The following is a 57,671-nucleotide window of genomic DNA, read 5'->3' as shown; positions in this document are numbered from 1 at the left end:
AAAATTTGATTGACTTTAGGTTTTAAGGAAGATACCATGGTAAAAATTTTTACAAATGTATTTGAATTGAAGGTTTTGTTCGATAAGAACAGTTAAAATTATAGCAACTTATAACCTAAATTTTAGTTAATGAAATACCGCAAAGAATTGAGAAAGATATTATTTATTGTAATTTTACACTGGTGAAAAGGATTTTTCAAAACATATTTTCCGTTTTTCTTGCTCTTTTGGTGCTACTGTCCACGGTTTCTTGGACAATAGATAAGCATTTTTGTATGGGCAGGGTTATGGATATCTCATTTTTTGTCCATGCAGATGATTGTGGTATGGAACAAGCCATGGCTGCTACGGGTGATGATACTATGGATAATGGTTGTTGTGATGACGAATCTTTTACGCTGTCGGGCCAAGACAACTTAAAACTTTCTTGGGACGATTTAGAAATAGTAAGTCAGGTTTTCTTGGCAACTTTTGTAACGTCATATTTTGACCTTTTTGTTCCTGTTGAGAAGCTTCCTATCCCACATGAAAAATATCCACCTCCCAATTTGGTCAAGGATATCCATATTCTCGACCAAGTCTTTTTAATTTGATTTTATTGAACTTTTTATTGTAGTCCTTATGGACCAAATGACACCATTATTCGGTGTCAAGTATAAACGTTCAATACAAACAAATGAAATATATTTTAATACTTTTTTTATCGCTTCCCATATCGATTATTGCACAAGATGGCATTAAGGGTATGGTTATGGAAGCAAATGCTGAAAACAAGCACATTGGACTCGCTGGAGCCAATGTATACTGGTTAAATTCCCAGATTGGAACAATGACCAAAGATGATGGTACGTTCAGCATTCCCTATTCTAAAGAATACAATAAACTGATTATTAGTTTTGTTGGATTCCAAACTGATACTTTAACGATAGAAAAGCCAAGGATGGTACATCATTGGTTACAGCCTTCCAACCAATTGGACGAGGTCGTTGTGCAACAGGAAAGAGATGCTATTCAAAAAACCTATTTTTCTGCTCAAAATGTGGTTACCGTTAATAGTGCTGAACTGCTTAAAGCAGCTTGTTGCAATCTATCAGAAAGTTTTGAGACGAATCCTGCCATCGATGTCAATTTTAATGATGCCCTAACAGGAACAAAACAAATTCAAATGCTCGGCTTAACAAGCCCTTATTTGTTGATTACACAAGAGAACATTCCTATGGTCAGGGGTGCTTCGCAAGCGTACGGGCTTACCTTTACTCCTGGTACGTGGGTGGAGAGCATTCAGATTACCAAAGGTGCCGGTAGTGTTGTCAATGGCTATGAAAGTATATCGGGTCAAATAAATACGGAACTGCAAAAACCTTTAATGGACACCCCTATTTTTGTAAACGGATATGCGAACTTAAACGGACGGTTGGAACTGAATACCCACATCAATAGAAAACTATCCGATAAATGGAGCACTGGATTTTATATTCACGGAAATCGGCGAGATGTGGAGGTCGATAATAATGATGATGGTTTTCTGGACGCACCTCTAGCCAATCAAATTAATATTGCAAACCGTTGGCAATATCAAAATCCGGAAAAAGGATGGGTCAGCTTTTTTAATGTCAGATTTCTGAACGATGAAAAACAGGTAGGACAGACAGATTTTAATCCTGATATGGATAAGTTCACGACCAATACTTGGGGCAGTAAAATTGATACCAGAAGATTTGACAGTTCGCTTAAACTGGGTTATGTTTTTCCTGAATCGCCCTATCAAAGTTTTGGGTTTCAAGTTGCCTACAGTAAACATAAACAAGATTCTTTTTATGGTTTTAATGTATACGACATAGACCATGAAAGTGTGTATTCCAATTTTTTGTTCAATTCCATTATCGGAAACACCAAGAACAAATTTAAGACAGGGTTGACCTTGGCCTATGATGGATATGATGAATTGGTCAATAACCAAAATTTTGGAAGGGTGGATCAATCTTTGGGTGCTTTTTTTGAATACAGTTACACGAATCTTGAAAAACTGAGTTTAACGGCAGGCTTACGTGTAGATACCCATAATCGTTTAGGTACATTTATAACTCCCAGATTGCATGTTCGTTACACGCCATGGGAAAAAGGAAGTTTAAGAGGGTCCTTTGGAGTGGGCAGAAGGGCCGCTAATATTTTTGCCGAAAACCAAAAACTGTTTGCTTCTTCCAGAGCAATTCGATTGGTGCAGAACGATGGAAATATTTATGGCTTCGATGCTGAAAAAGCATTTAATTACGGTGTTAGTTTTCTGCAAGGTTTTTCATTGTTCAATAGGCCCGGAAATGTTACGGTAGATTATTATCGAACTGATTTTGAGAATCAAGTGGTCGTCGATTGGGAAAATCCAAGAGAAGTAGTATTTTCAAACTTGGAGGGAAAGAGTTTTGCCAATAGTCTTCAGTTTGAGATAAATCATGAAGTACTGCCGAATGTGGAATTAAGGGCTGCGTATAAATATTATGATGTAAAAACAGACTTTCAAACAGGGCTCTTGCAAAAACCTTTACAGGCGCGTAATCGATATTTTGCCAATATTGGATATAATACCAATGAAAAAGAGAATGGGTCTCAGTGGCGTTTTGATTACACGTTACATGCCTTGGGCCAACAACGGTTGCCGGACACCTCTTCAAATCCGGAAGAATTTCGGTTGGGAGAGTTTTCGGACGCCTATAGCTTGATGAACGCACAAATAACCAAGGTCTTTTCAAAGAAATTTGAAATATACCTAGGGGGTGAAAATTTGACTAATTTTAGACAGAACAATCCTGTTTTGGGCGCTGAAGATCCTTTTGGTGCAAATTTTGATACTACAATCGTATTTGCTCCTATTTTAGGAAGAATGGTCTATGCAGGTTTTAGATTTAAATCATAATTAAAAAGTTACAAAATGAAAAATATAGTATTTGCTGTAGTTTGTCTTTTTGGAGTTGTAACAAGCAATGCCCAGGACAAAAACAAAAAAATGACCTTTGAGGTCGATGGTAAATGTGATATGTGCAAAATGCGGATTGAAAAAGCGGCTCTAAATGTCGATGGCGTAAAATATGCGGTTTGGGACATTCCAACGCACCAACTTTCATTGATTGTCGATGAACACAAAACCAATGCCATGGAGATTAAGACTGCTTTAGTAGGAGTGGGTCATGACACCAAGGAGCTTAAGGCGTCCCAAGAAGCTTACGATAACGTTCACCCTTGCTGTAAGTATAGGGACGATAATACGGACGATAGCGAAAAACACTAAATGGAACGGACGTATTCGGTAACGGGAATGACCTGCCAAGGTTGTGTGGCTACGGTCTCTAAAAAACTCTCTGCTGTTGAAGGAGTGGAAAAGGTAGAAGTAAGTTTGGAAGAATCCCGAGCAAGCATTATTTCAAAAAAAAGTCTTCAGATAGCTATGCTGCAAGATGTTCTGGGAAGTAAGTATGGTATTTCTGAAGTATCTGAACCCGTACCAGAAATAACGATTCAGGAATCACAATCCAAATGGGTGCAATTGCAGCCGTTGTTCTTGATTTTTGCATATCTCTTTACAGCATCCTTCTTATTGAATTATAAAAGCTGGGATTTAGCTGAAGCCATGCTTGATTTTATGGGGCTTTTTTATATTGTTTTCAGTTTTTTCAAGCTTTTGGATTTAAAAGGTTTTCCGGAAAGTTTTAGAATGTACGACCCTTTGGCAAAGGTCGTTCCAGTGTATGGATGGATTTATCCATTTTTGGAACTTGGGCTGGGATTGCTTTTTCTTATGCGATATCAGGTGTCTTTTGCCTTGATTGTGACAATACTGATTTTAGGAATTACCACTATTGGTGTTACTAAAACTTTGTTGGACAAAAAAAACATTAGGTGTGCATGTTTGGGTACAGCCCTAAAGCTCCCAATGACCGAAGCCACTTTTATTGAGAACGCAATAATGCTAGTTATGGCATTATGGATGTTGGTAAATATATTTTACTAGTTTTAGGTCATTTGCTGTACCTGTCTGCAGAAAAGGCACGTTTGGCCTGATTATAGAATTAAAAAGCCGTTCCAACTAGTTGGAACGGCTTTTTAAATAATTGTTTTTTAGTGCTACGGACTACATCATCCCTGGCATTCCGCCACCGCCGCCCATTGGAGGCATGGCAGGGGAATCTTCCTTAATATCGGTCAATGAACATTCCGTAGTTAATATCATACCTGCTACAGAAGCGGCATTTTCCAAAGCCACACGTGTTACTTTGGTAGGATCAATGATTCCTGCCTTCATCATCTCAACATACTTATCAGATTTCGCATCAAATCCGAAATCACCTTTACCGTCCATAACTTTGGCCACTACGACCGAACCTTCACCACCTGCGTTTTCAACAATAGTGCGCAATGGGGATTCGATAGCACGAGCGACAATTTGAAGACCGGTTTCTTCATCTGGGTTAAGTGCGTCAATTTTAGAAAGGACTGATTTAGCTCTTACCAAAGCTACACCACCACCTGCAACAATACCTTCCTCAACCGCAGCTCGGGTTGCATGTAGAGCATCATCAACACGATCTTTCTTTTCTTTCATTTCTACCTCAGATGCAGCACCTACATAAAGCACTGCGACACCACCAGCAAGTTTTGCCAAACGCTCTTGCAGCTTTTCTTTGTCATAGTCAGAAGTGGTTGTTTCAATCTGAGCCTTTATCTGATTAACACGAGTCTTGATATCTTTTGCAACACCACCACCATTTACGATTGTAGTATTGTCCTTGTCAATGGTAACTCTCTCCGTAGTACCCAACATGTCAATGGTTGCAGTCTCCAAAGAGAATCCTCTTTCTTCTGAGATTACGGTACCTTTGGTAAGAATGGCTATGTCTTCCAACATTGCTTTTCTGCGATCACCAAAACCAGGAGCTTTTACCGCTGCGATTTTTAAGGAACCTCTCAATTTATTCACTACCAAAGTTGCCAATGCTTCACCATCAACATCTTCTGCAATAATCAAAAGAGGTTTCCCAGACTGTGCTACGGGCTCCAATACTGGAAGCAAATCCTTCATGGAAGAGATTTTCTTATCAAAAAGAAGAATATAAGGATTCTCCAGATCAGCAACCATTTTTTCGGAATCAGTTACAAAATAGGGAGAAAGATATCCTCTGTCAAATTGCATACCTTCAACAACATCAACGTAAGTATCTGTTCCTTTTGCTTCCTCAACGGTAATGACACCTTCTTTTCCAACTTTATCAAAAGCTTGCGCTATCAAATCCCCGATGGTTTCATCATTGTTGGCGGAGATTGCAGCTACCTGCTTTATTTTTTCTGAGGAATCCCCAACTTTCTTTGACTGCTTTGCAAGATTCTCAACGATAGCTTCGACGGCCTTGTCAATACCTCTTTTTAAATCCATTGGATTTGCACCGGCTGCTACGTTTTTAAGACCTTCCTTTACAATGGCTTGTGCGAGAACTGTGGCCGTAGTTGTGCCATCACCAGCCAGGTCATTTGTTTTGGAAGCTACTTCTTTCACCATTTGGGCACCCATGTTTTCAAGTGCGTTCTCCAACTCTATTTCTTTAGCAACTGTAACACCATCTTTGGTGACTTGTGGTGCACCAAATGATTTGCTGATAATAACATTCCTGCCCTTGGGTCCCAAGGTGACTTTTACTGCGTTGGCCAAGGCATCAACACCTTTTTTTAAGCCATCGCGCGCATCTATATCAAATTGAATATCTTTTGCCATAATTATGTTTTTTGTTATTCCCGCGGGGGCGGGAATCTATTTTAGTTGATTTTAAATTAAACAATTGCTAAAATGTCACTTTCGCGCATTATTAAGTAATCTGATCCATCCAACTTTAATTCTGTGCCGGCGTACTTGCCATAAAGAACCGTGTCTCCAACTTTAACAGTTATCGCCTCATCCTTTGTGCCTGGACCAACGGCAACTACTTTTCCTTTTTGGGGTTTTTCTTTTGCAGTATCTGGGATTATGATTCCAGAAGCTGTTTTTGTTTCAGCTTCAACGGGTTCTATGAGAACTCTATCCGCTAATGGTTTGATATTGACTTTAGCCATATTATTAATTTTTAGGTTTTATTTTTAGAAATTCTGAAAACATTGGGCAGAAATTATGCCATTACAGGAAAACTGACATTATTAGAAAACAAAAATGCCAGCTTGTCATTTAAGCTGGCATTTACATTTTATTTTTTCATCAAAACTAATTGATGGTGTCCGCCGGGTTACTATTGTCAGCCGCAGGAACCTGCTCTGGAATTTCTTCGGGAACCGTTTCTGGCACTGTGGTCTCAACATCATCCCCTTGCAATAATTTGGAATCTGCTTGACTATAGTTCCCTTTTAGGGAAACATTGGAAAGTAGAATCAAAACAATCAAAAGCGATGCTAGCGTCCACGTGCTTTTATCTAAAAAATCACCTGTTTTTTTTACGCCGCCCACTACTTGGTTTCCACCTCCACCAAAAGATGACGATAATCCACCTCCTTTAGGATTTTGTACCATTATGACCAAAACCAATAAAAGGCAAACTATAATAATCAGTATTAAAAAAATTGCAAACGTACTCATTGTTTCTTCTTATTCGTTTTCTTTCTGCAGCTTCTTCACCGCCCGAATTTGATCTGCAAAGAAACCATTTTTTTCTGGATATTTCAAACTCAATATTTTAAAGGCCTGAATGGCTTTTTTATATTTTTTTTGCTCCAAATATACTTTAGCCAAAGTCTCGGTCATCAACTCATTTGTATTGAATTTTGTGGATTCCTTTATATTCACTTTGGCTTTTAAATCTTGATTGGGAATGATTTTCGGTTTATTCTCAATGAACTTGTCCAACAAGTCAAATTTTCTCTTTTTTTTGGATTCTTCAAATTTAGTGGAATCAATTTCATTGGTTTGGTTATTTGATGCCAATTGAAGCCATTCTGTAAAGGAGTGTTTTTCTTTTTTGGTGAATGGAATGGGCTTGCCGAGTTCCAAATTCGTCTCAATGCTATTTTCCGTTTTTACGGAAAGTTCATTCTCTTTTTTTTCTACGTCCTCTTCCTGTATTTTTGATTTAAAAAGTGCTGGGTTCAATATTTGCTCGGCATCTTGAATATTTCTTGGTAATGCATCTTCATCGGTTTCTCCCAGAATCATTTCCATACTGGGATTGGGGGCTATTTCTTCGGAAACTGCATTCTTATCTTCCAGTTTTGTCGTTCTTCCAATTATGGTATCGGCGATATTGTTCTGAACAAATTCTTTAGAGGTAATAAAATCGAACAGGACATCCCTATCGGCCGTATGGGCTGCGGTGACCTTTAATGCATCATTATATTTATAACTGTCAAGATTCTTGAGCCCTTTTAAATGCAATGCCCTCGCTGTCTGAAAGTAGGGGTACTCAGCAATGATATCCTCCAAAGAACGTGTTTGTTTTGGGGATAGGATAGTGTTGGAGTTTTGAATAATATTTATAAAATCGGATACATTCATATTATCTACCAATTTCCAAGAGAAGCGTTGAAAATATCTTGCGTAATACGTTCAAATAACTCTTCGTGCGCCTGTGCCTGTACAGAAGCCAAAGTGGATGTTGCATCAAAATCAAAAAAGAAGGAGAAGCGGCGTTCAAAATCCGCTTCTTCTTTTGTTTTATTGAAAAACCTTACATTGACACTCATGGTAAGCCGGTTTTGTGATGTTAATTGATCTGCCGTCGCAGTCATCGGCGTAACCCTGTATTCTACTATTTCTCCTTCGTACAATAAGTCTCCATTGCTACCAGTAAGCGCAAGACTGGTCAGATTAGTGATCAATTCCTGTAAAGCATTGGTAAAATCCCTGTCCAGTCCAGGCTCTATTACGGAGTTTGGACTTTGATCGGCATAGTTTTGAAAAAAGTTGACCTGAAAGCTTTCGGCAGTACCGATATCAGCTCCTGAAAAATTATAGGCACCACAACTTAACAGGCTCAACATTAATCCAAAAAACCAGAATTTACAATTATATTTCATATGTGATTTTTCCAAATGATATAAAGGTAGAAAACTTAAAGATCGTATTGTTTTATTTTTCTGTATAAGGTCCGTTCCGAAATGCCCAGCTCGGTAGCTGCAGCTTTCCGCTTTCCACGATTTCGATCTAAAGATTTTTTTATTAGTTCAATTTCTTTCTCTTGTAATGAAAGTGTTTCCTCTTCTTCAATCTCTTCGGCAAAATGATAACGGTCCTCTTGCTGTTGTGCAACGGTCCCGTTCGTTTCTAAAACGGGTTCAGGTAATCGTAGCACTTCTGCTACGCTGTCTTCTTTTTGGTCGGTACCGTCTTCTTCGTGTTTCCCGTAAATTTTGCGTATCAAGGTTTCATTTTCTTCCTGTACCTTTTCTGAATCGTTGTTCTTTAAAAGCTCCAAAGTAAGCTTTTTGAGATCGTTGAGGTCTCCTTTCATATCGAACAAGACCTTGTAAAGAATTTCCCTTTCATTACTAAAGTCGCTTTCTTTTTTGTTTTGGCCCACTACCGCGGGAAGATTGCTGCTATTCGAATTGGGTAGATAACTATTCAATGTAGCTGCCGAAATATTTCTTTCCTTTTCCAAGACTGAAACCTGCTCTGCAATATTTCTCAATTGTCTTATGTTGCCGGGCCATCTATATTTTATGAGTAGTTGGACCGCTTGTTCTTCCAGCCTGATTGTTGGCATTTTGTATTTTCGACCAAAATCCGAAGCAAACTTTCTGAACAATAAATGAATATCTTCCTGTCGGTCACGCAATGGCGGAATTGCAATTTCCACAGTGCTCAATCTATAATAGAGATCTTCCCTAAATTTTTCTTTTTCAATCGCCTCGAACATATTGATATTGGTTGCGGCAACAATCCTGACATCTGTTTTCTGTACTTGAGAGGAGCCTACTTTTAAAAATTCCCCGTTTTCCAAAACTCTCAACAACCGGACTTGGGTGGTCAATGGCAATTCTCCAACTTCATCTAAAAATATAGTCCCCCCATCTGCTACTTCAAAGTATCCGTTGCGGGTTTGCGTTGCTCCTGTAAAAGCTCCTTTTTCATGACCAAAAAGTTCACTGTCTATAGTTCCCTCAGGGATGGCTCCACAATTGACGGCGATATATTTTGCATGCTTACGATGCGATAACGAGTGGATTATCTTTGGTATGGCTTCTTTGCCCACACCACTCTCGCCAGTTACCAAAACAGAAATATCGGTAGGGGCAACTTGTACAGCCTTTTCCAAGGCTCTGTTCAGTTTGGTATCGTTGCCTATTAGTTCAAAACGCTGTTTTATGGATTGAACGTTTTCCATACATTAATTATTTTTTGAATGTTCAATGGCTTCTCCTATGAGTGTGGCGGAGGTGCATTCATTGATTTTTACGTTTACAAACTCTCCCACTTTATAGTTTTTCTTTGGAAAGACCACTACGGTATTTTGGGAATTTCTGCCTTTCCAATGTGTATCGGATTTTTTTGAAGGGCCCTCTATCAAAACTTCTTCTATCTTACCAAGATGTTGTTGGGTCCTATAAAGGGAATGTCTCTGCTGAAAATCTATAATTTCGCTTAAACGTCTCTTTTTGATTTTTTCAGGGACGTCATCATACAATTTGCGAGCTGCCATAGTTCCAGGTCTTTCTGAATATGCGAACATAAATCCAAAATCATACTTTACATATTCCATTAAGCTCAAAGTATCTTGGTGATCTTCTTCGGTCTCGGTAGGAAAGCCTGTAATCATATCTTGGCTTATGGCACAATCCGGTATAATTTTTCGAATATTATCTATCAGCTCAAAATACTCTTCTCGCGAATGAAGTCTGTTCATCGCTTTCAAAATACGATTGCTCCCACTTTGGACGGGCAAATGGATATAGTTACAGATGTTTTCATGTGCGGCCATGGCCTCTATAACATCTAAAGTCATGTCCTGTGGATTGGATGTGGAAAAACGAATACGCATTTTTGGCTGTGCTCTGGCAACAAGTTCCAACAATTTGGCAAAATTGACAGAAGTGGCCTTCTGCATATCTGAAGCCTTTTCAAAGTCTTTCTTCAATCCGCCACCGTACCATAGATAACTGTCCACATTTTGGCCCAAAAGTGTGATTTCCTTAAAACCTTTGTCCCATAGATCGTTAACCTCTTCAAGAATAGATTGGGGATTACGGCTGCGTTCCCTTCCGCGTGTAAATGGTACTACACAAAAGGTGCACATATTATCGCAACCTCGGGTTATGGATACAAAAGCGCTTACGCCATTGGAGTTCAATCGAACAGGAGCTACATCGCCATACGTCTCATCTTTGGATAAAATCACATTTACCGCATTTCTGCCCTCATCAATTTCTTTTATAAGGTTGGGCAGATCTTTATATGCGTCAGGTCCAACAACCATATCCACTATCTTCTCCTCTTCCAGAAATTTGTTTTTAAGGCGCTCCGCCATACAACCGAGTACTCCAACCTTCATTCCTGGGTTTGTCTTTTTGACGGCATTAAATTTCTCCAAACGCTTACGAACGGTTAATTCAGCCTTTTCCCTAATGGAACAAGTATTAACCAGTACCAGATCAGCTTCTTCAAGATTTTTGGTGGTATTAAAACCCTCCTTTGCCAAAATAGAGGCTACGATCTCACTATCGGAAAAATTCATTTGGCAACCATAACTCTCAATGTAAAGTTTTCTATTATTACTGTCATTACTTTCAAGGGTCAAAGTATTTCCTTGTTGATTTTCATCTATAACCTTCTCCATGTTTTCGTTGGATGTCATTTCATTATAATGGGATGCAAAGATAATGTATATTCTAAATAAGTGACAATTTGGCAGTTAAATTTAAATATTTACTAATACTTATATTTGTTAAAACCAACCAAAATGAAAAAACTGATCCAAAGATTCCTTGGCAGGAAGGACTCGCTTTTGCCGCAAGCAACATCTGTAAACAATATTTTGCCGAAACAAGTAATGCAGAAAATATATTCTGAGAAGGAATGGGGTGGGAAAAAGTATGATTTTTATTCAGGTTTTGGATCGCACTCCAAAAAAGTGGTCAAACCTTATGTGCGGGGCGTAAAAAAGTTTTTGAATTCGAATGGAAGCAAACTAACGGTTTGCGATTTGGGCTGCGGAGATTTTAATGTTGGACATCAACTTATCGACTGTGCTGAAAAGTATCTCGCGTTTGACGTTGTTGAGGAGTTAATAGAAAGAAACAAGCGAAAGTTTAAGAACAAAAAATTGATTTTTGGTTGTATCGATATTGTTGAAGACGAGCTGCCAAAGGCAGATTGCGTTTTGATAAGACAGGTTTTACAGCATATGTCCAACGACAATATTAAAAAGGTAGTGCCAAAACTCAATGCGTTCAAATATGCCATTATAACAGAACATTTACCTAAAAAGGAGTTCGTTTCCAATCTGGACAAGGTCACGGGGGCAAGCATTAGACTTTCACGCAATAGTGGTGTAGTACTACATGAAGCCCCTTTTATGCTTGAATCAAAAAATAGACAAGAGATGTTGCGTATTAAGTACAACAAAGGTGTCATTGTCACGACACTTTATCAATTTTAACATATTTTCTTTCCACTGACCCCGCAACTTTGTTTAAGTTTTTTAATCTATATAATATCGATTTACTAAAAAACCTAAACAAAAATGAAAAAGAAAATATTGGTGTTATTCGGTATTGTTGCGCTGGTCTTTGTGTCCTGTGATGATAAAGACGATGATTATGCGGACTATTTGGTTGCACGACCTTTAATCATGAGCAGGGCAGAGTTTGCTACGAGCTTGTCTATAGAAGTTCCCCGTCCCATTGATGAATCGGGAAAAGTTTATACATATAAGAATTACATTTTTATAAACGACAAATATCAAGGAGTTCATGTAATAGATAACAGCAATCCTGAACAACCTCGAAAAATTTCATTCATCAATATCCCCGGTAATGTTGACATTTCTGTAAAGGACGATTTTTTGTTTGCAGATAGCTTGATGGATTTGGTGGTGTTGGATATATCTGACATTAATACTATAAAACCTGTCGACCGACTGGAAAATGTCCTTGGCAACAATGTTTTTTTTCCTCTTGGAGTTGATATTTATGAGCATGAAGATTACGATTATGAAACGGAAATTGTAATCGGATGGCAAACAACGACCGAGCGTAGATTGATTGAAGAGGTCGAACAGCAAATAGGCGATGTTCTTTTCAATGATATGGCCTTAGCAGAATCCACAAATGGGGGAAATACAGGTCAAGGAGGTTCATTGGCACGTTTTAAAATTGTCGATGAATATTTATATGCTGTTGACAGGAACAACATCAATATATTCAATATATCCGATTTGGAAAATCCGCAAGATCTGGAAGATGTTTTTGCAGGATTCGATATTGAAACAATTTTCAATAGGGGCGACCATTTATTTTTAGGTAGCATGCAGGGCATGTATATTTACGATATTTCCGCACCCGAAACACCGACATTTGTATCTGAATTTCAACATGGTACAGCTTGTGATCCTGTTGTAGTGGATGGTAATTATGCATACGTGACGCTACGCGGGGGAAATGGTTGTGGTGCTTTGGAAAGTGGATTGTTCATTGTTGATATTTCCAATATTGAGAATCCAGAGTTGACTATTGAATACCCAATGGACGAACCATATGGATTGGGTATTAAAGATGAAAAGTTATTTATTTGCGACGGTAGTGCGGGTCTTAAGGTTTACGACAAAACGGACGTGAACAATTTAAAAAGTCTAAACCATTTTAAAGATATAGTTACGTTTGATGTAATTCCTTTGGAAAGCCATTTGATCATGGTCGGGGATGATGTTTTATATCAATACGAATATTTGGACAACAACATTAAATTGATTAGCCAAATCGGTCTCAATTAAAAAAAGGGGTGTCTAAAAAGGTATATTTTAAATAAACTGTCAATTCGAGCGGAGTCAAGATGTATTTAAAAACAAGATGTCAAAGTTCTCGACTCTGCTCGAATTGACAGTGGAACGGCCTATTTGTAAAGCCTCTTCGTATTACCGCACATTAGACGGTTTAAAAACGTTACCCTGTAGAAATCATCTTAATTTTATTTTCGGATACCTTGTTATTGATTTTAGGGATATATTCCTCCAATAGACTGTTTAGTGCACTTAATTCTGTATTCAGCTCTTTGGTTATTTCATCAAAAAATTCTAAGGATTGGTCCGTTGGCGGATAATCCCCCCGTTGGGAATCAGCCAATAGAAAAGCGAGTCTATTGTTAATGCGGATGCCATAATTTAAAGGATCTTGCCTGCTCTGATTTTTGGTCATATGGATGTTGTTTTCCAACACATCCAATTTGGTTTGAAATTCTTGGACAAGATTTTGAATTTTTTCGTTCTCTTTGGTTTTTCCTTTTAGATAGTCCAAATCTTTTTCAACAGACCTAATAGCTGAAATTGCAGAATTAGCTTTACTTACTTGATCGCGGACCTTTATTAAAAAATCGAACTGTTTTTGGTAATCTTCATTGGTATTGGTCAATCTAGGGTCTTTGACAATTGAGAAAGTTTGTTCAATGGATTCTCCATTATAGGTCATTCTTACTTTGTAATCTCCTGGTACGGCTTTGGGCCCAACATTGGGAGATGAGTAAAAAACCATACCTTCAAAACTTTTAAAGCCTGGGTAACGCATATTCCAAACCAACCGATTTCCTCCAGAAGCAACTTCAATGGGCTTTGTGGCTGAAGGGTTCAATTTGTCTTCCTTCGCTGTATTGGAAAATTTCTGGATGGAGGTTCCATCAGATTCCAAAATTTCAATATGGACAGAATCTTCTTCTTTTAAGTTTTCAATATAAAAATTGATGATGGCTCCATCTGGATGATTTTCACCGACCAATTTCATATTCGGCTTTGACCATCCGCCAGACTGGTGCATTCTATAGGCTTTATCTGGCTTAAAGAGAAAGAATGTATTGTCGGCCATTTCATTTGAAAGCTGGTGCAGGGGAGTGAGGTCATCGATCATCCAAAAACTACGCCCATGGGTCGCGGCAATCAAGTCATTATCTCGTACATGTAAATCTCGGATGGCCGTGATAGGGAGATTCAATTGAAAAGGTGACCAACTTATCCCTTCATTAAAAGAAATATACATGCCCCATTCAGTGCCCGCATAAAGCAATCCTTCCCTCACCTTATCAGAACGTATGGCTCTAGTATAATGATTGTTCTTTATGCCGTTTGTTATAATCTTCCAAGTTTTACCATAATCATTTGTTTTATACAGATAGGGTGTATAGTCCCCAAATTTGTATGAAGTCGCTGCTATATAAGCTGTTCCTTTTTTAAATGGACTTGGATCAATGCAGTTGATCATGTTCAATTTTGGACTTATGCTTGAAGGGGGCGTGACATTCTCCCAAGTTTTTCCATTGTCCTGGGTAACATGAATTAACCCGTCATCACTGCCAACCCAAATTACTCCCTTCTCTAAAGGAGATTCATTAATGGCAAATAGGTTTGAATAAAATTCTGCCCCGGTATTGTCTTGAGTAATGGGGCCGCCAGAAGATTTTATGGTTTCTGGAATACCTCGGGTAAGGTCTGGAGAAATTGTCTTCCAGGTTTGCCCTTCATTGGTGGTAACATGTAAATAGTTGGAACCGGCATAGAGTTTCTGCGGGTCATGTATACTGAATTTCACGGGAAAATTCCAGTTAAAACGATATTTCATAACCTCCGCCCCTGAACCTGCAGGATTATCTGGCCAGATATTTACCGATCTTGTTTGGTCCACAGAATGATCTTTACGCATCATATATCCTTTGTAAGTGCCCCCGTAAACGATGTCATTGTTATTTGGGTCTGGTGCAAGATGCGCACTCTCACCGCCAGAGGTTGGCTCCCAATGGGATTCATCAATCGATGCCCCTGAGGTTCGGTGATAAATGCGGACTGTACTATTATCCTGTTGAGCACCATAAATACGGTAAGGAAAAGTATTATCAGTAGTCACTCTATAAAATTGAGCAGTGGGCTGGTTGTAATACGTGGACCAATTTTCACCGCCATCATTTGAGACTTGGGCTCCTCCATCATCGGCAATTACCATTCTTTGATTGTTATTGGGGTCGATCCATAAATCATGGTGGTCGCCGTGAGGAGCATTTTTTAAAGTAAAGGTCTTACCTCCATCAGTAGATACACCATAACTGACGTTCATTACAAAAAGTTTGTCAACATTTTGTGTATCGGCGTAAATGCGGGTGTAGTACCAAGCTCTTTGCCGTAGCGCCCTGTTCTCATTTATCTTTTTCCATGTTTTCCCCGCATCATCAGATCTAAAAAGCCCACCATTTTCTGCTTCTATCAATGCCCAGACCCTATTGGAGTCCACTGGTGAAACTGTTATGCCAACTATGCCCCAAGGCCCATCCGGTAATCCATCATACTTTGAAATATCCGTCCATGAATCTCCGCCATCAGTACTTTTGTACATTTTGCTATCTGGCCCACCGCTATCCATTCGGTAGCCGTTTCGTTTCATTTGCCAAGTAGCTGCATACATGATTCGTGGATTGTTTGGATCTAAAATCAAGTCGCCTGCTCCAGCTTTGTCACTCTCATATAAAATTTTCTCCCAAGTTTCACCACCATCTTTTGAGCGATAGACGCCACGTGTTTCGTTTGGTATCCATAGATTTCCTATGGCAGCTACGTAAACCAAATCTGGATTTGTTGGATGAATCCTGATTCGCGAAATATGTTCAGACCCCTTGAGTCCAATGAATTCCCATGTCTCACCAGCATCCATACTTTTCCAGAGACCATTCCCCGAAGAAACATTGCCCCGTAGTGTCTGCTCTCCTTCTCCTACGTAAATAACATTGGGGTCAGATTCAGAAACCGCAATAGCCCCAATGGACCCACCAAAATAACCATCGGAAATACAGGCCCAACTACTACCGGCGTCGGTGGTTTTCCAAACTCCGCCGCCCGCAGTGCCCATATAGTATAGGTTTGGATTGTCATTGACCCCACTTACCGTTCCTGCCCTTCCTCCTCTAAAGGGACCAACAAGGCGCCATTGCATACCGCTGTACAATTTTTCAGAAAAATCCTCTGATGTTTCTTTTTTATTAACCTTGCGCTGAGCATTGATTTCTACGGTACTGAAAACAGTAAAAAAGGCGATGAGTAAAAGCGTAGTTTTTGTCATGGTTTTAAGTTGAAGTAGTCTTTAAAAATAATCATAATATGTTTTTGACAACATTTTGTAATTGGTTTTTATTGAACAATAGTCCATGCTTTCCAAGTTTATTTTATGGTAACAGTTGTTCTGCTAAATATAAGGTGTAGCATCAAATCGAAAAATTGGTATACTTTTGTCACTTCAAAATCCATTGCATGCCAAAGAATTTAGTTATTGTTGAGTCCCCAGCAAAAGCAAAGACCATAGAACGTTTTTTAGGAAAAGATTACCAAGTTGAATCAAGTTTTGGTCACATTGCCGATCTTCCGTCCAAAGAACTTGGTGTTGATGTAGAAAATAACTTTAAACCAAAATATACGGTCGACAAGGATAAAAGGGCCTTGGTCAAAAAGTTGAAAGATTTAGCCAAAAAAGCAGATACAATATGGTTGGCAAGTGATGAGGACCGAGAAGGTGAGGCCATATCTTGGCACCTTGCAGAAGAATTAGGGTTGGATAAGAGCAAGACAAAACGTATCGTTTTCAACTCCATTACCAAATCGGCAATTCAAAATGCGATTGATAATCCTCGGGAAATCAATTATAACTTGGTCAATGCGCAGCAAGCAAGAAGAGTTCTGGACAGATTAGTGGGCTATGAATTATCTCCCGTACTATGGAAAAAGATAAAACCGGGTCTTTCTGCGGGTAGGGTACAGTCAGTTTCAGTTCGTTTGATAGTTGAACGCGAAAGGGATATTGAAGCTTTTACGCCAGAAGCATCTTTTAAGATTCAGGCAGAGTTCAGCACTTCAAACGGAAATACTTTTTCTGCAAAATTGAACAAAACCTTTCCTAACAAAGAAGCGGCACATACTTTTTTAAAACAAAATATTGGAGCGAATTTTTCAGTCGCCAGCTTGGACAAAAAACCTGCTAAAAAATCTCCTGCTGCTCCTTTTACAACTTCTACGCTTCAACAGGAAGCTTCAAGAAAATTATATTTTTCTGTAGGACGGACAATGCAGGTAGCACAGCGATTGTACGAAGCCGGTCTTATCACATATATGAGGACCGATAGCGTAAATTTATCAAAAGAAGCACTAACTGCGGCAAAAGACGCCATTGTACACAATTATGGAGAGTCCTATAGCAAAGTGAGAAATTATACTGGAAAATCCAAGGGAGCGCAAGAGGCGCATGAAGCAATTCGACCTACAGATATGAAATTGAATGCACCGTCTCTGGAGCGCGATCAATCCAAACTGTACGAACTTATTTGGAAACGAACCCTCGCCTCTCAAATGAGTGATGCCGAATTGGAACGCACCAACGTGAAAATAAAGGCAAGTTCCCATAACGAAGAGTTTTCTGCAAATGGCGAAGTCGTGAAATTCGATGGGTTTTTGAAAGTATATCTGGAAGGTACTGATGAGGAAGATAAAACAGAAGAACAAGAGGGAATGCTTCCAGCAATGAAAATTGGAGAAACCTTGCGAAATAATTTTATTACGGCAACAGAACGTTTTTCGAGACCTCCATACCGTTACACCGAAGCATCCTTGGTTAAAAAGTTGGAAGAACTTGGAATTGGTAGACCTTCTACGTATGCTCCCACAATATCCACTATTCAAAATCGTGGTTACGTGGAAAAAGGTACGGTCGAAGGTACAGAACGCAACTATACGCAACTACTGCTCGAAGATGACAAACTGGAGGAAAAGAAACTATCTGAAATGGTGGGCTCCGACAAAGGTAAACTAGTGCCTACGGATATTGGTATGATTGTAAACGATTTTTTGGTCGATCATTTTACAACCATATTGGATTACAATTTTACGGCCAAGGTTGAAGAGGATTTTGATGAAATAGCCGCTGGAGAAGAAGATTGGCAAAAGATGATGAAAGAGTTCTATGAAGATTTTCACCCCAACGTATTGGAGGTTGAAGAGAATGCGGAACGGGCAAGTGGTGAACGGGTATTGGGCACGGACCCAAAATCAGGGAGACAAGTAGCCGCAAGATTGGGGCGCTTTGGGCCAATGGTACAAATAGGTACTGTGGATGAAGAAGAAAAACCTCTCTTTGCAAGTTTGCTGCCAGACCAGTCTATTACAACTATTACTTTTGATGAGGCGATGAAATTATTTGAATTGCCAAAAAAACTAGGGGTTTATGAGGGGGAAGAAGTAGAGACCAATGTAGGTCGTTTTGGACCGTACGTAAGATTTGGCAAAAAGTTTATCTCATTGGACAAAGGGGAAAGTGCTTTTGATGTTGATATGGATAGGGCAATCGAGTTGATCAAGGCCAAACAGAAAGCCGATGCTCCAATTGCACATTATGAAGATAAAGAAGTTACTAAGGGCGTTGGTCGTTTTGGACCGTTCATCAAGTGGGATGGAATGTTTATAAACGTGAATAAAAAATACAATTTTGACAACCTTTCCAAATCGGACATAGTGGAGCTTATCGAAGCAAAAAAGATAAAAGAGGCAGAAAAGTTGATTCAAGAATGGCCAGAAGAAAAAATTCGTATTGAAAAAGCGCGATGGGGCAGACACAATATTATTAAAGGGAAAATTAAAGTGGAACTATCCAAAGATGTAGATGCCACCAAAATCTCTTTAAAAGAAGCACAGGCCCTGATAGAAAAAAAATCACCAAAGAAAAAAACCAAGGCCAAACCAAAGGCCAAGAAGTAATATGGCATTCGATTTTTTGGTTCCTATAAAAGATAAGGTATTGGCATTTTCTGAACTACTGCCACCACAGGCATTGGGAAAGAATATTTTTAAGCATACAGAAAAAAAGGGATTGCCCGTCTTTGCAAACGCTACGGTAGCAATTTTTGGAGTGCTGGAATCAAGAAATGCGTTTGAGAAAAAGCAAGAGAAATTGGATGTTGGCGAAATTCGCATTCAGTTGTACAAGCTAATGACAGGTAACTGGAATTCCACTATTCTGGATATTGGCGATGTTGAGGAAGGGGATACGGTAGCGGACACATACTTTGTGGTCAAAGAAATCGTTGCAGGACTTCTTGAAGAAAATATTATACCTATTATAATAGGAGGTACCCAAGATATTACTTTTCCAACATATCGAGCTTTCGATAAGATCAGGAATATGATCAATCTGGTATCGATTGATAGCCGTTTTGATTTTGGTAAAGAGGAGGAATTGATTTCTTCAAGCTCTTACATGAGCAAAATCATCACGGACAAACCCAACAATCTTTTTAATTTTTCCAACATTGGCTATCAAAGTTACTTTAACGCCCAAGAAGAAGTGGATTTAATGGAGCGTCTTTTCTTTGATGCATATCGACTGGGTGATATAGCTGCCAATGTAAGCTTGGCAGAACCTGTTTTAAGAAGTGCGGATATAGTAAGTCTGGACTTAAGGGCAATACGTGCTGCAGAAATGGGATTGTACAAAAACTTTTCTCCAAACGGTTTTACGGGCAGAGAGATATGTGCCATAGCAAGGTATGCAGGTATCAGTGACAAAGTTTCACTGTTTGGTATATACGAAGGAGAGAACTCTATTCAGGCTTTTCAAATGATTGCTCAGATCATATGGTATTTTATTGAGGGGATTAGCTTTAGGATAAAAGAATTTCCTAGTTCCCAGAGTGAGGATTTTACCAAGTTTACCGTTCCAACCGATACGGAAGAACTTATATTCTACAAGAGCCATGTCACAGAACGTTGGTGGGTTGAGGTTCCAACAATTTTACCGGAACATACTAAAACAAATTCATCGGCGTTATTACCTTGCACTGAAGAGGACTATCTGGATGCTTGCAACCAGAACATTCCGGAAAGGTGGTTCAAGGCCTACAGAAAAGGACTTTAACAAAACAAATTAATTTTAGGCATTAATTGTATTTACACAATAATTTATTTAAAAAACAGTTTTGAGAATAGTGAATTTGTGTTACACAGTTTATAATCTTAAATCGAAAATTTAACCTAAAGTATGAGAAAGCTATTCTTTTCATCTATAGCACTTGTTTTTTTACTCACCAGTTGCGGTTCAAAATCAAGGTCAAAAGGTGAACTAGTCGGAGCCAAAGGAAAAAAATGGTATCCAGAGAAACCCTACGGAATGGAACTGATTCCCCGCGGCTCCTATGTAATGGGTAAGGCTGAAGAGGATCAGGCAAAAGTATTGAATGCTCCCACGAGAACAGTTACCGTACGTTCATTTTACATGGATGATACGGAAATCACGAATAGTGAGTACAGGCAGTTCGTTGAGTGGGTAAAAGATTCCATAGCCAGAACCAAGTTGGCCATTCTTGCTGATGAACTGGGTATTGGCCCAGAAGATGAAGGTATTGGGGAGTATTCTTTCAAGGACACCGATACAACCAAAATTTCAGTGTATGATAAATATATGCTCGATAATTATGCAGGTTTAGGCGAGACTGGATACGAAGGTAGGGCATTGAACAAAGATGTTGATTTGGTTTGGGATACTTCGGAATACCCAGATGAATATTATTCCGAGGTAATGGATTCATTATACATTCCTGAAGAGGAAAGTTATAATGGCCAGAGAACTATTGATGTTACCCAACTCAAGTACAAATATAATTGGATGGATATTGAATCCGCTGCAAGAGCTAAAACTGCAAGGAGAAAAGATTTTATCAAACATGAAGAGTTGGAGATATATCCAGATACAACAGTTTGGATTCGCGACTTTGAATATTCCTATAACGAACCTATGCACAATGATTATTTTTGGCATGATGCATATAGTGATTACCCAGTAGTAGGCGTAAACTGGCAGCAAGCCAAAGCGTTCTGCTCCTGGAGAACCAAGTTCAAGAACGATGATCAGAAAAGTCGTGGAAAACAATTTGTAAATCAATTTAGGCTGCCTACCGAAGCAGAATGGGAATATGCAGCAAGAGGAGGTATTGAAGGAGGTACGTACCCATGGGGTGGACCTTATGTTATAAGTGATACAGGTTGTTTTATGGCCAATTTTAAACCACAACGTGGAGATTATGCAGCAGATGCAGCACTCTACACCGTTGAGGCAAAATCATTTGAGCCAAACGATTACAATCTATATAATATGGCCGGTAATGTATCTGAGTGGACTAGTTCCAGTTTTGACCAAGGTGCTTACGAATACTTATCGACCATGAACCCAAACATAGGTTCGAGTGAAAATAAAAGAAAGGTTATCCGTGGAGGATCATGGAAAGACGTTGCTTACTTCTTACAAGTAAGTACCAGGGACTATGAATATCAAGATTCCGCAAGAAGTTACATCGGGTTCCGAACCGTTCAAGATTATATGGGTGAAGAGGATTCCACTAGGGGGCAAGGTCTTCCTAACTAAATTATTAAAAGAGAGAGAACATTACTTAGATCAGTAACCAAATACTTATTTATATAACTTAATTAAAACTAGAATTATGGCACAGTCAAAATCAACAAAAAAACTGTTTAACATGGCCTACGGGCTTGGAGCATCGGTAGTAATTATTGGTGCATTATTTAAAATCCTTCACTGGGAATTCGGACCACTGACCGGTGGACTACTGCTTGCTGTCGGACTTATTACTGAAGCATTAATATTCGCTATTAGTGCATTTGAACCGGTAGACGATGAGTACGATTGGTCTTTGGTTTATCCAGAATTGAACAATGGTCAATCCAAGGGGAATAAGAATGATGCTCAGCAAGCACAAGAAGCTGAAGGTCTTCTTTCCAGAAAACTGGATGAACTTCTTAAAGAAGCTAATATCGATTCCAAATTATTTACAAGTTTGGGCGATAGCATCAAGAATTTTGAAGGAGCTGCTAAAGGAATTGCTCCTACTACAGATGCAATTCAGCATACAAAAAAGTATTCTGAGGAACTGTCTCATGCTGCAGCTCAAATGGAATCTTTGAACAGCTTGTACAAAGTACAGTTGGAGAGTGCAAGCAGACAAGCTTCTATTAATGAAGAGGTAGTACAGAATGCTGGTGCTTTAAAAGACCAAATGGAATCTTTGGCCACCAACCTTTCTTCTTTAAACGGAGTTTACGGTGGTATGCTATCTGCCATGAGCAAAAACTAATTAGGGTGTTGATTAATATACCAAACCCCAAATCAAATTAATTATTAATTCTAATTAGAGAAAAACATGGCATCAGGAAAACAAACACCACGTCAGAAGATGATCAACCTTATGTATTTGATCTTCATCGCGATGTTGGCCTTAAATATGAGCAAGGAAGTTCTTGCGGCGTTCGGGATAATGAACGAAAAACTTGAAACTTCCAATATTAAGACTACAGAAAGTAACGATAACTTTTTGGCGAGTCTTGAAACAAAAGCCGGAGAAGACGAAGTCAAATACGGTGAGTTATATCAAAATGCACAACAGATAAAAAGTTTATCTCAAGAGTATTTTGATTATTTGGAGTCCCTTAAAAAGGGTATGACCGAAAATCTGGAAGATGCTAAGGATTATGCAAGAATGGATAATTCTGATTATTTGGACCAGAAACTTTTTCAAGGAGATAATTTGTCTTCTGAAGGAAAAGAATTTATGAAGAGAATTACCGAGTATAGAACCCAAGTTGCTGCAATTGCACCACCATCTTTAAAAGGTGCTATAAATACACGTTTTAAAACAGGAGGTGAAGATGGCAAAGTGGAAAAAAGAGATGGTACAAGACAAGATTGGATCAATTATCATTATGAGGGTTATCCCTTGGTAGCTTCTTTGGCCAAATTGACCGCTCTTCAAGCAGATGTTAAAGCTACTGAAGAAGATGCGTTAAAATCAATGTTGGAAGGTGAACTTACCGAACAAGTTTCATTGACAAACTTTGCTACATCTTTACTTGCATCCAAATCCGCTTTTTATAACGGTGATAAATACGATGGTAAAATCATTATTAGCAAAACAGATAAAACTTCAACACCGGTTAAAGCCGAGTTGACCTTGGACGGTAGAAAACTGACCGAAGGAAAAGACTATAAGTTGGAAGCTGGTGGTGTCCAAATGTTGATTGGAGCCGGTAGTCCTGGAGACCATGAGATTGTTGGTACTATGTACTTTATGCAAGACGGAGAAGAAATTCCGGTAGAAGTTAAAAATTCTTTTGCTACAATTTCTAAGCCTAATGCAGCAGTAATTGCAGCTGACAAAATGAATGTCGTCTATAGAGGGGTTGCCAACCCCATGACCATATCCATTCCTGGAATTCCAGATAATAAAGTATCTGCATCTGCGCCTGGTCTTACCAGAAGAGCTGGAAGTAAATACATTATGAATCCAGGAAAAGGTAGGGAAGTTACCATTAGTGCTTCGGGAGTTTTACCCGATGGACAGAGAATCAGTACGCCTGCAACCTTCCGTATCAAGGATATTCCAAGACCGGGCGGTACAGTACGTGGTGAAGCAGGTAGCGTTAAAATGCCAAGGAAAAACCTTGAAATTTCTACCGTGGGAGCTATGTTGGAAGACTTTGACTTTGATTTGAACCTTGCGGTTAGCGGATTCAAATTCAAAGTGCCGGGTCAACCTACCATCGTAGTAAACGGAAATAAATTGGATGGAAGAGCTAAATCTGCTTTAAAAAGAGCGAAGCGTGGTGAAGCTGTTCAGATATTTGATATCAAAGCCTACATTTCAAACAACAAGACCTATAAATTAAAGAAAGTGTCTCCAGTTGTTGTAGAGCTTACAAACTAAAAAAGTATACAGATTATCATGAATTGGAAAAATGTATTTTTAATTGGAGCTTTAAGTTTGGTACCAATCTCAATGATGGCACAAGCAAACATTCTGAATGCTAAATTGCCGGAGGACATAGGTAAAAAAACCGAAGCCCAAATAGAACAGGACAATGACGCCCCATTGAAATATGGATATACAGATGATAGAGATATTCTCTGGTCCAAAACAGTATGGGAGGTAATTGACTTGGATGAGCGTGTAAATTTTCCTTTATACTACCCCACTGATACTATAGGTATTGGAGCGGACAGAAGGTCTTTGTACCACGTTTTGATGAAGAATATCAAAAATGGTAGATTGACCGAAGTATATACGGATTCTTACTTTACTGAAAAGCGAAAGTTTGAAGATTTGAACGCTACATTGAGCAAAGTGGATACCACGGACCTGGGATACGAACAAATCAATGCTGGAGAACAAATTTCTGCTGAGTTTATTAACCAGAGAGATTTGACAGCTGCAGATATTGAAGAGTATCGCATTAAAGGAATATGGTATTTTGATAAGCGTCAGGGAGAACTTAAATACCGTTTGTTGGGTATTGCACCGGTAGCTCCAGACGTAAACTTTATCGATGACGAGTCCGTTGACCCTGGAGAGAATAAGGTTGAGCTGTTTTGGGTATGGTATCCAGCGGCAAGGCAAGTGTTGCATGAAGCAAAAGTCTATAACCAACGTAACTCTGCGCGCCCAATTACTTATGATATGCTATTGAACGCAAGACGATTTAACGGCGTAATCTATAAGGAGGATAACGTTCACGGAGACCGCGAAATCGATGATTACGTTTTTGATAATGCACTGTTTCAACTATTGGAGGCCAAAAGAATCAAAGAGGTCATTCGAGATAGGGAGCAGGATATGTGGGCTTATTAATAGACCCATCTTTGAAAACTGTGTAACAGTAAGTAAAATTAGATGGTTAAATTAATACCGATGAAAATCGGGATCTCATAAATACGCAGTACTAATTTTCCAATTCAATTCATATAGACGCCGCACATTTGTGCGGCGTTCTTATTTACTTCCAATTGGGTCTATTCTAAAGTACGGTTAAGAATTGCCAGGTTACATACCCCTCTCTTCAAGTTTGATTTCTATTTTTGCAAAATGGTTGACTACTTAGTTATTGGTCTTGGGTTGGCAGGGGTTTCATTTTGTGAAACTCTTGAAAATCACGGTAAATCCTTTAAAGTGATTTCAAATCAATCCCAACAAGCATCACTTGTAGCAGGGGGTTTGTACAACCCCGTTATTCTGAAAAGATTTACCATGGCATGGAATGGAAAGTCGCAAATGGAATCAGCCATACCTTTTTACAGCGGATTGGAACAAAAACTCAATGTGAAATTGGATTACAAAATCCCCGTATTGCGTAGGTTTACGTCTGTTAAGGAACAAAACCTTTGGTTTGAGGCTACGGACCGTCCAGATTTAAATTATTTTCTTTCTACAAAAATTCTTGAAAACAAAAATCCAAACATTGATGCTCCCTTTGGTTTTGGAGAAGTAAAATATACCGGTAGAGTCGATACTGGAAAACTACTCGATTCCTATAAGGCATATTTAGAAAAAAAAATGTGTTTGCAGAATGAATCTTTTGATTTTTCTGAATTATTGATTACAGATAAAAGTTTATCATACAAATCAACCAAAGCAAGGAAAATAGTCTTTGCAGAAGGTTATGGCTTAAAGAATAATCCCTTCTTCAATTATCTGCCGTTAAATGGGACAAAAGGAGAGCTTTTGACCATAAAATCCCCTAAGCTGAAAGAGGATAGTGTTATCAAATCATCAGTTTTCATTATCCCTTTGGGAAATGATTTATATCGTATAGGAGCGACCTACAAGTGGAAGGATAAGACCAACACGCCCACACAAGAATCTAAAAATGAGTTGTTGGAGAAATTGGGCAAATTTTTAAAATGTGATTTTGAAGTCGTACAGCACGTAGCGGGAATTCGTCCCACGGTGGCGGACAGAAGACCGTTGGTAGGTCTACATCCAGAACATAAGAATGTATTTGTACTCAACGGTTTTGGTTCCAGAGGTGTTCTTATAGCTCCAGATGCATCAACACAATTGTTAAATTTTATCGAGGAAGGCAAAGAGCTTGCCCAAGAGATAAACATTCAGAGATTCACTGAAAAATACTATTCCAATTGACCTTGAACGGCCTGCGGTTCGTACTTTATAAAAAGGTTTATCCAAATATTTCGGGATAAGCGAATAATGACGGGCATAAAAACAATCATCGTAATAACAATGGCAATAAAGGCACTTACCAAAGAGGCTCCCACCATTAAATAGGTAATAACAAAAGCTGCAACTGCAAAAGCAATTCCCACCCCATAACTAACATACATGGAACCGTAAAAAAAAGAAGGTTCAATTTTATATTTGGTTCCACAGTGCGAGCAACGCTCATGCATTTTAAAAATTTGTGTCAGCGCATAAGGATTTTTATTGATATACATGCTTTCTTCATGACACTTGGGGCAACTTCCTGTTAAAATGCTGTAGAGTTTGTTTCCTTTTTTTAACATTTGCAACAATTTTTACAAAGGTACTTATTCGTCCCACATTGTTCAGTAATACAAGTCATATAAAATGCTAAATATTCACAACCTTTCTGTCGCCTTCGGTGGCGAATATCTTTTTGAGGAAATCTCGTTTCGCTTAAACGCAGGGGATAGGGTTGGTCTCATTGGCAAGAACGGCGCAGGAAAATCCACGTTGTTAAAATTGCTCTCCAAAGAAATGGCACTTGATTCCGGGACAATAGCCATGGAAAAGGATATTAATATCGGATTTCTGAAACAGGACATAGATTTTGAACAAGGAAGAACAGTACTGGAAGAATCCTATCGTGCATTTTATGAAATAAAACGTTTAGAGGAAAAGCAGAATGAAATAAACCATGAGTTGGCCGAACGGACAGATTATGAAAGTGAGGCTTACAACCAGTTGATGATAGATCTTACGGATATTACCCATCGCTATGAAATATTGGGAGGATATAATTATCAAGGCGAAACCGAGAAAGTGCTCTTGGGACTTGGTTTTAAAAGAAGTGATTTTGATAAAGTGACCGACACTTTTTCAGGGGGTTGGCGTATGCGAATAGAACTGGCAAAACTTCTATTGCAAAATAACGATGTGTTGCTTTTGGATGAGCCCACAAACCATTTGGATATAGAATCCATTATTTGGTTGGAGCAGTTCTTAAAGAATTATTCGGGAGCCGTGGTCATAGTTTCACATGATAAAATGTTTTTGGACAATGTCACCAATCGCACCATAGAAATATCACTGGGAAGAATCTATGATTATAATAAACCCTATTCAAAATTTCTTGTATTGCGCAAAGAGATAAAGGACCAACAATTAAGTGCACAGAAAAACCAAGAAAAACAAATTCAACAAACAGAAAAACTAATTGAAAAGTTTAGGGCAAAAGCTTCAAAGGCTTCTATGGCTCAATCCTTAATAAAAAAGCTGGATAAGCTTGACCGTATTGAAGTAGATGAGGATGATAACAGTGTTATGAACCTTCGATTTCCAGTATCCCTGACGCCAGGCAAGGTTATTGCTGAACTTGATAATCTTTCAAAAAGCTACGGTAAAAACCAAGTACTTGAAGGTATTGATCTTTTAGTGGAACGGGGAAGTAAAACAGCGTTTGTAGGTCAAAATGGTCAGGGAAAGACAACTTTAGCAAAAATCATGGTCGGGGAACTGGACTATGATGGAGTTCTAAAAATGGGTCATAATGTGCAGATTGGTTATTTTGCACAGAACCAGGCGGAGTATTTGGATGGAAACAAAACTATTCTTGATACAATGATCGATTCAGCCAACGAAAAAAACAGAAGCAAGGTTAGGGACATATTGGGTTCTTTCTTATTTCGTGGTGATGACGTAGATAAATATGTAAAAGTATTGTCGGGCGGGGAACGTAACCGGTTGGCATTGGCAAAGATGTTGCTGCAACCGTTCAATGTATTGGTCATGGACGAGCCTACCAATCATTTGGACATTAAATCCAAGAACGTGCTCAAACAAGCAATGCAGCGTTTTGAAGGAACATTGATTTTAGTTTCTCATGACCGTGATTTTCTTCAGGGGCTAACGGATAGAGTCTATGAGTTTAAGGATGGTAACATTAAGGAATATTTAGGCGACATAGATTTTTATCTGGAACAACGAAAGGCCGATGATTTTAGGAAAATTGAAAAAGGAGACAAAAAAGGCGCAATCAAAGAAAAGGCTGTAAAACAGAATGATTATAAAGCACAGAAAGAGATAAAATCCCTGAGAAATAGGTTAAGCGGTGTGGAAAGAAGAATTTCACAGTTAGAGAAAGAAATTTCAGAAATTGACCATAATATGTTACTGGATTACGATACTACTATTTCTAAAACTAATTTTTTTGATGACTACCAGGGCAAAAAGAATTCTTTAGAATCTTTAATGGAGGATTGGGAAAAAATATCCAATGACCTTGAGCGGTTAAGTTAGTTTCTCATATGTTCACAACAGTTTTTATCACTTTCACAACACATTTCACACATTTCACCCCATAAATTTGTAAGATTTTACCTTCTTTGCTTTATTTGTAGGTAAATTCTGAATACTTAAACACCAAAACCATGTTTAGACTAGCTACTTTCTATTTTACATTATTGTTTACAGTAATACAAGTGTATTCAAACACGGGAATCTCAAAAAAGGAAAAAGAGGCGCTCATTGACCTTTTTGAAAGTACCAATGGCGAAAAATGGACCACTCCATGGAATATTGATGAACCTGTACACCAATGGAAGGGCATCGAAATCAAGAACAATCACGTAGTAAAGATAAATTTGTTTAGAAATAATCTTGAAGGTGTAATCCCAAAAAGTATTGCAAAGTTAAAAAACCTAACACACCTAAATCTTGCCTTTAATAATATAGCAGGCGTGTTGCCAGAAGATATCGTAAAATTGGAAAAACTTGTAGTGTTGCGATTGGAGATGAATAGAATAAAAGGTTCATTACCTGAAAATGTTGGACTCCTAAAGAATTTGGAGGTATTTTCCATGTTCAATAATTTTTTGAGCGGCTCAATACCATCAACTTTTGGAGAATTAAAAAACCTGAGAGAGCTCAACCTATCGAGTAATACATTAAAAGGCAAAATTCCAAATTCAATAGGCAACTTAACAAATTTAGAAGCTCTGGGACTTTTTGAAAATAATTTGGAAGGATCTATACCAATGGAAGTAGGCCAATTGGGCCAGTTAAAAGAATTGGTATTGGCAAACAATCAATTGGGAGGTGAAATACCTTCAGAATTCAGTCAATTGGCAAGTTTAAAAATTCTTCAAATACAAAATAATAGATTTAATTCTTACAAAGGCCTTAATGAGATGGATACAAAACAATTTTTGGTATTTGATTCCGACGAAAGGGCATTGAACCCAAAATTCAACGAGGTGCAATTACAGCGTACAAGAATGGCGGATACAAAATTTGAAGATGTTGAAGAAAATGAGTAGTTAGTTATACTTTAGTTTGTTTGGTTTGGGGATACAGGCGTGTATCCCCAATTTTTTTGCAACATAGTCAAAAAACAAACATTTTATGAAATTTTTAACCGTCGTAATACTGTAACAGAATAGATTTGCAATAGCAAATCCAACTACATAGATGCGTAAAATTTTACTTTCCATTTTGGGAATCCTTTTAATAGTGATTTCCATTTTCGCAGCAAGACAGATTATCAACAATAAAAAAAGGCCTAAATCAAGAGTTGAGCGCTCGGTCAAAACGGTATTTGTGGATACCGTACAGAACAAAACTGTTCCTATAGTAATCGAATCCAACGGAAACCTTTTGGCTAAAAGAAGGGTCGAACTCTATTCAGAAGTACAGGGAGTACTTAAATCCAGTTACAAACTTTTCAAGACAGGTCAGCGCTTTAAAAGAGGCCAAAGTCTTCTTCGTATCGATGACTCTGAGTATTATTCATCGGTAAAAGCACAAAAAAGTAATTTTTATAACCTTTTGGCGTCAACAATACCCGATTTGAATCTTGACTTTCCAGAAATCGCACCAAAATGGCAAGATTATCTCAACCAGGTAAGTGTTGACAAAGCATTGCCAAGTTTACCGGAGATGGCTTCAGACAAAGAAAATTATTTCATAAATGGAAGAGGTATAATTTCCAATTACCATACAATCAAAAATTTAGAGAACCGCTTATCAAAATACAACATTAGGGCTCCGTTTGATGGTATTCTTACTCAAGCCTTGGTAAATGAAGGAACTTTGGTCAGAAATGGTCAAAAGTTGGGAGAATTTATTGATCCAAGTATCTACGAATTGGAAGTGGCCATTTCAAAAACTTATGGATATCTTTTAAAGGAGGGTGGACAGGTAACCTTGAGTAATCTTGAAGGTACACAAAAATGGACCGGTGATGTGGTTAGAATCAATGGCAGGGTAAATCCAGAAACACAAACTGTAAGTGCTTTTATAGAAGTAAAATCCGAAGATTTAAAAGAAGGAATGTACCTCAATGCTTCCTTGATGGCAAAGGAAGAAAGCGAGGCTATCGAGATACCAAGAAAACTAATGCTGGACAACAATGAAGTATTTGTGGTAAAGGATTCCCTATTGGCCGTGCAAAAAGTAAATCCTGTTTATTTTTCAGAAAAGAAAGTAGTTCTCAAAGGTTTGGCAGATGGAACTGTACTACTTTCCGAGCCTGTTCCCGGGGCTTACCCAGGAATGCTGGTCCGTATTGCTGAAATAGAAAACGCCACGGATAGCACCAGTACTGAAACCAAAAAAGGTTCAGCCCCATGAAAAAAGTAATTGAATATTTTATTAAATACGGGGTTGCTGTAAACGTAATCATCATTGCATTTCTAATATTTGGGATAATAGGAGCATCAAGATTGCGTTCGTCCTTCTTTCCGTTGGTCGACTCAAAAATAATAACGGTCAACGTTAACTATCCCGGTGCCGCACCACAAGAAATAGAAGAAGGAATAGTAATCAAAATCGAGGACAATCTTAAAGGGATTGAAGGTATCGATCGGGTCACATCCACTTCACGCGAGAATGGTGGCAATATAACTGTTGAAATCCTAAAAGGATACGATATTGATTTTATGCTATTGGAAGTAAAGAATGCGGTAGATCAAGTACCTACATTTCCAACCGGTATGGAGCCATTGATAGTGGGCAAACAAGAAGCTATTAGAGAGACCATAAGTTTTACCGTGAGCGGGGAGAATGTTTCCTTGGCCACTTTAAAAAGTATAGCAAGGGATGTTGAGGACGATCTTCGTGGTTTTGATGGAATTTCCCAAGTTGAAATAACAGGCTTTCCGGAAGAGGAAATAGAAATTGCCGTGCGCGAGCTGGATCTATTGGCATACAATCTAAGCTTCAATGAGGTTGCCCAATCAATTTCCAGTAACAATCTTTTGCTGACCGGGGGAAATATTAAAACGGATTCCGAAGAATATCTGATCAGGGTCAATAACCGTTCATACTATGGAGATGCGTTGAACAACATCATTCTAAAAGCACAACCCAATGGTAACAAAATACGTTTAGGGGATGTTGCTACGGTTCGTGATAGATTTTCCGAAACTCCAAATGCTTCTTATTTCAATGGAAATCTTTCCGTAAACATCACAATAAGCAATACCAATAGCGAGGATTTGATTCCTACCGCTGATAAGGTCAATGAATATATTGGGCAGTTTAACGAAAAATACAATAACATTCGATTGGATGTAGTGTCGGACTCTTCCATAACCTTAAAGCAAAGAACAAAATTACTTTCTGAAAATGCAGCCGTAGGAATTATACTGGTTTTGGCTTTTCTATCCATATTCTTAAATTCCCGCTTGGCTTTTTGGGTCGCTTTTGGTTTGCCCATCTCTTTTTTGGGGATGTTCATATTTGCAGGTTCTTTCGATGTCACCATAAATGTACTTTCCCTCTTTGGGATGATAATTGTCATTGGTATTTTGGTGGATGATGGTATTGTTATAGCAGAGAATATATACCAACATTACGAAAAAGGGAAGTCCCCAGTAGACGCTGCAGTGGATGGTACCCTTGAGGTTATGCCTGCTATTCTTTCCGCTATTCTTACAACAATTTTGGCGTTTTCTACTTTTCTCTTTTTAGATAGTAGAATCGGGGAATTTTTTGCAGAAGTTTCTACAGTTGTAATTATCACATTGGTAGTTTCACTCTTTGAAGCGTTAATAATATTGCCAGCCCACGTTGCACATTCCAAGGCATTGGTAAGGATGAAAGAAGGAGAGAAGGAAGCGAAGAATGGAGTACAGCGATTTTTCGCAAAAATGAGAACGATCAACACGTACGGAGACCGTATAATGGAATATATGCGTGATAACTGGTATGCACCTACATTAAAGTTTTTTTTGAGAAATAAAATATTCGGGTTTGCAATTTTTGCGATGTTCTTGATTCTTACAATAGGATCTATTGGTGGCGGCATCATCGGCACTACTATTTTTCCAAGCATTGCAAGTGACCGTGTATCCATTGATCTTTTAATGCCAGAAGGAACAAATCCACGTATAACGGATTCTATCATTACCATGGTTGAACAGAATGTCTGGAAAGTAAATGAAAAATTTTCTAAAAGGCAGTCGGGGAACAAGCAGGTAGTTGAAAATGTAATTAAAAGAGTTGGGCCAGGCACCAACAAGGCATCCTTAAGGGTAAATTTATTACCAGGCGAAGAACGTGATTTTGAATCTTTTTTAATAACGAACACCATACGGGATACAGTAGGTGGTGTTTATGGTGTTGAACGATTGACTTTTGGCTCTGGAGGAAACTTTGGGGGCAGTCCAATATCCATATCATTATTGAGCAATAATACCGATGAGCTCAAAGGTGCGAAAGATTTGTTACGGGCAGAACTCGAAAAAAACTCCTTATTAAAAGACGTAGTGGATACTGACCCGGAAGGGATAAAGGAAATAAGGCTTCAATTGAAAGAGAATGCATACGCCTTGGGGATGGATTTACAAAGTATAATATCTCAGGTTCGTTCTGGATTTTTTGGTTTTCAGGCCCAGCGTTTTCAGCGTGGTCAAGATGAGATAAAAGTTTGGGTCCGTTACACTGCAGAAAATAGATCGTCCATAGATAACTTGGATAATATGAGGATTATAACCCCAACAGGTAACAGAATACCCCTTTCAGAAATAGCGGATTATCATATAGAGCGCGGTGATGAGTCAATTCAACATTTAAATGGTGTTAGGGAGATTCGGGTGGAATCGGATTTAAAAGACCCCAATCAAAGTACAACCGATATTTTGGCGAATATCAGAAATAATATAGTTCCAGAAATACAGTCTCGATACTCTACAGTAAAAGTTTCATATGAAGGTCAAAACAGAGAGGCTTCTAAACTCTCAAATTCTGCAGGCCTTGTTTTTCCAGTAGTCATATTTTTGATTTATGCCGTAATAGCCTTTACCTTTAGAAGCTATAGCCAACCCTTACTATTGCTTTTAATGATACCCTTTAGTCTGATCGGTGTTGGCTGGGGACATTTCATTCACGGATTTCCAATCAACGTGCTTTCAGGATTGGGTATTATAGCATTAATTGGGATTATGGTGAATGATGGCTTGGTACTGATAGGAAAATTCAACAGCTATCTTAAAGGAGGGAGTAGCTATGCAGAAGCAATTCTAATGGCAGGTAAATCAAGATTCAGAGCTATATTTCTTACTTCCCTTACAACTGTGGCGGGCTTGGCACCACTTCTATTGGAAAAAAGTAGACAGGCACAATTTTTAAAGCCGATGGCCATATCAATTTCTTATGGAATAGTAATGGCAACTTTTTTGACCTTGTTAATGCTTCCGGTCCTGCTGTCCATAAGTAATAACATCAAAGTAGGATCAAAATGGCTGTTTACAGGAAAAAAAGTGGCGCCAAAAGAAGTTGAAAGGGCTGTAAAGGAACTAGAGGTAGAAAAACACGGGATTCATTAATGATTGAATTTTACCATGAAAATCTGAAAGTAACGGTCCACAAATTAAAAATTGATACTTCAAAAGCTATAGAAGAAGTTTTATAATGAAAAGTTTATTTTATCCATTACCCTTGATATTATTGTTTGGTGCAAATTTTTTGAATGCACAAGAGGAGTTACTCACCAAAGAGGAAGCAATCGATTTGGTGCTTGAAAACAATCTGGAGATACGTGTTGCAAGGAATACCCAGAAAATCGATGAGAACAATGCCAATATCTTAAATTCGGGTTATTTACCTACCGTTAGTGCAAATGCAGGCGGCAGCATAGATAAACAAGATACGGAAGGACAGTTGGCTAGTGGAGATACGCGTACAGCCGACGGTGCAGAAACGAGGCGTTATAATGCATCGGTCGATGTTAATTATGTTTTATTTGACGGTCTCAATAGACGCTACACCTATAAAAGCCTCCAAGAGCGCTCACAGCAATCTGAATTGGAAGTAAGGCAAACTATAGAGAACACTATAGTTCAACTCTTTACAGTTTACTATGAAGTAGCAAGACTTACGGAAAATACGAAGAACCTTGAAGAGGCACTTGAGATTTCAAAAGACAGGTTAAAACGATCGAGATATCAATTTCAATATGGCCAAAATACAGGGTTGGATGTATTGAATGCCGAAGTTGACATTAATACGGATAGTATAAACCTTTTAAACTCAAGACAAGAACTAAGAAACACAATGCGGGACCTGAACTTGGTTTTGAACAGGGAGCTTTCTAAGCAATTTCTTGCTGATACGACGGTTAGTTTTGTTCCCGGTCTTCAGATGGAAGAAATGCACAATGATGCAAAATTGAACAACATCCGCTTACAAATAGTTGAAAAAGGGATGAATATTACCGAGTACAATGTTAAAGCTGCAAAAAGCGTTTTTTTGCCAACGATCGGTTTAACGGGGACTTATGGTTGGAACGAATCAAGCAATAACAGTCCACTTGCATTTCTTATACAAAATACCTCTACAGGTGTAACGGGTGCGGTCAACCTCACATGGAATCTTTTCGATGGAGGTAGGGGAGTTACTGGAATAAAGAACGTAAAAATCAATTACGAAAACCAAGAACTTTTAAAAAAGCAAATAGAGCTTCAGGTGGAACGGGATATCCGAAATGCATGGGACAGTTACACCAATGCCTTATATGTATTGGAGGTTCAGGAAAAGAATTTGCAGACCAACCAGAACAATTTTAACCGGACTAATGAACGTTATAAGTTGGGTCAAGTGACTTCCATTGAATTTAGGCAAGCACAATTGAATCTGTTGAATGCAGAATTGGCACAAAGCCAAGCTAAATACAGTGCTAAATTGGCCGAGCTATTAATGCTCCAGATAAGTGGCCAATTACTGAATGTTGATTTTTAAGCTGGATTATGCTGGAACATTTTTTTCAATGCCCTTATTGCTGGGAAGAAATTTCTTTTTTGTTGGATACGTCAATTTCTCAGACTTATGTGGAGGATTGCGAGGTGTGCTGTAACCCCATTGAAGTTTCCACAGCTTTTCAAAACCAAGACTTAATTCAATTTGAAGCCAAAGAATTGGGGCAATAAATTCTGTATCTTTAAACATAACTCGGTTACTTTCTATGAAATTCCCCAAGCTGGTTTCACCTAAAATATTTCCAATTCTATTGGTGAATTTTATAGGCATTCTGGGCTATAGTATTGTAGTTCCCATTCTTATTTTTATAGTTACGGATATGGGCGGCAACGGTTTTATTTATGGAATCTTAGGAGCCATGTATCCCTTTTTTCAATTTATCGGCGCACCTATTTTAGGAAGACTCTCAGATAGAATCGGCAGAAAAAAGGTTCTGGTAATAAGCCAACTGGGAACATTTATGGCATGGACACTTTTCTTGCTCGCTTTTATTCTTCCTGAGACCGTATTATGGACACAAAGTACAGGTCTTACGGGTAGCTACATTATGACATTACCGTTGATCATTATTTTTATTGCCAGAATTTTTGATGGTTTTACGGGTGGGAACGTTTCTGTGGCCAACGCTTATTTATCAGACATTTCTACGGATGAGGATAGAAATTCCAATTTTGGAAAAATGGGGGCTTCGACCAGTTTAGGTTTTGTTCTTGGTCCTGCCTTTGCAGGAATTTTGGCCTCAACGATTCTAGGCGAAATACTGCCTTTGATTTTGGCAGCCCTAATTTCCTTGATTGCTATTTTTGTGATAAACACACAACTAAAAGAAAGTGTTCCCTGTGTTGTAAATACAGGTAAAATAAATTTTAAATCATTTCGAAGGTTTTTTCAGGTAGAACACAAGGATTGTTATCAAGAAGGCGAGTTGCAATCCAGTGCGCCAAACGTAGGATTAAAATCGATAGTAAAAATACCTGGGATACCTATCCTTTATTTGGTATATTTCCTCACTTTTCTTGGCTTCAGTCTCTTTTATGCGGGCTTGCCCATATATGCAAATACTATTTTGGATTGGTCTTCTACAGACTTGGGAATTTTTTTGGCTTACTCCAGCTTTATTATGGTTGTTGTGCAAGGGCCCGTTTTAACTAGATTGGAGGGTAAAATCAGTAATGAAAAGCTTATACTTATAGGTTCTTTAATATTGGCATTGTCCTTTTTTTTACTATCCTACGGAAACTTGGTAGTTCTATATATGGCCAATACGTTATTATCAATAGGCAATGGTTTAATGTGGCCCAGTTTTATGGCATTATTGTCAAGGGTGGGCACTGCATCCATGCAAGGGGCCATTCAGGGTTATGGAAACAGTATGGGCAGTATTGCCAGTATGTTCGGATTGATATTGGGTGGGATTCTATTTGAGTTTTTAGCTACGACCGTCTTTATAATTGGGGGCTGTATTTTTTTATTGATTACTATTTTTACTTGGTTCAATTCCATTAAACAACGCAAAGAAGTGAAACTGGCTACATAGTCACATTTAATTTGATTTATCGAAAAATCCGATTGATTGCATCGTTTACAGAATTTTTATAAAACCTCCCAATAGGCAATTCACGATTTAAAACAGTGACGTAATTCTTATTAAATGATTCAATTTTGGAGCATGAGATGACAAAAGACTTGTGTATTCTAAGAAATTTGGAATCCGATATATTCAAGATTGTTTTTTTTAAAGTGGTTTTACAGGAAATCATGCTATTTTTTAAATATACCTTAATATAGTTCCCTTGGGCCTCTATAAAATAGATGTCATCTTCTTCAACGGGAACGTTTCTTCTATTTTCATGGAAATAAACTACCTTTTTATTGAATTCTGGCGAAGTATGGATTTGCAATTTGTTCACTGCGCGAAAGAAACGTTCAAATTTTATAGGCTTTACCAGATAGTCAACAATATTTAGGTCGTAACCTTCCAAAGCGTACTGAGGGTATGCAGAAGTGACTATGACCTTGGGCGGGTTATAGAGTCCTTTAATAAAATCGAAACCTTTCATGCCTGGCAAATGAAGGTCCAGAAACAATAATTGAATATCGATTTTATTCAAAACCAATGAGGCTTCTATCGCTGTCACACTAATACCGTGCAGTTTTAGAAAGGGAATTTGCTCAATATAGTCTGTAAGCAATTCTGCCGCCAAAGGCTCATCCTCAACAATATGACATTTAATAACATTCATTCCGTGAGTTGAATTTTCATCAAGACTTTGTAAATACCATCTTTAGAAGAAGTTTCAAGAACATGGTCAGGATATTGGAGTTCTAATTGTCGTTTTAGGTTTTTTAGGCCTATGCCCTGTGTATTGTTTAAAGCGTTTTTGTCATATGTGTTGGAAACATTAAAAATAAGCTCCTTATGGTTTACCGTTAGCGCGATGTCAATTTTACTATCCTTCAAACTTTCACTTGCACCGTGCTTAAAAGCATTTTCGATTAAGGAATGCAATAGCATTGGAGGTAGTTCTCCAGTTATATCACCTTCCATGTCAAAATTTAGCTGAAGCCTTTTGCCATATCTCAATCTTTCCAATTCAATATAATCATTGATTAAGGCAATTTCATTGGTGAGTGGAACTTTTTCAAAAGTGGCGTCATAAAGTACATATTTCATCAAATTTGAAAGCTTCATAATTGCTTCTGAGGTAGTTTTCGATTTTTTTCTGGCAAGTACAAAAAGATTGTTCAGGGTGTTTAACAAAAAATGAGGATTTATCTGTTGTCGAAGCAACCTCAGTTCAGCTGTTGTTTTTTCCTTTTCAAGTTCCCGTTCCCGTTCTTTTGACAGTTTGTTCCTATGAATTGTGATAAGGGCAGTACCTATACCCGCAACAAAAAGGATATCTATAACAGCGGAGGATAAACGATTTAAAGATATAAAATTCAGTATGCTGGGGATGATTTCTAGATACGCAAACGGAAGTGCTACGTATAAAGCTAGTAGTTGATGTAATAATAAAGTAATCAGGAAGGCCCAGAAAAGTTTTAAGCATTTTGTAGCAGTACTTGATTTCTCTGGTAATAATTTATATACTACCCAATAGGTAAAAACGACTTTTGGAAATAGAATGCTGATCTGGGCTATTGAAGCAATTTTTAAAGCGCTCAAAAAAGTCAGATTTTCATATTTTGGATAAATCCATACGAATTCATGGTATATCTTGAACAAGAGATATACAGACCAAAACAGGATGTGCCAGTTCCTATATGAAAGGGAAACACGTTTCATTGAAAGCATAAAACTAAAAAAAGATATCTTACGCACAGCGTTGGGGGATATATGACTTGTGTAGGTGGGCAAAATGCAGATTTCCTTATTTTTTGGTTTTCTGCCTCCCAAACCAAGTTGTTGGTAATTAAAATATCCTGGTCAAATGATTTTTTATTTTCTTGAACAAAAATGATGTTCCAGTGGAAAAATTCAAAATACATGTTTGTGCATTTACCATCATTTGGTCTGTGATGGTTTTTGGTCAATCCAATCTGCAACAAATCTATACTGAAAGTAAAAAAGCCTATGATTTGGGCGACTATGTAACCTTTCTGGATAAAATGCTTCAAGCCAATAAAATTCGCTCTAATCATCCAACTCTCTTATACAACCTTGCTGCTGCCTACGCTTTAAACGGAAAAAAAGAGAAGTCCGTAAATACACTTAAAAGAGTTGTTTGGATGGATGCTACGCTTCCATTTCAGAATGATGGAGATTTTCAAGGCTTGACCAATTTTCTACCTTATATGGAATTGATAAACGAAGTCAAAGATTTGAATAAAATTATCAGTAAGGGTAGAAAAGCTTTTGAAATAAATGATAAATCGATACATCCTGAAGGTGTTGCTTATAGTGAAAAGCAAGGAAAATTTTATATTGGAAGCGTGCGTCAACGTAAAATTTTAGAATTGGATAAGGACAGAGCAGTCAAAGAGTTTGCTAATGTAGAAAGTCTCAATGCAATTATGGGTCTTAAAGTGGATGATCAAAATGGATTGCTTTGGGCTTGTTCTACCCCAATCCCTGAAATGGTAGGAGACCACGAGGGCAAAGTTGCACAAGTATTGTGCTTTGACTTGAAAACAGGGAAATTATTGGAATCGTATTCAGCACCACACGAAAATGCATGGTTGGGCGATTTAACTATATCGGTAGACGGTGCCATCTACGTATCCAACAGTAACGCAGAAAACCCGGTTGTCTATACTGTAAAGAAAGGGAAAGAGGAGCTCGAAGTTCTTTTTAAAGCACCTAACTTGATTTCGCTCCAGGGAATTGATTTAAATACGGAAGGCACAAAACTGTTTATTGCTGATTACCGCGAGGGAATCTTTAGTTATGATTTTGAAAAGAAAAAGCTATCAGCAATAAAGTACAGCTTACACCACCCCCTTAAGGGCATCGACGGACTATATTACCATAATGGAAGCTTAATCGCAATCCATAATGGATTAAAGCCCTTTAGAATCATGAACTACCAACTTAGTGATGCGGAAGACGAAATCATCTCCTTTGCCTTTATAGAAAAAGCTCTGCCAGAAATGAACGAACCTACATTGGGTGTTATGGTGGGCGATGAACTATTTTATGTGGCAAACAGTCCATGGAACGCCTATAATGATGATAAGAAACTAAAATTGGAAGAGGTTGCTATCCCTTTAATTAGAAAAGTTGATGTAAGTTCAATACTAAAGAGAAAATCTGAATAGTCTAACCTTTAAAATTTATACCTCTCAACTCATATCTTATGATTGCCGGAAATATATATTTCTTTAAGGCGGCTTTGGTATTTTATAAGTAAGGTGCACATCATTTTTTCAGAACGAATCTATTTATAATCATCAAAAACGCTGTTCTGTTCTAATGACCTTACATTATATATGCCAATTGTTAGAATATAAAAGTCAACTTATAGCTTTCAAGATACCATAAGCTATAAATTTTAAAAGCTTTTGACAAAAATTGAGCAAATGGCGTTGGAGAGACCTGACTTCTAAGCCTATAGAAAAAAACTAAAAGCACATACTATCCAAAAAAAGGCTTCCATTTAGTGGAAGCCTTTTCTAGTAGCGGGAACTGGACTCGAACCAGTGACCTTCGGGTTATGAGCCCGACGAGCTACCTACTGCTCTATCCCGCGATGTATGTTTACTGTGCCATTGCGGAGCACTTATTGTTGTTTTTGACTCAAATTTAAAGTAGGTACTTTATCCTGAGCGTAGTCGAAGGATGCTGCTCTATCCCGCGATATGGACGGCAAATATACAACCGTTTTGTCCTTATTTCCAAATTAAAACCAATATTCATGGAGCTGTTCTGGTCAATACATCTTAAAAATCCATAAATTCGGGATTTTACATTATGAAAGCAATTAACGATTTCTTGTCTGCAATGATACCCTACACTGAATGGGCAATGCTTATTCTTTTGATTGGGGGCGGATTGTTCTTGATATTTAAATCCAAGTTTTTGCCTTATCGATATTTTGGGCATGCAATTGCGATTACAGCAGGAAAATATGATAAAGAAGGCGCAGAGGGGGATGTTAGCCATCTACAGGCATTATCTGCTGCGGTCGCTGCCACGGTAGGCCTAGGGAATATTTCGGGAGTGGCAATCGCAATATATATGGGAGGCCCAGGAGTGGTTTTTTGGATTTGGATGACTGCGTTAATAGGCATGTGCATCAAATTTTATTCCTGTAGCCTTTCTATAATGTTTCGCGGAAAAGATTCTGAGGGAAAATTACAGGGAGGGCCAATGTTCTATATTATGCAGGGAATGGGCAAAAAAGCCAAACCTTTGGCCACCTTTTTCTGTATAGCGGGTCTCTTTGGTTTTCTTGGAGTCTTTACGGCAAATCAATTTACCCAAACCTTTATGAATGTGGTAAACCCGAATGAAACACTTGCTTTGCTCGGGGATTTTAATTGGAAATTGATTATCGGGATTGTTCTTGCTATTATCACATCGTTCGTGATATTCGGAGGGCTAAAAAAAATAGCTAAGGTTGCATCGGCAATCGTTCCTTTTATGGTGCTTGTATACTTTGTTGCAGTCCTGATTGTAATGTTTACAAACGCTACAGAAGTTTGGCCTTCTCTAAAATTGATTATTACCGAAGCCTTTAATTTTGATACCATGGTAAAAGGTGGCTTCTGGGGACTTGTGATTCTTGGAGTTCGTCGCGCCATGTTTTCAAATGAAGCTGGTTTGGGAAGTGCACCTATGTACCATGGGCAATCCAAAACCGATGAACCTGTACAAGAAGGTTTGGTTGCAATGCTCGGGCCTTTTATAGATACCATCATCGTTTGCACACTGACTGCAATAGTAATAATACTCAGCGGAGCTTATTTAGAAGCCGAAAGTAATGGAATACTGATGACCTTGATCGCTTTCAAAAAAATGTTGTTTGGATATGGGGATATACTGTTAATGATAATTGTTTCAGCATTCGCACTATCTACCTTATTTACCTATTCGTATTATGGCGTAAAATGTCTTTCTTTTTTGACGAACGCAAAAATCGGAAAATATTATAATTGGTATTTTGTGGCCACTATTGTTTTTGCGGCAGTGGCTTCGGTTGATTTGGTTATCAATTTAATTGATTTGGCTTATGCACTTATGGTAATTCCAAACATGTTAGCAGTACTTTATCTTTCTCCAAAAGTAAATTTGGCAGCTAAAAGTTATTTCTCAAAAATGAAAAATGAAAAAGCATAAATCAGGATTTGTAAATATAATTGGCAATCCAAATGTGGGCAAGTCTACCTTGATGAATGCTTTTGTTGGTGAAAAACTGTCCATAATAACTTCAAAGGCACAAACCACTCGGCATCGAATTTTAGGAATTGTAAATGGAGATGATTTTCAGGTCATTCTTTCTGATACGCCAGGAATCATAAAACCGGCTTATGAATTACAAAGTTCTATGATGAATTTTGTGAAATTGGCATTTGAGGATGCCGATGTTATGCTATACATGGTCGAAATAGGAGAAAAGGCTCTAAAGGACGAGGCTTTTTTCAGAAAAATCCAGAACAGTAAAATCCCTGTATTGTTGCTTCTGAATAAAATCGACACTTCTGAACAACACATATTGGAGGAACAGATACAGCATTGGCAGGAATTGCTTCCCACAGCGGAAATACATCCCATCTCCGCTTTGGAAAACTTTAATGTGAAGCAAGTTTTTGAACGGATTTTAGAATTATTGCCAGAAGCTCCGCCCTACTACCCCAAAGACCAGTTAACGGATAAACCGGAACGTTTTTTTGTGAATGAGACTATCAGGGAAAAAATATTGATGCACTACAAAAAGGAAATCCCTTATGCCGTTGAGGTAGAGACCGAGGAATTTTTTGAGGACGATGATATTATCAGAATCCGTTCCATAATAATGGTGGAAAGGGATACTCAGAAAGGAATAATCATAGGGCATAAAGGCAGTGCCCTAAAACGTGTTGGTGTAGAAGCTAGGAAAGATTTGGAAAAATTCTTTAGCAAGCAGGTGCATATAGAGCTCTACGTTAAGGTAAATAAAAACTGGCGCAGTAATTCCCGTCAGCTGAAACGTTTTGGTTACAATAACTAAATTATAATTTAGTATTCAGCTAACGGTAATTTTACGTTTGGTTTAGAACTTCCGAGGAAATTTAAACCAAACAAAAATGAAAAATTACCTTAGACTATTATTCCCTGCAATTTTAATTCTTGCATTCTTTTCTTGCGAAAAAATAGATGATTTTATCGGTGATGGCGGAACGGACGACGACCCTGTTGATGATGAAATTCCCGTGACCCAAGTCGATTTTGAATTTTATGGAACCATTCAGGTTGGGGGAGAGGGGGCTTCAGAAATATCTGCTTTTGATCCCTCTACAAACAAACTTTTCATTGTTAATGTGGAAAGTACCGAAATTTCTGTTTTTGACCTTTCAGACCTGAGCAGCCCAGTAAGACTAAATTCAATTACCTGTATTAATGCGGGATCTCCAAACAGTGTTGCCATAAGCGATGGCAAATTGGCGGTCGCAATAGAAGCTGAAGATAAACAGGCCAATGGTTATATTGAATTATTTGATACTGATTCCCAGAAAGAAATCTGCAGCTTTAAAGTAGGTGCTTTACCGGATATGGTAACATTTACTCCAGACGGTGAATTTATTGTGTGTGCGAACGAAGGTGAACCCAACGATGAATATACAAATGACCCTATCGGTTCCATTGGTATCATAAATTTGGATACAAAAGAAATTTCCATTTTGGATTTTGAGAGCTTTAATGGAATGGAAACCAGTTTGGAAGAAAAGGGATTTCGTGTATTTGGACCAAATGCAACGTTGGCAATGGATGTAGAGCCAGAATATGTAACGATTTCGGAAGATTCAAAAAAAGCATGGGTCACTTTGCAGGAGAATAACGGAATTGCGGTAGTGAATCTGGAAACAAAGCAAATCGAGAATATTCTTCCTTTAGGTTTTAAAGACTATTCGGCCGTTGGAAATGAAATAGACCCAAGTAACCGAGATGACAAAAAAGAGCTGCGCAGTGTTCCCGTATTTGGAATGTACCAACCAGATGCCATAGCATATTATTCCGTTAACGGCATGGACTATGTAGTTACCGCCAACGAAGGCGATGCACGTGATTACGATGGCTTTTCAGAAGAGGAGCGCATGGCAGATTTGGTTTTTGATGAAACTGTTTTTCCTGACGCCGCTACCTTGCAATTAGATGAAAATTTAGGACGTTTGCAATCAACTACCACACTGGGGGATATTGATGGTGATGGTGATTACGATGAGCTATATAATTACGGCGCCCGTTCCTTTACAATATGGTCTGGACAAGGGCAATTGGTCTATGATAGTGGAAACGATATTGCCAAGAAAACCTTGGAACTTACCCCTGCCGTATTCAATGGAGACGATAGCCGTAGTGATGATAAAGGAGCTGAACCCGAAGCAGTGACCATTCAGCAAATAGGGGACAGGCAAATTCTATTTGTTGGCCTGGAACGAAACAATCAAATTATGGTTTACGATATTTCCAATCCAAGTTTCCCGGAATTCCTGCAAATTTTGGAAACTGCCGGTGATGTAGGCCCAGAGGGTGTTTTGGCGATTGATGCTGTGGATAGTCCAACAGGTAAAGAACTGTTGGTGGTCAGTAACGAAGTAAGTGGAACGGTTACTTTTTATCAGAACGATTAAGATAATTTTTGCTTCAGAATTTAAGTAAGTTTGTTAAGGGCATGGTTTACGGACTGTGCCTTTTACCTTTTGTCAAAATCGGAAATCAACTCTTGCAGATAATCTTTTAGTTGCTTCATTTGAGGTCGTCCTTTGGACTTACCCAGTCTTCCAAATGCGTACAATGCAAACCAAATCAATACTAAAAATGACATTACGACCATCCAAAGCGTAATATCGTGGCCCAAAGAATAATTTGAATAGGCAAAAACTCCCAAAATGACAAAAAGTGTACCGATACCAAAATGTAGGAACATAAAAAAAGTCCAAAGTGTGGGATTTGGCCCAAAAACCCCATGTATATGGCTTATCCCTTTTTCAAAGGAGGTGAGTTCCAAATGAAGTTGGGGAGACCAAAATGTGGTATCCTTTTTTCTAAATCGAATATAGATGTGTTCATCCAACCGTTTGACCAACAATTGGTCCTGTTTGGTTTGATCAAAAATCTCCATTAAAGGCTCAAGGTCAGAATTCAAGGAGATAGCAAACCTGGGTCGTAATACGATTTCATTACCTATGTTTTTCATAACGTATTGAAATTGAATAAAAAAGATATCATTTTTTTCTTCATAAATAGTGGTATTTTTGCCAAAATTTCATGCTGATGGGTGCTATTGTTGCAATTGTAGGAAGGCCAAACGTGGGTAAATCCACTTTTTTTAATCGACTCATTCAACGTCGTGAAGCTATTGTGGATGCCGTTAGCGGCGTAACGCGTGACCGTCATTATGGAAAAAGTGACTGGAACGGCAAGGAATTTTCCCTTATTGATACTGGCGGGTATGTAGTAGGTAGCGACGATATTTTCGAGAAGGAAATAGACAAACAAGTTGAGCTCGCTATAGATGAGGCAGATGCCATTATTTTTATGGTTGATGTTGAATCTGGGGTAACGGGAATGGATGAAGATGTGGCTAAATTATTGCGCAGGGTCGACAAACCTATTTTTCTCGCCATAAATAAAGTGGACAATGCCCAACGTGAAGCCGATGCCGTGGAGTTTTATGCTTTAGGTCTTGGAGACTATTTCACTTTATCGAGTATAAATGGCAGTGGAACAGGGGAATTATTGGACGCGCTTGTAAAAGAACTACCGGAAATTGGAGAAGATGAAAATGAGCTACCAAGATTCGCAGTAGTGGGTAGGCCCAATGCAGGTAAATCCTCTTTTATCAACGCACTTATTGGAGAAGACCGTTATATAGTTACTGATATTGCCGGAACGACTCGGGATAGTATTGACACCAAATACAATAGATTTGGATTTGAATTCAATTTGGTAGATACGGCAGGAATCCGTAGAAAGGCAAAGGTAAGGGAAGATTTGGAGTTCTACTCTGTAATGCGCTCTGTAAGGGCAATAGAACATTGCGATGTTTGTATTTTGCTGGTAGATGCAACCCGTGGTTTTGACGGACAGGTGCAGAATATCTTTTGGCTGGCACAAAGAAACAATAAGGGAATAGTGATTTTGGTAAACAAATGGGATTTGGTCGAAAAAGAAACCAATTCAGTTAAAGAATATACCCAAAAGATAAAAAAGGCAATAGAACCTTTTGATGATGTCCCCATTCTATTCATATCCGTGTTGACGAAACAACGTATTTTTAAGGCAATTGAGACCGCTGTTGATGTCTATAAAAATCGTTCAAAAAAAGTAGTGACCCGAAAATTGAACGATATCATGCTTCCAATCATAGAACATACTCCGCCACCAGCTTACAAAGGAAAGTTTGTTAAGATTAAGTTTTGTACACAATTGCCCACGCCATATCCACAGTTTGCTTTTTTCTGTAACCTACCGCAATATGTACGTGACCCTTACAAACGCTTTCTGGAAAACAAGTTGAGAGAGAATTTTGACTTTAGTGGTGTTCCCATTACCATCTTTATGAGGAAGAAATAAAGTGTGTGATTTTGTCATAAGGTAATTACGACGTAAAATTTATTGATTTTAGACACATACCAAAAACGGTGCATAGGCTGCTTGGATTTAGCGATTGTATCCAATGGTTTTTGATTGTCCTTACAATTAATGCACTGTATTTATCAATGCTCTTTCCGTACCGTTTAATCTCCTATATATTCATAAAATTAAACACTAGTGCATTTCGCTATTTAACTTTCATCCCCAATATTTGGAGTTAAACATCTTAAAACAGCACATTTTTGCCGTCATCCTAAACTTGCCTGCCTGCCGGCCAGGCAGGTTTCAAGTTCCCATCCTCGGAACCGGCTACAGAATTAGTAAGTGGAGGTTGAAACGAGTTCAACATAGCGCCAAATCAAAATTTCTGGTTTTCATATTGCACAACGGGTAAAATTAGAAATGGTTATGTTATTATATACTTGAACAATTTCGCCTTAAAACTATTATTTTTAAGAGTTTATGAAATGGATATAATGCATATTCCTTATATCTGTTAGTTGAAAGTAATACTGGAAAACCAATATACCGAGTGAAAAAAACAATATTTGAAATTACCAAAATGGACTGTCCATCGGAGGAAAATCTAATCCGAATAAAATTGGACGAAATTTCAAGTATTGTGAATTTGGACTTTGATATTCCAAATCGAAAATTGACTGTTTTTCACAGCGGAGAAATTGACCAAATCGAAAAGTCAGTTCTCGAACTGAACTTAGGTGGAAGGAAAATCTCAACGGAACAAACCGACCAAACGGTATTTAAAGAGAATGAAAAACAAAAAAAGCTACTTTGGTCTGTACTTGTCATAAACTTTGCTTTTTTCCTTATTGAAATGGCGACAGGAATTATCTCAAAATCGATGGGACTTGTTGCCGACAGTTTGGATATGCTTGCCGACAGTTTCGTTTATGGAATTAGTTTATTTGCGGTTGGCGGAACGTTGATTAAGAAAAAGCGGATTGCCAAACTTGCTGGATATTTTCAAATAACAGTTGCGATTATTGGGTTTGTAGAAGTTTTAAGAAGATTTTTTGGAGACGAGAAACTTCCCAATTTTTCAACAATGATCATCGTTTCAATTTTTGCACTCCTCGCAAACGGAATTTGTCTCTACATTTTACAAAAAACAAAGAGAAAAGACGAGGCACACATGAAAGCGAGCATGATTTTTACATCAAACGACGTAATTGTCAATTTAGGAGTAATAATCGCAGGGATTTTGGTAAATTGGTTGAGCTCCAACAAACCTGATTTGATTATCGGAACAATCGTTTTTATTTTGGTTGTTCAAGGAGCGTTTCGGATTTTGAAATTAAGCACGTGAGGAAAAAGTTACTACTTAGCATTGTATATAAAAATACCGTAAGTCATTGAAAACATGAGATTTTGGATATTTTTATAATTTTTAAATTCGACAATTTTTTAAAAATATATAATTAGTAACCCTAATAATCATCGGACCCACTTGTGTATGTGTCCTAAAATTATCACTTATCGTAAAAACTACTTTTCACATACTTGACCGTTGCCAGTAATCAAAGAACAACACTTTAGACTAAATGGATATTGAATCGATTAAAAAAAACTATAAGAATTTTTCGACAGAAGAATTAATAAAACTTGTATCCGAAATTAAATCAATAAAACCTGAATTTATTCCGATATTACAAAATGAACTTATCAATAGAAATGAGAATAATGTTGCGGTGGGTATTACAGAATATTTGACTTCTATAAAATATCATATTACCGATAATATTTTATTTGACAATATTTTAAGTTATCGCAAATCAGGTATGAAAGAAATCGAAATTGACAAAACCCTGAAAGAGAATCACGGAATTGATTCGGAATATATGCAATTAATACGTGTAAGCTTAAAAGAAAAGGGAAAAGAAAATATTGCTATCGGAATTGTGATGATAATATTACCTCTGATTTTTGGAATTGTATTGTTAACCATGAGGGCATTTATTGGTGTATTTCCTCTTTTATTGATTGGAATTGGCATTTGGAGATTAAATAAAGGAATCCAACAAAAAAATGAGAATAAATAAATACTTGCAACAAATTATATAGCTCATAGCTGCTTTATTTAAAATTAAGTCATATCTGCAAGTCCGCCATCCCAATAATTATGAGAACTGCCATGGTACTCTTCCAAAAAGTTATTGCTAATTTGCATGCTACAGAGCCGTATACAACATTATTGGCAGTAATAAAATTTTAGAATATGAACATTAAAAAAACTAGTGTCCTTCTTACAATTATTCTGATTTCTATCAATGCTTTCTGTCAACAAGAGGTAAGCTTATCCAGTAAACTAAAAAGCGATAAAATAAAGGCAGTAAATCGTTCCATATCATTGTTCGGAGATAAAGAGGATGCTGTAGAAATGAATGCAGAGGATGAAAGTGGAATTGGAATAATTGAAGATGTGGAATTTGAAAAAGGGCTTATCGAAATAGAACTTTTGGGTGAGAATAATCCGGGTAAAAGCTTTATTGGAATAGCTTTTAACATTCAAAACGATGAAACTTATGAAGCTATATATTTTAGACCTTTCAATTTTGTTGCAAAGGAACAAATAAGAAAAGAACATATGGTTCAATACATTTATCATCCTGAATTTACTTGGAGAAAACTTAGAAAAGAAAAAACCGGGGAATTTGAGAATGAAATCAAAATGCCACCGAATCCTGATGATTGGTTCAAGGCAATAATTCATGTAGAAGAAACAACAGTCAAAGTTTTTGTCAATGATTTATCCGAACCTGTTTTAATTGTTGATAGATTAACTAAGCCATTATCAAAAAAAATTGGGATTTGGACGGGCTTTGGTTCTTCTGGACGATTTAGAAATTTGATTTTAAAAGAATAACTGCTACCGATTCCTAGTATAAAATATAGTTGGTAAGCACTGGAACCAAAGAGGATTACTTATTTGAGAAGTCCGCCAAATTTTTAAATTTGGATTACGTGTCATCAGAAAAGCTATTGCCTATTTTCAGCACTACTTTTGATGTAGGGAGCTATTTGGCTCAAGCCAAAAAACAGACATATTCATGAAACTACTAATTGCTTTTAGCCTATTACTATGCTCTTACGCGATAACGGGACAAAAGTTTCACACGGAGTTTGAGTATTCCGATTCTATTAATAAAGGAATATTGATCCAAAATAGTTATCCTAAAGGTGGGCTAATATACACGGACCCAAATGGTAAAGAATATATCTATGTTATATTTTGGAGCTGTATAACAAATAAAACAGTTTCTGACTTGCAACTCGCAATTGATTTTCCACGTGATTCGTTCACAATTCCGTCCTCGCCAAGCACAAAATTCCATTTATTTTTACCAAAGGAAAAAATGACATTCAAAAAAGAATCCTTGTTCAACTATGGCTTGAATTTAAAATTATTTTTGGATGAAAACGTAGATAAACCGACTGAGTTACAAAAAACCATTGCCCCGAATGACTCGTATCTTTTGTATGTAGTTGCACTTTCCAATCAAGGAGTCAATGGTGTTGTGCGAGCGGGATTTGAATTACAAAAACAAGACTTAATTTATAAAATCAATGGACACAAAGTCAGTTGTGGAAATATTGTAACCAAGAATTAAAAGGAATAATACATCTCAAATTACAGTTTTGGAAGCAATTTGAAAAATAAATTATGGAATAGTGGGCTCTATAATGTATCTCAAGAAAAGCCCTAGTCCAATGCTCAATCCCAAATCCATGATGTTCATCCAACATCTTCAAGCAAAGCGATCTTACATTTTAAATTCACATCGCTATTCCCCAGAAGCCATTCGTATAGAAACCTGTTGGGTAATACGGTTGCCTTTGTCGTCTACAGCGGTGAGTCTGTAGTCTTTCGGTGTAACGTCTAAAATAAGCTCATGAAAACTTGTGGTCATGCCCACATAGGATTCGTCCAAGTACCAGTATACGATACTTTCGCTTTGTTGGTGTGCCAATTTAAAAATGACTTCCGTAGTTTTTTCGCCCAAATCTTTAGGGAGCAAAATCGCTTCATTTCGTTTTGGGAATATAAATTCCATTAGCCTGGATTCTGAAGAAGAACACCCCTGCAGAAAATTCGGTAACGGTCTATAATTTGGATTGGAAGAAGTATAATAATGTTCAATTACGGGGGGGAGTGTAAACCAACTCTTGGCCACCATGTTCTCTAGGGGGTAACATTCCGAGTTTACCCTAAATGACTCTGAGTCGTCTAAAAAAACCTGATGGTGATAAGGGCATTGTCCACTTTTTGTACCGTTAATGGGCATAAGCTCTTTTTTAATGTCATCACAAAAGACGGAAGCGCGGTACCCGCTTTCAGAACAAATTTCAAGTTCCTTTAAATCATCAAAAGGTTGCTGAAACCAACCGCTGTTCGGTAGCAAATCAAGAATATCGAACAAAATAGGGGCGGCGGCCGTGATTCCCGTTAATCCAGGTCTTCCCTCGCCATCCGCATTTCCCGCCCAAACCCCAATGGCATATTTTGGAGTTACACCTACGGCCCAAGCATCCTTAAAACCAAAACTGGTGCCCGTTTTCCAGGCGATACGTTGCGAAGAATCAAAAAATTGCCAATTTTCACTTCCTTCTGGGCGATTGACTTCTTGTAACGATTTAATAGTGTGGTACAGCGAACCTGCATTCAAAATAGGCGGAGTGAACTGTTCTTCCCCAAAATGGATTTTGTTTTTAAACAGATATGTAGGTTCTGAAAATTCTTCTGTGCGATATGTGCTTGAATTCGATACGAAGTAATTTAGAGTTGATGCCGCAGAGGCATACGTTTTCGTTACATCCCACAATGAGCTTTCTGCCCCGCCCAAAATCAAAGATAGGCCATAATATCCAGCGGGTTTGTTCAACGAGTGCATGTTCATTTTACGGAGCTTGTTATAGAACTTTTGAAGCCCATATTTGCGCAACAATCGAACGGCAGGAACGTTTAGCGAGCGCGATAAAGCTCTGCTGGCGGGTACGGCACCAGCATATTTCTTGTTGAAATTTTTTGGATTATATCCATTGATTACCGTTGGAATATCCTTGACCAAGGTGTTCGGCAATAACTCACCTTCGTGCATGAGCGATGCAAAAAGAAAAGGTTTTAATGTGCTGCCCGTACTTCTGCTTTTTGTTATAATATCAACATAATTACTGTGTTGCCTGCTTGATGGGGAATTGCCCACGTAACTCAAAACTTTTCTGGATTCCACATCTAAAACCAAAATGGCAAGGTTATGAATTTCGTTGTGCTTCAATTGTTGGTAATGACGTTCTGCAACTCTATTTGCCTGGCGTTGTAGATTCCTGTCAATGGACGATCGAATCCGTTTGCCTTTGTGTTCTTTTACGGCACGTTCGGTTAAATGCGGGGCATCATTGGGCAATGACAATGGTTTTTGTGGCAAAGGTTCTGCAATGGCCAGCTCGTAGGTAGTTTGGTCGATACGTTGTTCATCCAGCAGTTTTTTGAGCAACCTATTCCGTTTCCTTAATAGCGATTGGTCATTTCTCCCTGGAAAAATCAATGATGGAGCATTGGGCAATACGGCAAGTGTTGCCGATTGCCCCCAACTTAATTCGTGCGCAGGTATTCCAAAATAGCGCCAAGAGGCAGTTTCCAAACCTATGACATTGCCTCCATAGGGTGTATAGGTAGCATATAACTTTAGAATGTCTTCTTTGGAATAACGGAACTCCAAACGAGTGGACATGAAAATTTCGATACACTTTTCAAAATAGGTGCGTCCTTTGTTTTTTCTGCTGAGACGAATAACCTGTTGGGTGATAGTGCTCCCGCCGCGACGCGTATCTTTTGTAAGATTGTGCTGTATGGCCTTGAAAATAGAAATGGGATTGAACCCAGGATGTCTATAAAAGTATTCGTCCTCAAACAAAAGCACACTGTGCTTGAAGCGTTCCGGAATAGAATCGATTTTCGGAAAGCGCCATTGACCATCGTCCGCAATCCGTGCCCCGATCAATACATTGTCCGAACTCGTCACTACGGTCGAAGTGGGTTCTTTAAAAAGTTCCCTAGGCAAGCAGAACAACCAGAGGAGGAATACTATCAGAAAAGCTGAAACCATGATTTTATGTTTCAGTAAAAATCTTTTTAGAACCAATAAAAAAGCTGTCATCCCATCATTTCGATACCTTTATCCACTGCCCCTTATTGCGAGCATATCTGTTATCGTCATACATGGCTTCGACCTGAGATCCCGGCAAGTAATATTCTCCCAAAAAGGAAGCATTTAGTTTTACCGTAAAGGTTTTGGACTTTTTTGAACCAAGGTCAAAGTAGAAATTTGTCCGATCATCCCGAGTATCAATATATTCTGCTTTACTGGAATTTGAATCTCCTCCTGCAGCGTAGGAAGTATTTACGATTTCCCAACCACTAGGGACAATCTGTGTCAATGCAAGGTTATCAACATAGTCATTTGAACTATTGAAAACAGTTAGCCGTACTTGTAACTCTGTTCCTTGGCGAAGGTTGGTCACATCAATGGAATTGCCAACGGCATCCAAATACTTTACGGAAAGATTTAGGTTTCGTTGTTGCGCCAACTCTTGTCCAACAGGCAATTTACCGGTTTGGGTTAGCGTTGCATAGATAACATTGCCTTGTTTGTTGTTGACGGTGATTTCATTTTGTGCCGATGAAATCGAAATACCACGTTGTGCAATGGCCCTATCTGTTTTCACGGTGACTTCCTTTCCATTATCGGTAAAAGTTATATCGATAGATTTACCACCGTTTTTTGCCACCATTTTAGCCATGGCCAACAGGGCAAATGAAGTTTCCTGGGTGCTGTACCAATTTTGGGAAGACAGATTTTTGGCCAATGAAATTGCCAAGTCCCTTTGTTGGGAATCTCCAATGACTACCATAGTTTCCAAAGCCATTGCCCTATTTCTAAAGACTGAACCATAGGTTCTATAATCATAAGAATTGGGCTGAAAGTTAATGTTTGCGGTTTGGGTCAACTGTTTTGCCACTTCTTTCTTTCCTGCCAGTGCATAAGCTGCAGCCAAACGCCATTTAGCTTCGTTACTTAAATTTTTGGATTCCCGTAATCTGTTCATAGCGGCCAATTCTGGTTGCTGTGCCAGGGCGAGCGTGTATAAACGATAGGCTTGGGAAATATCAGTATTGTAATGGGTACTCTGGTTGCTCCATTGGCGAGCGGTATTTTTCTGGTAACGCAGCCAATTGCTTAAAAAAGTCAGGGGTAGTTGATATCCCTTCTGCTTGGCCTCCAGCATAAAATGCCCTGCGTAAGAAGTGCCCCAATCATCAGCACTTCCATAGCCTGGCCAATAACTGAGACCACCGCTTGGAGCTTGAAAATCATTAAGTTTTCTAATAGCTGCCTTAATATTTTTCTCGATTTCCTTTTTTCTGTCAAAAGTGATATCAAGAATATCTGTCAAAAACAATTGTGGAAAAGCAGCCGAAGTGGTTTGCTCCACGCAGCCGTGCGGATAGCGTAACAAGTAGTCCATCCGTTTTGAAAAATCCATAGGGGGCAATGTTGAAAATTCAACGAATGCCGTGTTGGTCCCTGAAGTTCCAAAAGTTTCAAAAGAAATGTTCTGCGATTGATTTTCCGTTAACGTGTATAACGTACTTTTTGTAGTTATTGGATTGGGATTTTCCACATCGATTTCAATTTCATTGCTTGCACGCTCACCATTACCCGAAGCCGTTACTTTTATCATTTGAAATGATTTTGTCGGATTCACCTTGAAATCAAAATTTACGATTTGTTCACCAACGGAATTAAAAGTGATGTTCTTTGTCGTAGAACCGATAGGTTCAAGTGCTTTTCCGGCATCAATGGAAACCGTTACACTTTTTACTTTTTTCTCCATGGCAAATACGGTAACGGGAATGGTAACCGTCTCTCCCGGAGATAATTTTCTGGGTATCGAAGTTAAGACCATTAAAGGTTTTCGTACAGGAATAGTTTTTTCGGTCTTTCCATACGCACTGTTTTTGTTTCCTGCTACCACCATGGCACGAACGGAACCTACATAATTGGGCATATCTATGGTATGTGTTGTTTTTTCACCAGCTTTTAAAGTAAATGGTCCCAGGTACGTTACTACAGGTTTAAAGCGTTGTGCCTTCCTGTTTTTGGCGCCCTCACCAGTGCCGCCGCCGCCAATGGCATAGATGTTATCTACACTTATGGAGTAGGCACCCATAACATCATCAAAAATATCAAACGTCTTTACGCCCAATGCCTGTCTGGCATAAAAAGAGGAATGTATATCTGGAGTTTTAAAGCGTGTAAGGTCCAACAACCCTTCATCCACAACTGCAAGCGAATAGGTCATCGGTTTTTTGTTGCCTTCGGAAACGGTCACTTTATATGACTTTTCGGGTTCTAAAACTTCTGGCATTTTTAATTCGGGCTTTAGAAAAGTAGATGGATTTTCAACCAGTAAGGGCACAATACCGTACAATCGAATGGGTAGGTCATTTGCCACTTGACCATGGGGTTGCAACAGTGAAATATTGATATAGGCATTAGGGGCCATATCCGCAGTAATGGGAATGGTAGCTTTGGTCTCTTTTGCTGAGGTCTCTATCCATTGTTGTGATAAAACTTCCGAACCATTTTCAATACTTAATAATGCTCTTCCTCCTACATCTGAAGGAAATGTGACCACTGCTTGATCGCCAAGTGTATATTTTTCCTTGTCAGCGGAAAAAATCAGAATCTTTGAGCTTTCCGCGTCACCGGATGCAGGTCTTCTCCACCAATCTCTATAGAAATATGCAGTTCTTCCCGTAGCATGACCTGATACTTCATCGATAACGCGAATCAAATAGCGACCTCCATCATCATCTGGAATGTTCACGTTAAAGTTGGCGTTTCCGTTCGCACCAGTATTTACCGTCATTTCTTTGAATGGACGGTGCACCGTAGCGTTTTCGTAGCGGGAGAGATTGTCGTTGCCTCGGTTCCACCACCAACGCCATTCTATTTTGAAGATTTTGATCTTTAATTTGCGATTGGCTACTTTTTTGCCGTCTGCATCTACGGAGATAACATCAAAAGTGGTATTCTCATCGGTTAAAAATGAACCGTATCGTTTTGCTTTTGGGGAACGTAATCCCACAAAGTGTGAAAAGGGAGCAAGTTTTTTGGAGAAAACATCAATGGAAAAATCACCGCCTCCTTCAAATACTTTAGTTGTAAAAGTAGCTTGTAGCATACCTGGTGCGGTAGTATTTGCAGTTATCTTTTGGTCAATGTTCAGAATTCCCTCTCCATTTAATTTTGAAGTAATAAACTGGAGTTCCGTATCATTGAACGTACGAACAGGGTCTTGAAAAATATAGCCTTTATGTTTTGGAAATGCATTGGAAGCCTGTTGCAGTTTGGCGTTGATATCAATTTTTAAATTCCGGGCCGGCGCTCCGTGCAACCACTTTACTTCAGCTTTTCCTCTATTGTTTCTATTTGCTTTTAAAACTTCATCCTCAAAGTCAAAACTCACCTTTAAACGATTGGGCTTAATCGTGGCAACTTTTAAACTTTTATTGAACTGTGCTCCGCCAACAACGACCTTGGCATTCCAGGTTCCGGTAGGTGAGGTATTCTTTGTTGGAATGGGAAAATAGTAAAAGTTCCCTTCTTTTTTTGCATACAGTCCATCAGAAACAGAAACGGTCTCCTCTTTGAGCACATTTCTTTGAACGAGCTTTCCTCTGGGATCGGTAACTTCTATGGATACAGGATGTTTTGCCGGTAATGGATTGGCTTTGTCATCCAATACAAAGGTCAAATGAATGGGGTCGCCTGGTCTATGGACGCCTCTTTCGGTATACATAAAACCTTGAAGGCCGCTTTGTAGTTCTTGACCCGAAACATCGAACTTACTTAATGATAATGCGTTACCATCGGCAAGTTTGGCATAGGCGAAATTGTTGTTCTTTTCTGCAATGGCGAAAGCAACGGTAGCATCTCCATCATAAATAGCAAACCCAGAAGCATCAGTTGTAATTTCTGTGAGCAACTGTTGTTGAAAATTGTATAGTTTAATGGTTGTCCCGGATTCAGGATTGGTGGTCAAAATATTCGTAGCCGCAAAATGATAGGAACGATTATTACCTTTTTTAACAATAAGCCCCAAATCGCTGCCCAACAAATTGGTGGTTACAATCCTATCCGAATTGTAATAGGCGTCGTGACACGGATTGTCCCGCTCTTCCCAATTATAGTTATTGGACCTCCAGTAATAAATTTCATTATCCCAATAACGTTCTTCCATGGCTTCTTCGCTAAGATTTTGCGTTTCGGCGATGAAACTATTCATATCTCCATCATTTTCTAAATTTCCAGAAACCTCACATCCATAAGTGGTATGCACCTTTTTGAAACTGAATTCTATTCGATATAAAGAACCAGGATTCACTTTGATGAGTTTTGAAAGGTCTAGGGCATGGGCTTTCCAAGAACTGGTGTCATCATTTTTGTTTTCGGTCAAGGGAACTACCTTATAGGCAACCCTACGACCAACAGTTCTAATATCTGAATTGTATTCTTGGGTAAGATTATTGTATTGAAGGTATTGTAAAATATTGTTTTCGAAAACCTGGATTACCCTAACTTCAACAGCGGAAAGATTTACGGTTTCAAAATATATGGGAGTGGAAGCGGCATTTGGTAGAATGGCACCTTTTGAAATTAAACGTACTGAAGGTTTTAGCTGTTCAAACGAAACCAATTCAGAAAATGGTTTTTTAAGTGAGTACCCATATTCGCTTTTTATGCCTTCAAAAGCATTGACACGTACTTGTCCCAAGATTCGGTTGGCGGGGTAAACTTTTAAAACATTTCCATTGATTTCATATCGCAAGCTTTGGGCGTTTTCAATAGTAACCAAGCCATTCAG

44 protein-coding genes and 1 tRNA gene (2 of these 45 running past the window's edge) are annotated in these 57,671 nt (G+C 38.3%); 29 read left to right on the top strand and 16 right to left on the bottom strand.

Translation table 11 applies throughout. The annotated features are described in order from the left end of the window. A protein-coding gene (locus HME9304_RS04825; RefSeq protein ID WP_112377503.1) for a GAF domain-containing protein crosses the window boundary here: on the bottom strand, positions 1-38 show its start. Its footprint begins 415 nt before the window's first position; 38 of the gene's 453 nt are visible here — the first part of the coding sequence; the start codon lies at positions 36-38; the stop codon falls past the left edge of the window. 144 nt (positions 39-182) lie between these two features. On the opposite strand from HME9304_RS04825, the gene HME9304_RS04820 reads away from it, so the two are divergent. From HME9304_RS04820 to HME9304_RS04805, 4 genes are all read left to right on the top strand, one after another. After that, on the top strand, positions 183-593 hold the full coding sequence (locus tag HME9304_RS04820; RefSeq protein WP_239023388.1) for an HYC_CC_PP family protein: 411 nt from the start codon (positions 183-185) through the stop codon (positions 591-593). Between the two features lie 83 nt (positions 594-676). Beyond that, positions 677-2,911 carry a TonB-dependent receptor gene (locus HME9304_RS04815; RefSeq protein ID WP_112377502.1) on the top strand — a complete coding sequence of 745 codons (2,235 nt, stop codon included), beginning with the start codon at positions 677-679 and terminating at the stop codon, positions 2,909-2,911. A gap of 15 nt (positions 2,912-2,926) precedes the next feature. After that, positions 2,927-3,283, top strand: coding sequence for a heavy-metal-associated domain-containing protein (locus HME9304_RS04810; protein WP_112377501.1), 357 nt, complete (start codon positions 2,927-2,929; stop codon positions 3,281-3,283). After that, positions 3,284-4,003, top strand: a complete 720-nt coding sequence (locus HME9304_RS04805) for a heavy-metal-associated domain-containing protein (RefSeq protein WP_112377500.1) — start codon at positions 3,284-3,286, stop codon at positions 4,001-4,003. A 120-nt stretch (positions 4,004-4,123) separates the two neighbouring features. Here HME9304_RS04805 and groL read toward each other — a convergent pair whose 3' ends face one another. The 7 genes from groL to miaB form a co-directional block, all read right to left on the bottom strand. After that, on the bottom strand, positions 4,124-5,758 hold the full coding sequence (gene groL / locus HME9304_RS04800) for a chaperonin GroEL (protein WP_112377499.1): 1,635 nt from the start codon (positions 5,756-5,758) through the stop codon (positions 4,124-4,126). Between the two features lie 56 nt (positions 5,759-5,814). After that, positions 5,815-6,093, bottom strand: a complete 279-nt coding sequence (locus HME9304_RS04795; RefSeq protein WP_112377498.1) for a co-chaperone GroES — start codon at positions 6,091-6,093, stop codon at positions 5,815-5,817. Between the two features lie 145 nt (positions 6,094-6,238). Beyond that, the gene (secG, locus tag HME9304_RS04790) at positions 6,239-6,607 is read right to left on the bottom strand and encodes a preprotein translocase subunit SecG (protein ID WP_112377497.1); all 369 of its coding nucleotides are present in this window, start codon (positions 6,605-6,607) and stop codon (positions 6,239-6,241) included. A 9-nt stretch (positions 6,608-6,616) separates the two neighbouring features. Next, on the bottom strand, positions 6,617-7,519 hold the full coding sequence (locus tag HME9304_RS04785) for a hypothetical protein (RefSeq protein WP_112377496.1): 903 nt from the start codon (positions 7,517-7,519) through the stop codon (positions 6,617-6,619). 5 nt (positions 7,520-7,524) lie between these two features. Further along, positions 7,525-8,040: an LptE family protein gene (locus tag HME9304_RS04780; RefSeq protein WP_112377495.1), complete on the bottom strand. Its 516-nt coding sequence runs from the start codon at positions 8,038-8,040 to the stop codon at positions 7,525-7,527. 35 nt (positions 8,041-8,075) lie between these two features. Then, entirely contained in the window at positions 8,076-9,350 is a 1,275-nt protein-coding gene (locus tag HME9304_RS04775; RefSeq protein WP_112377494.1) for a sigma 54-interacting transcriptional regulator, read from the bottom strand. Between the two features lie 3 nt (positions 9,351-9,353). Further along, positions 9,354-10,799 (bottom strand): tRNA (N6-isopentenyl adenosine(37)-C2)-methylthiotransferase MiaB, encoded by a 1,446-nt coding sequence (gene miaB, locus HME9304_RS04770; protein WP_112379725.1) that lies wholly within the window; start codon positions 10,797-10,799, stop codon positions 9,354-9,356. A gap of 123 nt (positions 10,800-10,922) precedes the next feature. On the opposite strand from miaB, the gene HME9304_RS04765 reads away from it, so the two are divergent. Beyond that, positions 10,923-11,621, top strand: a complete 699-nt coding sequence (locus HME9304_RS04765) for a methyltransferase domain-containing protein (RefSeq protein ID WP_239023387.1) — start codon at positions 10,923-10,925, stop codon at positions 11,619-11,621. A gap of 84 nt (positions 11,622-11,705) precedes the next feature. Continuing rightward, a complete protein-coding gene (locus tag HME9304_RS04760; RefSeq protein ID WP_112377493.1) occupies positions 11,706-12,953 on the top strand; it encodes an LVIVD repeat-containing protein in 1,248 nt (415 codons plus the stop codon). Between the two features lie 169 nt (positions 12,954-13,122). On the opposite strand, the gene HME9304_RS04755 is transcribed toward HME9304_RS04760, so the two are convergent. Then, entirely contained in the window at positions 13,123-16,269 is a 3,147-nt protein-coding gene (locus tag HME9304_RS04755; RefSeq protein WP_112377492.1) for a WD40/YVTN/BNR-like repeat-containing protein, read from the bottom strand. A gap of 188 nt (positions 16,270-16,457) precedes the next feature. Between HME9304_RS04755 and topA the strand changes: the two genes are divergently transcribed. The 7 genes from topA (at position 16,458) to HME9304_RS04720 (ending at position 26,170) form a co-directional block, all read left to right on the top strand. Further along, entirely contained in the window at positions 16,458-18,947 is a 2,490-nt protein-coding gene (topA, locus tag HME9304_RS04750; RefSeq protein WP_112377491.1) for a type I DNA topoisomerase, read from the top strand. 1 nt (position 18,948) lies between these two features. Then, positions 18,949-20,103 carry a formimidoylglutamase gene (locus HME9304_RS04745; protein WP_112377490.1) on the top strand — a complete coding sequence of 385 codons (1,155 nt, stop codon included), beginning with the start codon at positions 18,949-18,951 and terminating at the stop codon, positions 20,101-20,103. A 123-nt stretch (positions 20,104-20,226) separates the two neighbouring features. Further along, a complete protein-coding gene (porK, locus tag HME9304_RS04740; RefSeq protein ID WP_112377489.1) occupies positions 20,227-21,606 on the top strand; it encodes a T9SS ring complex lipoprotein PorK/GldK in 1,380 nt (459 codons plus the stop codon). 76 nt (positions 21,607-21,682) lie between these two features. Further along, entirely contained in the window at positions 21,683-22,333 is a 651-nt protein-coding gene (porL, locus tag HME9304_RS04735; protein WP_112377488.1) for a type IX secretion system motor protein PorL/GldL, read from the top strand. A gap of 66 nt (positions 22,334-22,399) precedes the next feature. Then, positions 22,400-23,959, top strand: coding sequence for a type IX secretion system motor protein PorM/GldM (gene porM / locus HME9304_RS04730; protein ID WP_112377487.1), 1,560 nt, complete (start codon positions 22,400-22,402; stop codon positions 23,957-23,959). 18 nt (positions 23,960-23,977) lie between these two features. Continuing rightward, positions 23,978-24,880: a type IX secretion system ring subunit PorN/GldN gene (porN, locus tag HME9304_RS04725; protein ID WP_112377486.1), complete on the top strand. Its 903-nt coding sequence runs from the start codon at positions 23,978-23,980 to the stop codon at positions 24,878-24,880. A gap of 234 nt (positions 24,881-25,114) precedes the next feature. Then, positions 25,115-26,170, top strand: a complete 1,056-nt coding sequence (locus tag HME9304_RS04720) for an NAD(P)/FAD-dependent oxidoreductase (protein WP_112377485.1) — start codon at positions 25,115-25,117, stop codon at positions 26,168-26,170. Here HME9304_RS04720 and HME9304_RS04715 read toward each other — a convergent pair. Beyond that, positions 26,158-26,550, bottom strand: coding sequence for a DUF983 domain-containing protein (locus HME9304_RS04715; protein ID WP_112377484.1), 393 nt, complete (start codon positions 26,548-26,550; stop codon positions 26,158-26,160). The genes HME9304_RS04720 and HME9304_RS04715 overlap by 13 nt on opposite strands. A 64-nt stretch (positions 26,551-26,614) precedes the next feature. Here HME9304_RS04715 and HME9304_RS04710 point away from each other — a divergent pair, with 64 nt between their 5' ends. The 7 genes from HME9304_RS04710 (at position 26,615) to HME9304_RS04680 (ending at position 37,019) form a co-directional block, all read left to right on the top strand. After that, on the top strand, positions 26,615-28,525 hold the full coding sequence (locus HME9304_RS04710) for an ABC-F family ATP-binding cassette domain-containing protein (RefSeq protein ID WP_112377483.1): 1,911 nt from the start codon (positions 26,615-26,617) through the stop codon (positions 28,523-28,525). Positions 28,526-28,656: 131 nt separating this feature from the next. Further along, positions 28,657-29,544, top strand: a complete 888-nt coding sequence (locus HME9304_RS04705) for a leucine-rich repeat domain-containing protein (RefSeq protein ID WP_112377482.1) — start codon at positions 28,657-28,659, stop codon at positions 29,542-29,544. A 151-nt stretch (positions 29,545-29,695) separates the two neighbouring features. Next, entirely contained in the window at positions 29,696-30,856 is a 1,161-nt protein-coding gene (locus HME9304_RS04700) for an efflux RND transporter periplasmic adaptor subunit (RefSeq protein WP_112377481.1), read from the top strand. Further along, entirely contained in the window at positions 30,853-34,053 is a 3,201-nt protein-coding gene (locus tag HME9304_RS04695) for an efflux RND transporter permease subunit (protein WP_112377480.1), read from the top strand. Before HME9304_RS04700 ends, HME9304_RS04695 begins: the two co-directional genes overlap by 4 nt. An 85-nt stretch (positions 34,054-34,138) precedes the next feature. Then, positions 34,139-35,464 carry a TolC family protein gene (locus tag HME9304_RS04690; protein WP_112377479.1) on the top strand — a complete coding sequence of 442 codons (1,326 nt, stop codon included), beginning with the start codon at positions 34,139-34,141 and terminating at the stop codon, positions 35,462-35,464. A gap of 8 nt (positions 35,465-35,472) precedes the next feature. Continuing rightward, on the top strand, positions 35,473-35,652 hold the full coding sequence (locus tag HME9304_RS04685) for a zinc ribbon domain-containing protein (RefSeq protein ID WP_112377478.1): 180 nt from the start codon (positions 35,473-35,475) through the stop codon (positions 35,650-35,652). A gap of 35 nt (positions 35,653-35,687) precedes the next feature. Beyond that, complete coding sequence (locus HME9304_RS04680; protein ID WP_112377477.1) at positions 35,688-37,019, top strand: MFS transporter; 1,332 nt, start codon at positions 35,688-35,690, stop codon at positions 37,017-37,019. 16 nt (positions 37,020-37,035) lie between these two features. On the opposite strand, the gene HME9304_RS04675 is transcribed toward HME9304_RS04680, so the two are convergent. Both HME9304_RS04675 and HME9304_RS04670 read right to left on the bottom strand, forming a co-directional pair. Next, a complete protein-coding gene (locus HME9304_RS04675) occupies positions 37,036-37,725 on the bottom strand; it encodes a LytR/AlgR family response regulator transcription factor (RefSeq protein ID WP_112377476.1) in 690 nt (229 codons plus the stop codon). Then, a complete protein-coding gene (locus HME9304_RS04670; RefSeq protein ID WP_164674765.1) occupies positions 37,722-38,651 on the bottom strand; it encodes a sensor histidine kinase in 930 nt (309 codons plus the stop codon). Before HME9304_RS04670 ends, HME9304_RS04675 begins: the two co-directional genes overlap by 4 nt. A gap of 302 nt (positions 38,652-38,953) precedes the next feature. Between HME9304_RS04670 and HME9304_RS04665 the strand changes: the two genes are divergently transcribed. After that, the gene (locus HME9304_RS04665) at positions 38,954-40,243 is read left to right on the top strand and encodes an NHL repeat-containing protein (RefSeq protein ID WP_123877353.1); all 1,290 of its coding nucleotides are present in this window, start codon (positions 38,954-38,956) and stop codon (positions 40,241-40,243) included. 358 nt (positions 40,244-40,601) lie between these two features. Here the strand turns inward: HME9304_RS04665 and HME9304_RS04660 are convergent. Next, positions 40,602-40,674 (bottom strand) — tRNA-Met (locus HME9304_RS04660). 221 nt (positions 40,675-40,895) lie between these two features. On the opposite strand from HME9304_RS04660, the gene HME9304_RS04655 reads away from it, so the two are divergent. From HME9304_RS04655 to HME9304_RS04645, 3 genes are all read left to right on the top strand, one after another. After that, positions 40,896-42,263, top strand: coding sequence for an alanine/glycine:cation symporter family protein (locus HME9304_RS04655; protein WP_112377473.1), 1,368 nt, complete (start codon positions 40,896-40,898; stop codon positions 42,261-42,263). Beyond that, entirely contained in the window at positions 42,250-43,134 is an 885-nt protein-coding gene (era, locus tag HME9304_RS04650; protein ID WP_112377472.1) for a GTPase Era, read from the top strand. Before HME9304_RS04655 ends, era begins: the two co-directional genes overlap by 14 nt. 76 nt (positions 43,135-43,210) lie before the next feature. Then, positions 43,211-44,755: a choice-of-anchor I family protein gene (locus tag HME9304_RS04645; RefSeq protein ID WP_112377471.1), complete on the top strand. Its 1,545-nt coding sequence runs from the start codon at positions 43,211-43,213 to the stop codon at positions 44,753-44,755. Positions 44,756-44,817: 62 nt separating this feature from the next. On the opposite strand, the gene HME9304_RS04640 is transcribed toward HME9304_RS04645, so the two are convergent. Then, positions 44,818-45,321, bottom strand: a complete 504-nt coding sequence (locus tag HME9304_RS04640) for a GTP-binding protein (protein ID WP_112377470.1) — start codon at positions 45,319-45,321, stop codon at positions 44,818-44,820. Positions 45,322-45,398: 77 nt separating this feature from the next. Here HME9304_RS04640 and der point away from each other — a divergent pair, with 77 nt between their 5' ends. From der to HME9304_RS04615, 5 genes are all read left to right on the top strand, one after another. Beyond that, entirely contained in the window at positions 45,399-46,700 is a 1,302-nt protein-coding gene (gene der / locus HME9304_RS04635) for a ribosome biogenesis GTPase Der (RefSeq protein ID WP_112377469.1), read from the top strand. 553 nt (positions 46,701-47,253) lie between these two features. After that, positions 47,254-48,048: a cation efflux transmembrane domain-containing protein gene (locus tag HME9304_RS04630; RefSeq protein WP_164674763.1), complete on the top strand. Its 795-nt coding sequence runs from the start codon at positions 47,254-47,256 to the stop codon at positions 48,046-48,048. Between the two features lie 235 nt (positions 48,049-48,283). Beyond that, complete coding sequence (locus HME9304_RS04625) at positions 48,284-48,781, top strand: hypothetical protein (protein ID WP_112377467.1); 498 nt, start codon at positions 48,284-48,286, stop codon at positions 48,779-48,781. A gap of 176 nt (positions 48,782-48,957) precedes the next feature. After that, complete coding sequence (locus HME9304_RS04620; RefSeq protein WP_112377466.1) at positions 48,958-49,605, top strand: hypothetical protein; 648 nt, start codon at positions 48,958-48,960, stop codon at positions 49,603-49,605. Positions 49,606-49,789: 184 nt separating this feature from the next. After that, positions 49,790-50,350 carry a hypothetical protein gene (locus tag HME9304_RS04615; protein WP_112377465.1) on the top strand — a complete coding sequence of 187 codons (561 nt, stop codon included), beginning with the start codon at positions 49,790-49,792 and terminating at the stop codon, positions 50,348-50,350. A 174-nt stretch (positions 50,351-50,524) separates the two neighbouring features. Here the strand turns inward: HME9304_RS04615 and pbpC are convergent, their stop codons facing one another. Then, the gene (pbpC, locus tag HME9304_RS04610) at positions 50,525-52,846 is read right to left on the bottom strand and encodes a penicillin-binding protein 1C (RefSeq protein WP_239023386.1); all 2,322 of its coding nucleotides are present in this window, start codon (positions 52,844-52,846) and stop codon (positions 50,525-50,527) included. A 55-nt stretch (positions 52,847-52,901) separates the two neighbouring features. Next, positions 52,902-57,671: the 3' portion of an alpha-2-macroglobulin family protein gene (locus HME9304_RS04605; protein ID WP_112377463.1), read on the bottom strand. It continues 801 nt past the right edge of the window; only the last 4,770 of its 5,571 coding nucleotides appear in the window; the start codon falls outside the window, past its right edge; its stop codon occupies positions 52,902-52,904.

It is taken from the genome of Flagellimonas maritima (assembly GCF_003269425.1).
GTDB lineage: Bacteria > Bacteroidota > Bacteroidia > Flavobacteriales > Flavobacteriaceae > Flagellimonas > Flagellimonas maritima.
Note: the sequence above shows the minus strand (reverse complement) of the source record. Positions and strands in the feature narration are given on the sequence as shown.

Excerpts from the sequence above, each read along its gene's own strand:
- HME9304_RS04615 (WP_112377465.1), top strand. The coding sequence starts at position 49,790 with ATGAAACTACTAATTGCTTTTAGCCTATTACTATGCTCTTACGCGATA.
- era (WP_112377472.1), top strand. The coding sequence starts at position 42,250 with ATGAAAAAGCATAAATCAGGATTTGTAAATATAATTGGCAATCCAAAT.
- pbpC (WP_239023386.1), bottom strand. The coding sequence starts at position 52,846 with ATGGTTTCAGCTTTTCTGATAGTATTCCTCCTCTGGTTGTTCTGCTTG.
- HME9304_RS04645 (WP_112377471.1), top strand. The coding sequence starts at position 43,211 with ATGAAAAATTACCTTAGACTATTATTCCCTGCAATTTTAATTCTTGCA.
- HME9304_RS04705 (WP_112377482.1), top strand. The coding sequence starts at position 28,657 with ATGTTTAGACTAGCTACTTTCTATTTTACATTATTGTTTACAGTAATA.
- secG (WP_112377497.1), bottom strand. The coding sequence starts at position 6,607 with ATGAGTACGTTTGCAATTTTTTTAATACTGATTATTATAGTTTGCCTT.
- HME9304_RS04720 (WP_112377485.1), top strand. The coding sequence starts at position 25,115 with ATGGTTGACTACTTAGTTATTGGTCTTGGGTTGGCAGGGGTTTCATTT.
- porN (WP_112377486.1), top strand. The coding sequence starts at position 23,978 with ATGAATTGGAAAAATGTATTTTTAATTGGAGCTTTAAGTTTGGTACCA.
- HME9304_RS04620 (WP_112377466.1), top strand. The coding sequence starts at position 48,958 with ATGAACATTAAAAAAACTAGTGTCCTTCTTACAATTATTCTGATTTCT.
- miaB (WP_112379725.1), bottom strand. The coding sequence starts at position 10,799 with ATGGAGAAGGTTATAGATGAAAATCAACAAGGAAATACTTTGACCCTT.
- HME9304_RS04815 (WP_112377502.1), top strand. The coding sequence starts at position 677 with ATGAAATATATTTTAATACTTTTTTTATCGCTTCCCATATCGATTATT.
- porL (WP_112377488.1), top strand. The coding sequence starts at position 21,683 with ATGGCACAGTCAAAATCAACAAAAAAACTGTTTAACATGGCCTACGGG.
- HME9304_RS04700 (WP_112377481.1), top strand. The coding sequence starts at position 29,696 with ATGCGTAAAATTTTACTTTCCATTTTGGGAATCCTTTTAATAGTGATT.
- HME9304_RS04675 (WP_112377476.1), bottom strand. The coding sequence starts at position 37,725 with ATGAATGTTATTAAATGTCATATTGTTGAGGATGAGCCTTTGGCGGCA.
- HME9304_RS04690 (WP_112377479.1), top strand. The coding sequence starts at position 34,139 with ATGAAAAGTTTATTTTATCCATTACCCTTGATATTATTGTTTGGTGCA.
- topA (WP_112377491.1), top strand. The coding sequence starts at position 16,458 with ATGCCAAAGAATTTAGTTATTGTTGAGTCCCCAGCAAAAGCAAAGACC.
- HME9304_RS04810 (WP_112377501.1), top strand. The coding sequence starts at position 2,927 with ATGAAAAATATAGTATTTGCTGTAGTTTGTCTTTTTGGAGTTGTAACA.
- HME9304_RS04755 (WP_112377492.1), bottom strand. The coding sequence starts at position 16,269 with ATGACAAAAACTACGCTTTTACTCATCGCCTTTTTTACTGTTTTCAGT.
- HME9304_RS04625 (WP_112377467.1), top strand. The coding sequence starts at position 48,284 with ATGGATATTGAATCGATTAAAAAAAACTATAAGAATTTTTCGACAGAA.
- HME9304_RS04805 (WP_112377500.1), top strand. The coding sequence starts at position 3,284 with ATGGAACGGACGTATTCGGTAACGGGAATGACCTGCCAAGGTTGTGTG.
- HME9304_RS04710 (WP_112377483.1), top strand. The coding sequence starts at position 26,615 with ATGCTAAATATTCACAACCTTTCTGTCGCCTTCGGTGGCGAATATCTT.
- HME9304_RS04655 (WP_112377473.1), top strand. The coding sequence starts at position 40,896 with ATGAAAGCAATTAACGATTTCTTGTCTGCAATGATACCCTACACTGAA.
- HME9304_RS04715 (WP_112377484.1), bottom strand. The coding sequence starts at position 26,550 with ATGTTAAAAAAAGGAAACAAACTCTACAGCATTTTAACAGGAAGTTGC.
- HME9304_RS04785 (WP_112377496.1), bottom strand. The coding sequence starts at position 7,519 with ATGAATGTATCCGATTTTATAAATATTATTCAAAACTCCAACACTATC.
- HME9304_RS04695 (WP_112377480.1), top strand. The coding sequence starts at position 30,853 with ATGAAAAAAGTAATTGAATATTTTATTAAATACGGGGTTGCTGTAAAC.
- HME9304_RS04795 (WP_112377498.1), bottom strand. The coding sequence starts at position 6,093 with ATGGCTAAAGTCAATATCAAACCATTAGCGGATAGAGTTCTCATAGAA.
- HME9304_RS04745 (WP_112377490.1), top strand. The coding sequence starts at position 18,949 with ATGGCATTCGATTTTTTGGTTCCTATAAAAGATAAGGTATTGGCATTT.
- HME9304_RS04765 (WP_239023387.1), top strand. The coding sequence starts at position 10,923 with ATGAAAAAACTGATCCAAAGATTCCTTGGCAGGAAGGACTCGCTTTTG.
- HME9304_RS04640 (WP_112377470.1), bottom strand. The coding sequence starts at position 45,321 with ATGAAAAACATAGGTAATGAAATCGTATTACGACCCAGGTTTGCTATC.
- HME9304_RS04775 (WP_112377494.1), bottom strand. The coding sequence starts at position 9,350 with ATGGAAAACGTTCAATCCATAAAACAGCGTTTTGAACTAATAGGCAAC.
- porK (WP_112377489.1), top strand. The coding sequence starts at position 20,227 with ATGAGAAAGCTATTCTTTTCATCTATAGCACTTGTTTTTTTACTCACC.
- HME9304_RS04680 (WP_112377477.1), top strand. The coding sequence starts at position 35,688 with ATGAAATTCCCCAAGCTGGTTTCACCTAAAATATTTCCAATTCTATTG.
- groL (WP_112377499.1), bottom strand. The coding sequence starts at position 5,758 with ATGGCAAAAGATATTCAATTTGATATAGATGCGCGCGATGGCTTAAAA.
- HME9304_RS04685 (WP_112377478.1), top strand. The coding sequence starts at position 35,473 with ATGCTGGAACATTTTTTTCAATGCCCTTATTGCTGGGAAGAAATTTCT.
- HME9304_RS04760 (WP_112377493.1), top strand. The coding sequence starts at position 11,706 with ATGAAAAAGAAAATATTGGTGTTATTCGGTATTGTTGCGCTGGTCTTT.
- HME9304_RS04780 (WP_112377495.1), bottom strand. The coding sequence starts at position 8,040 with ATGAAATATAATTGTAAATTCTGGTTTTTTGGATTAATGTTGAGCCTG.
- der (WP_112377469.1), top strand. The coding sequence starts at position 45,399 with ATGGGTGCTATTGTTGCAATTGTAGGAAGGCCAAACGTGGGTAAATCC.
- porM (WP_112377487.1), top strand. The coding sequence starts at position 22,400 with ATGGCATCAGGAAAACAAACACCACGTCAGAAGATGATCAACCTTATG.